Below are 56,541 nucleotides of genomic sequence, written 5' to 3'. Positions count from 1 at the left end.
CATGATCTGGCTGCGGCCGGTCTTGGTGTTCAGGATGCGCCCGGCCGCGACCGCGCTCACGACCCGCGTGACGCGGATGACGCCGAGCTCCTCGTCGACCTTCACCTCGGCGAAGACGGCGGAATGCGTATTGGGGGCATGCGACTTGTCCTCCGCGAACTGGTTGAGCTTCTCCTTTTCGATCCGCTCGAGCTTGCTGTGGCGCATGACATCCGCAATCGAAAGGGCGGGGCCGTTCCTGCCGTTGCTGGCGATCATGCCGTCGACCAAGGTGACGGTGGCGGCATCGACGTCGGCGAGCGGCGAGCCGGGCATCGCCTTGGCGAGCCGGGCGAGCTCCTGGCGAATGTCTTCGGCCGCTCCCAACACGGCGTGCGCACTGGACGCCGCCATCCAGGAGCCGCCCTCGACGGGGGCTTGCGGCAAGGTCGAATCGGCGAGCCTGACGCTGATGTTCTCGATCGGCAGCCCGAGAGCATCGGCCGCCACCTGCGCCATAATGGTGTAGGTGCCGGTGCCGATGTCGGACGCGGCGCAGGAGACCTCCGCGTGGCCGTTCGATGTCAGGACGATGCGAACGGCGACCGGCATCTGCAGCGCCTCCCAGACGCCTGTCGCCATGCCCCAGCCGACCAGGTCCTTGCCGTCGCGCATGGAGCGCGGCGCGGGATTGCGCCGGGCCCAGCCGAAGGCTTCCGCGCCCCTGGCGTAGCATTCGCGCAGCTGCTTGCTGGTGTAGGGGAGGTCCCCGCTCTGGTCGCGATCCGAGTAGCACTTCAGCCGCAGCTCGATCGGGTCGAACTTGAGCGCGACGGCCAATTCGTCCATGGCGCATTCGAGCGCGCAGACGCCCGTTGCTGCGCCCGGCGCGCGCATGTCGCAGGGCGTGGCGAGGTCGAGGTGGACCAGCTTGTGGGAGAGGCGGCTGTTGGGAGTCTTGTAGAGCTGCTCCCCCCAGCCGGTATCGTTGCGCGAGAAATCCTCAAACCGCGAGGTGACGGCGATGGCTTCGTGGGTAACGGCATCGAGTGTGCCGTCGGGCTTTGCGCCGAGCGCAACGTGCTCGATGGTCATGGGACGATAGCCCAGGCTGTACATCTGCTGTCGTGTCAGGACGACACGGACCGATCGTTTCAGCGCGAGCGCACCAAGTGTTGCCAGGACCACCTGGTGCTGCGGCCGCAGGCCCGAGCCGAACGCTCCGCCGACATAGGGCGAGATCACGCGGATGTCTTCCGGCTTCTTTCTGAAGACACCGCAGAGAAACTTCTGGACGTTCTGGACGCCTTGGGTCTTGTCATAGACTGTAAGCCCGCCGTTGCCCTCCCAGACGGCCGTTGTGGCGTAGAGCTCCATCGGGTTGTGATGCTCGCTCGGAATGACATAGTCCGCTTCGTGACGGACGGCCGCCCGCGTCAGCGCTGCTGCGGCGTCGCCGCGCGGCTTGTGTGGCTGATCCACTTTGGCAGCCGTGCCGCGTTCGGATTCGAGATCGGTCGCAAACGCCTCCTGCTCGTATTCAACGCGAATGCGAGTTGCGGCGAATTTGGCGGTTTCCCAGTCCTCCGCCACGACCAGCGCGATCGGCTGGCCGTTGAATCTGATCCTGTCGTCATAGAGTGGGCGGAACGGCGAGCCTTTCTCCGGCGCCACCTCGTCCTTCCAGGCCTCGTCCTTGTCGGCGAGTGGCGGGCGATGCGTGTGGGTGAGCACGTCGACCACGCCCTTCACCTTCAGTGCGTCGCTGCTGTCGAGGCGAACGATGCGTCCCCGCGGAATGGTGGCCTCGACGACGAAGCCATGGAGGAGACGGTCTGCTGCGAACTCGCCGGCATATTTGGCGGCGCCAGTGACCTTGGCCCGGCCGTCGACACGCGACGTTGGTGTTCCGACATAAGCGTTCATCGGGCCCTCATGCGATCTTCTTGTGAGCTTGTGATTGCGGCGTGGCGCTTGTCGCCTGCATAAGCGTGCGAACGACGGCTCGGCGGGCGAGCTCGATCTTGAATCCGTTATGCGAACGAGCGGTTGCTCCCTGCAGCAGCAGATCGGCGGCGCGTCCAAAATGATCCGGCGTTGCCGCCTGGCCGCGCAACGCCGCCTCGGCTTCGAGGCTTCGCCAGGGCTTGTGGGCTACGCCGCCGAGCGCCAGGCGCGATTCGATGATTGCGTTGCCCTCCAGTTCAAGCGCGGCCGCGACCGAGACCAGGGCAAAGGCGTAGGACAGCCGGTCGCGGATCTTCAGATAGCTGTAGTTCCTGGCAAAGCCGCGCGGCGGCAGCTCGATTGCGGTGATGATCTCGCCGCTGCCGAGATTTGTGTCGACGTGAGCCTTGTCGTTCGGAAGCCGATGGAAATCGGTCAGGGCGATTGTGCGCTCACCGGTCGAGCCTGCGATATGCACGAGCGCGCCGAGCGCGGCCAGCGCCACACTCATGTCGGATGGATTGGTCGCGATGCAGGACGGGCTGGTGCCGAGGATTGCGTGGTTGCGGTTGAGGCCATCGAGTGCCGAGCAGCCGGTGCCCGGGCTTCGCTTGTTGCAAGGCGTGGTCGTGTCATAGAAGTAGGCGCAGCGCGTTCGCTGCATCAGATTGCCGCCGACCGAGGCCATGTTGCGCAGTTGCGCGGAGGCACCGGCCAGGATGGCGCTGGCGAGCAGGGGATAGCGCTGCTCGATCAGCGGATGGTAGGCGAGATCCGAATTGGGCACCAAGGCGCCGATGCGCAGGCCGCCGTCGGCAGTCTCCTCGATGTCGCGGAGCGGCAGGCGGGAAATGTCGATCAACCGGGATGGCCGTTCGACATTCTCCTTCATCAGGTCGATAAGATTGGTGCCGCCGGCAATCACCTTCGCGTTCGGATCGGCGGCCAGCAGGCGAATGGCGTCGGCGACATCGCTTGCGCGGGAATACTGGAAGTTGTTCATGATCGGCTCATTGCCTGCTCGATCGCAGCCACGATGTTGGGGTAGGCGCCGCAGCGGCAGAGATTTCCGCTCATCAATTCCCGGATCTCGTCGGCGTCCCTGGCGTGGCCTTCGGCCAGGAGGCCGGCCGCCGAGCAAATCTGTCCCGGCGTGCAATAGCCACATTGGAATGCGTCGTGATCGATGAAGGCTTGTTGCAGAGGATGCAGGGCGCCGTCCTTGGCAAGGCCTTCGATCGTCGTGATTTCGGCGCCATCCTTCATGACGGCGAGCGTCAGGCACGAATTGACCCGTCTTCCCTCAATTAAGACGGTGCAGGCGCCGCATTGGCCGTGATCGCAGCCTTTTTTGGTGCCGGTCAATTCCAGACGGTCACGCAGGGCATCCAGAAGCGTGGTCCACGGCACGACCTCGAGTGTGCGCCTGACGCCATTGACGACAAGGCTGATCGGAATGCGTTCGGGGATCTGATCCGTGATATCGGCCATGTTCTGTTCCCTGCGGAGAGGCCGAGCTGAGCAAGTTTGGATGCCGAGTCGAGGATGCATTGCCGCCGCTGGCCAATAGCGCCCAACGGATGACGGGGTGCTTGGTTCCCGGCCGGCTACCCCGTCGCCCGGACGAGATCAGCGCTTCGCCTCGCCGAACACCACAGTCGGTACGGCGCGATTGACGATCTCGCGCAGCGCGAAGCTCGATTGCACCCGGGCGACGCGCGGCAGGCGCGACAGCTCGGTACGGTGGATGCGTTCGAAATCCTGGATGTCGCGGGCGAGAACGATCAGGATGTAGTCGTCGGTGCCCGACATCAGGAAGCAGCGCACGACGGACGGGCACTTCACCACCTCCGCCTCGAATGCCTTGAGCGCATCGTCGCTCTGGCTCTCCAGCGCGATCCGGACCAGCACCGTTGTCGTGAGGCCGAACTGCGCAAGATCGAGCGCGGCTTGGTAGGCCTGGATGTAGCCCTCGTCTTCCAGGGCCTTCTGCCGCCGTGCCAGCGCAGTGCTCGATAGTCCGACCTTGTTGGCAAGTTCGGTGTGGCTGGCCCGCGCATTGGTCGTGAGTTCGGCGAGGATGGCGAGGTCTTTCCGGTCGAGGGCCAAGGTTTCGTTTCCAGCGTGAAAGGGCATTTCCGCGCCGGAAACCGGCGCGCTAGGCGTGAACCTAGCGGATATTTGCACGAAACCAAACCGCCGCCATCGCTACGATGATGAGCAGAATCAAGGCGTTGGGGAAGGAGCTGAAGATGCGCGTCGGTGTGCCCAAGGAGATCAAGGTGCAGGAATATCGCGTCGGGCTCACTCCGGGCGCGGTTCGTGAATATGTCGCGGCCGGCCACCGGGTGACGGTCGAGACCGGCGCCGGCAGCGGCATCGGCGCCTCAGACGACGTGTATCGGCGGGCAGGCGCCACGATCGCCGAAAGCGCCCGTGACGTCTTCGCCAAGTCCGACATGATCGTGAAGGTGAAGGAGCCGCAGAAAAGCGAATGGGCCCAGCTCCGCGAAGGCCAGGTCCTGTTTACCTATCTCCATCTTGCACCCGACCCGGAGCAGGCCAAGGGCCTGCTTGCCTCGGGCTGCACCGCGATCGCCTATGAGACCGTCACGGACGCGAGCGGTCACCTCCCGCTGCTCGCGCCGATGAGCGAAGTCGCCGGCCGCCTCGCCATCGAGGCCGCCGGCGCCGCGCTCAAGCGGTCGGCCGGCGGCCGCGGGCTGCTGCTCGGCGGTGTTCCCGGCGTGCAGCCGGCGCGGGTGGTCGTGCTCGGCGGCGGCGTGGTGGGAACGCAGGCGGCACGGATGGCCGCAGGGCTCGGTGCGGAAGTCACGGTGATCGATCGCTCGATTCCTCGTCTGCGCCAACTGGACGATCTCTTTACCGGACGCGTGCGCACCCGCTTCTCGACGATCGAGTCGGTCGAGGAGGAGTTGTTCGCTGCCGACGTCGTGATCGGCGCGGTGCTCGTGCCGGGTGCCAGCGCGCCGAAGCTCGTCACGCGCGCGATGCTGACATCGATGCGGCCGGGCGCGGTGCTGGTCGACGTCGCGATCGACCAGGGCGGCTGTTTCGAGACCTCGCATCCGACCACCCACGCGGAGCCGACCTATGAGGTCGACGGCGTGGTGCATTATTGCGTCGCCAACATGCCGGGCGCAGTGCCGGTGACATCGAGCCAGGCGCTGAACAACGCGACGCTGCCGTTCGGCCTGATGCTCGCGAACAAGGGCTTTGCCGCGGTGTTGGAAAATCCGCACTTGCGCAACGGGCTCAACGTGCATCGCGGCCGGATTACGAACAAAGCGGTGGCGGAGAGTCTGGGGCTGGAATTCGCTCCGGTGGAGTCTGGGCTGGCGGCCTGAGTGGTTTTCTGATTGCGAGCGCAGCGAAGCAAGCCAGAGTGTCTCCGAGGAACGATTCTGGATTTGCTTCGCTACGCGCGCAATGACGACGTGGGAAGTGGTTGCGCTGACGCCTAATCTGCCTCCGCAGAAGAGTCACGCTTTCGTCAGCTTGTATTGCCTCAGATCCGGATCGTGGGTCATGCGCCAGTAGTCTACGAACCGCCACGGCATCGCGGAGAATACGCGGCCGCTTGCATTGCGGTAATAGGTGCTCATGCCGGGATGGGTCCAGATCATGGCCTCGTGCTCGGCATCGACCTTGCGGAGATAGTCATCGAGCACGTCCTGGCGAACCTCGATGGCCGCGATATCTCGCTCGATCATGTCGGCGAGGCAGGCGGAGATGTAGCGGCTCTGGCACTCCGACTGGAAGATGACGCTGCCGCCGTGGGCAGGACCGGAATTGGGACCGAGCATGCAGAAGAAATTCGGGAAGCCCGGCACGGTGAGGCCGAGAAATGCCGTCGGATTGTCGTTGGCCCAGGCGTCGCGCAAATCTTTGCCGTCGCGGCCGCTGATGTTGAGGCGCGCCGCCATCTCCGTGACCTTGAAGCCGGTCGCGACCACGATGATGTCGGCGTGGCGGTGTGTGCCGTCGGCGGTGACGATGCCGTCCCGGTCGAAATGGTCGATTGCGTCGGTGACGAGTTCGACATTGTCCCGCGTCAAAGTCTTGAACCAGTTGTTATCGAGCAGAATGCGCTTGCCGTAAGGCGGATAGGTCGGCACGCATTTTTCGATCAGGTCGGGTCGATCTTTCAGCTCGGACAGGATGAAGTCGGTCAGCTCCTGGCGGTGCCGGTCGTTGCCCTTGTTGACGGCGCGTTCGGGATGCGGCCAGGCCGGGTCCTTGCGCAGGAAGGGCAAGAGGCCATCGCCATAGCGCCAAAACATGTTGAAGCGATACCACTGCACATAGAACGGCAGGTGCGCCAGCAGCCAGCGCGCGCCGTCACTGATCGGATCGGCATAGCCCTTCACCGGCCGCGCCCATTGCGCGCTGCGCTGGTAGACGGTGACTGAGGCCACACGGCTGGCGATCGACGGAACCAGCTGCATCGAGGTCGCGCCGGTGCCGATCACGGCGACATGCTTGCCGTCGATGTTGATGTCGCCGGACCATAGTGCCGAGTGCAGGATCGTGCCCTTGAATTCTACTTCGCCTTTGAAGCGGGCGCGCGAGGGATCGTTGAGCTGGCCGATGGCCGAGACCAGCGCGGTGGATTCGAAAGTCTCCACTCCGTTCTCGGTCTTGAGCGTCGAAATCCAGCGTTGCCTTTCTTCATCCCAGCGTGATGATGTCAGCTCGGTGTTGACGCGCAAATGCTTGCGAATGCCGTATTCGTCCGCGACCTTCTGCAGATAGCCGAGTAGCTCCTCACGCTGGCAGAAATAGCGCGTCCATGCGTTGCGAGAGCCGAAAGAGTAGGAATAGGAGTGGTTCGGCGTGTCGACGCCGCAGCCGGGATAGCGGTTGATCCACCAGGTGCCGCCGAGCTCGGCATTCTTCTCGACGATGGTGTAGGGGATGCCGAGATGGCTGAGTGCCACGCCGAGCGCGATGGCGCAGACGCCGGCGCCGACGATCAGCACGTGCTGCTCGGCAAGCTTTTCGTCGGAGGGGCGCCTCGTCCAGCACGCCTCGCGCGGCACAAAACCCATCTCCTCGCGCATCAAAGGTGCATATTCCGGCGCGACATTCTCGCCGAGGCAAGCGCGCATCATCCTCAGCAGCAGCTCCTCGCCCGGATCGGTGATCACGGGTTTTGGCGTGCCATTGGCGAAGAGCCTGACCACGGCGGTGCGGATCTCGTCCTGGATCTCCCGGGGCACGCCGGCCTCGGGATCGGGAATGAGGCGGATGTCGCGTTTGGGCAGATAGGGCGGTTCGAGCCACTTCTCGTCGCCGGTCATGTGCACCAGCACCATCAGAAGGCAGCGGATATCGCCCTCGGCGATTGCGGAGGCGAGGTCGAGCGGCTTGTGCGGAGATTCGATGTTCATGGCGTGTCCTGATCTCCGCAGGCCCTGAAGAGGCCGCGGGTCATCAGCTTGCGATAGGCGGAGAAGACGTGATCGGGTACAGCGGTGACGCCGCCTCCCGAATAGGAGTAGCGGCGGCTGAGATAGCCGCGCGCGCCCATCAGCATGTGAACGATGGCCTCGAACTCCTCGTCGCTGTAATCTTCGATCGCGCCGGCAAGCCGTGCGCGGCGCAAAATGCGCACATAAGCGGTCGAGATGTTGTCGAGGTGCTTCTGGTAACCGATGGGCGCGAAGAACTCGGCCTCGTTGAGGATGCGCAAGAATTCAGGCACCTCGCGGATGAAGTCGAAGAAGGCGGCAAAGCGCTCGATCTCCTGCCGCGCCGCGTGCGCATTGCCGGTACGCACGCGGATGAACTCGACCATGTCGAGGCCGATTTTTGGTAGGAGCTGGTCGAGCAGTTCCTGGCGATTCTCGAAATGATTGTAGAAGGTACCCTGCGCGACACCGGCTTCTTCGGTGATGCGCGCGACCGAGGCCTCGGCATAGCCATGCTTGCCTACGACTTTCGTGGCAGCCTCAAAGATCTTCTGCTTGGTCCAGGCGTTGCGCTCGATGCGGTTCAGCTTGGTAACCTTTGCAGTCGCTTGCGTCATTCGGGGGTCTCCAGCTCGGCGCGCAGCACGCGCTTGAGGATCTTGCCTGACGGATTGCGCGGCAGGCTGCCGCGGATAACCAGCTGCTTCGGCACCTTGAAACTCGCCAGCCGCGCGCGGCAATGCTCGGTGAGGGCGGCGAGGTCGAGGCTCGCGCCCTCAGTCAGCACGACAACCGCGACCGGCCGCTCGCCCCAGCGCGCATCGCGTAGGCCGATCACGGCGACTTCGCGCACTTCGGGCAAATCGTAGATGATGCGCTCGACCTCGGAGGAGGCGATGTTCTCGCCACCGGAGATGATCATGTCCTTCTTGCGGTCGGTCAGGTAGAGGAAGCCTTCGTCGTCGAGATAGCCGACGTCGCCGCTGCGGAACCAGCCGCCGAAGAAGGCCGACGCCGTCTTCTCCGGATCCCTCCAATAGCCGCGCGTGATCTTCGGACCGCGCAGGCAGATCTCGCCATTGACGTTCGGCGGCAGCTTGTTGCCGTTCTCGTCGCAGATTTCGATCTCGACATGGGCAATGGCGCGACCGGTCGAACCGATCTTCTCGATCTCGCGACCTTTCTCCATAAAGGTGTCGCCGCCGACGGTCTCGGTGAGTCCATAGGCGTCGATGTAGCGCGCATTGCGGAAATATTCGGAGAAGGCGCGGATGCGTGCCTCCGGCGTCTTCTCGCCGCCGCCGATTGCCCATTGCAGGCTGGAGACGTCGTAGCGGTCGCGGGTGGGGCAGGTGAGCATCGCGGTGGTCATGACGGGCGCGAACCAGGCAGCGTTGAGCTTGTCTTCTGCGATAGAAGCAAGCGCCGCCTCCGGTTCGAAATTGCGCTCGATGCGAATGAAGCCGCCATGCCAGAGCACTGCGATGCCTGGCAGGTCGAGCGCGCCGACGTGATAGAGCGGACCGATGACGAGAAGACGCGTATCGGCGCTTAAGCCCAGCGCAATCGTCTGGTCGGCCGACTTCCAGTAGAAATTGTCGTAAGTGAGCATCACGCCCTTGGGGCGGTCTGTCGTGCCAGATGTGTACATCAGCCGCAACAGGTCGGAAGGCTGGCGCACATGCATCGGCGCAGCTGTAGCATTGCCTGTGAGATGGGTGACGCTCTGCTGCGCGGCCTCGTTCAGCACGACGATGTTCGCGCCCGCTGCATTCGCAGCCAATTCCTCATCGACGATCAGAAGGCGCGCGCCGGCATTGCTGGCGATGTAGTCGACCTCGTTGCGGGACAGGCGAAAATTGATCGGCAGGAACACCGCGCCGAGATGGCTGGTGGTGAAGACGAGCTCCAGGAATGCCGCGCTGTTCTTCATCAGCACGGCGACGACATCGCCGGCGCCGATGCCCTGCGCGGCGAGCCAGCCGGCGATCTGCCGGATGCGCACGTCGAACATCGCGTAAGCGATCTCCTCGCCGCGGTATTTCAGCGCGGGCCGGTCCGGCGTGCGCCGGGCATGGAAGGCGATGAAGCTCGAAAGGTTGATCATTTGCCGGGTTTGGGCCGGTTACCGACCTCACTTCCTCCCTTGATGAATTCTGACTCGTAATTCATCTTTGGCTTGACGTCACCCCCGCCCCTCTGAAATCCTTGGGATCACGGAGACGAGACGATCTCCGGCAGGGATCAGGACACGCCGACCCGAAAGAGGGAGGGAAAATGATGAGAACCCGCACGCCGGGCATCAGCCGCCGTTCCACGCTGGCGCTGATGGGCGCCGGCGCGATAACGTTTGCCGCGCCCTGGGTGGCGCGTGCGCAAGCCAAGACCATCAAGATCGGCATGCCGACGATCCTGTCGGGCCGTGTCGCGCAGCTCGGCACGTCCTCGCGCAATGCGGTGATGCTGGAGGTCGAGAAGGTCAACGCCGCCGGCGGCCTCGCCGGCCGGCAGATCGAGATGGTGATCCGCGACTCCAAGGGCCAGCCGCAGGAAGCCGCGCGCGTCGCGCGCGAACTCGTCAACACCGACGGCTGCGAGTTGCTGCTCGACGGCGAGGCGTCCTCCGGATCGTTCGCGGTGCATGAAGTCGCGCGCGATCTCGGCGTGCTCTGCGTCCACACCTGCTCGGAAGCATCTTCGCTGACGGCCGATCCCAAGCAGCACATCCCGAATGCGTTCCGCTGCGTGCGCCAGGGCATCCACGATTCCATCGTCGGCGGCAGCTATGCCGCCTCGATCGCGAAAGCCAAGGGCCTGAAGAAGTGGGCGACGTGTTCGCCCGACTACGCCTACGGCCGCGATACCACCGGAGAGTTCACACTGTATCTGAAGCGCTTTGCGCCCGAGGTCGAAATCGTCAGCGAGTCCTGGCCAAAGCTGTTCCAGCCCGACTACACCGAAGTGGTGACGAAGATCCTCCAGGCCAAGCCGCAGGCGCTGTATTCCTGCCTCTGGGGCGGCGATCTCACCTCCTACATCGACCAAGCCAACATCTACGCGATGTTCAGCCAGATGGAGGTGTTCGCAGTCAACATGGCCGACTACACAGCGCTCACGGTGGTGAAGAACCTGCCGAAGGGCATCCATTCCGGTAATCGCTACATCAAGACGTTCCCGGCCACGCCGGAGAACGCAGCCTGGGGGGATGCCTACAAGGCCAAGTACAACGAGTATCCGACCAACTGGTCGTGGCAGAACGCCACCGCGGTGATGTTCCTCAGTGAAGCCGCGAAAAAGGCGAACTCCGCCGACGGCAAGAAGATCGCGGAGGTGCTGAAGGGCCTCACCATCAAGTGTCCGTTCGGCGCCGACGGCACCGTGACGATGCGCGGCGACGACCACACCCTGGTCGGCTACGCCATCGGCTGGGGCACCACCATCCCGCAGGAGCCGTATGTACCGGAGGTCAAGGCCGGCGACTGGAAGACCATCTTCGAGTTAGAGGCCGAATGGAAGAAGAGCAAGGGCTACACCTAACGCCGCGGCGGAGAGGGGGGACCCTCTCCGCCGTTTTCGTTTTCCGCGCCGTATCAGGCGCGCCGCAATGAAAGTGCTCTCGTGGATCTCGACGCGCTCGCCGGCTGCCTCGCCAGCTCCGCCTGCTTGGTGACGCAAACCACCAGCGGCCTCATCATCGGCATGCTTCTGTTTCTCGTCGCGGTCGGGCTGACCCTGATCTTCGGTGTGCTCAAGGTCGTCAATTTCAGCCATGGCGCCTTCTACATGTTCGGCGCCTACTTCGCGATGACGGCCTACCAGCTCACCGGCAGTTTTGCGCTCGCCATGCTGGCGGGCGCGGCCGGCACCGCGATCCTCGGCCTGATCTTCGAGCGCGTCTTCATGAGCCGCGTCTATGGCGCCGACGTGCTGATGCAGCTGCTTGTCTGCTATGCCTTCGTGCTGATCTTCGACGATGTCGCGCGCATCATCTGGGGACCGGAGTTCAAGTCGATGGGCATGCCGTCCGCGTTCCAGGTGATGCCGCTATTCATCGCCGGTGGCGTGGTGCCGCCTTATTATCTATTGCTGATCGGTGTCGCGCTTCTTGCGGCCGTCGTGCTCGGTATAGGATTGTCGCGCAGCCGCATCGGCAAGGTGATCCGCGCGGCCGCGCACAATCCCGGCATGGTCTCGGCGCTCGGCATCAACACCGGCCTGATCTATGGCGGCGTGTTCGCGCTCGGCGGCATGCTGGCGGGTCTTGCCGGTGCGCTCGCGGCTCCTGTGCGGTCGCTGACGCCGGGCATGGGATTTTCCGTGCTGATCGAGTCCTTCATCGTCACCGTGATCGGCGGCATGGGCTCGATCCTGGGCGCGCTGATCGGCGCGCTGCTGCTCGGGCTGATCCGCTCGTTCGGCTCGCTCGGCTTTCCCCTGTTTACCGAAGGCCTGATGTATCTTTTCATGGTGATCGTGCTGGTCTCCAAACCTACCGGCCTGTTCGGCAGGGAGGCGGTATGACCGAGCTCGAGGCCGGTCGCGCCGAAACGCTGGCGCCGGTGCGCAGCGGTGCCGTACTGCGACGCTACCGTGACGTCCTGATCGCGCTGATCGCCTTTGCCGTGCTGGCGAGCCTGCCGCTCTTCACCGGCAGCAAGGCCCTGCTCGATTTCGTCATCCGCTGCTCGGCCTACGGCCTGTTTGCGACGTCGCTCAATCTGCTGGTCGGCTATACCGGCCTGACCTCGTTCGGCCACGGCATGTTCTTCGGGCTTGGCGCCTACAGTTTTGGCCTCATCATGCAGAAGCTCGGCGTGCCGATTCCCGTCGCCTTCGTCGCGACGCTGGCGATCACCGCAATGGTCTCCGCGATCATCGGCGCCATCTGCGTGCGGCTGAAGGAGATTTACTTCGCCTTCGTGACGCTCGCATTCCAGATGCTGATCCACTCGACCATTTTGTCCTGGGCCTCCTTCACCGGCGGCGACCAGGGTCTGCGCGGCGGCATTCCGCGACCGCCGTTCCTCGGAATTGACCTTGCCAATCACGTCCATCTCTATGTCGCGAGCTGCGCGCTGCTGATTCTCGGCCTGCTCGCGATGCGCCAGATCGCGCAATCACCGTTCGGCTACACGCTGCGCATGATCCGCGACAACGCCGCGCGCGCGAGCTTCGTCGGCATCGACGTCTGGCGCGCCAAGCTCACCGTGTTCGTGCTGGCGGCTTTGTTCGCGTCGATGGGCGGCATGGTGATGGCGCTGTTCGTGTCCGGCGCCTATCCGGAATTCGCCTATTGGACGATCTCGGGCGAGGGCATTTTCATCAACATGCTTGGCGGCGTCTCGACCTTCCTCGGGCCGATGGTCGGCACCGCGCTGCTGCTTCTGCTCAACGATACCGTCACACGTTTCACCGAGTATCACGGCATCGTGCTTGGCGTCGTCATCCTGTTCTTCGCGCTGGGCCTGCGCAAAGGTCTCCTGGATTTCGCCGCCGAATGGCTTGCGCAGCGGCGCGACGCTGGCGAGGGGCGCTAGCGATGCTCGAGATCCGCAACCTCGCAAAATCGTTCGGCGGCGTGAAGGCGACCAACGACGTCTCGCTCGACTTCCCCGACGGCTCGCTGACCGCGGTGATCGGCCCGAACGGCGCCGGCAAGAGCACCTTCTTCAACCTGATCACCGGCGCCTTGAGGCCGGATTCCGGCCAGGTGCTGCTCGACGGCGTCGATCTCGCCGGCCGCTCGCCACCGGAGATCGTGCGCCACGGTATCGGCCGCGCCTTCCAGGTTGCCAGCATCTTCAAATCGCTCACCGTGCAGGAGACCATGCTCGCTGCCGTCAGCGCCGACCAGCGCACCTCGGCGGTGCTGCACAAGCGCTTTCCGCTGCCGGAGACGCGCGACCGCGCTGAGCATGTGATGGAGCTGCTGGGCCTCGCCGGCAAACGCCATCGCACCGCCGCGACGCTGTCGCACGGCGATCAGAAGCTGCTCGACATCGCGCTCGCGCTGGTGCTCGATCCAAAGGTGCTGCTGCTGGACGAGCCAACCGCCGGGATGGGCCCGGAGGAGCGCTGGCGCATGATCGACAAGGTGCGTGAGCTCTGGGAGACGCAGAAGATCACCGTCGTCTTCATCGAGCACGACATGGACATCGTGTTCAAGATCGCGCCAAAAATCGTCGTGCTTTGCTACGGCCGCATCCTGGCCACCGGCACGCCCGACGAGATCCGCAACAACAGCGCGGTGATCGAGGCCTATCTGGGCACCGAGCATGCGGGAGCTGCGGCATGAACGCAGCCGTCATCGAAGTCGCCGATCTCGATGTCTATTACGGCACCAGCCAGATCCTGTTCGGCGTCAATCTGTCGGTGCGGCAAGGCGAGACCATGGCGCTGTTGGGCCGCAATGGCGCCGGCAAATCGACGACCATGAAGGCAATCATGGGGCTGGCGCCGCCGCGGAGGGGCAGGGTCAACCTGCGCGGCGCGGTGATCTCGGGCCTGAAGCCGCACACCATCGCGCGCGCCGGCCTCGGCTTCGTGCCGGAGGACCGCCAGATCTTTCCGGAGCACACGGTCGAGGACAATCTGGTCATCGGGAAGAAGAAGGGACCGGAGGGCCAGGACGAGTGGCCGATCAAACGCATCTACGAGGTCTTCCCGCTTCTGGAGCCGCTGCGCAATCGCATCGCCGGGCGTCTTTCGGGCGGTGAGCAGCAGATGCTCGCGATCGCGCGCACGCTGATGGGCAATCCCGCGCTCCTGCTGCTCGACGAGCCGAGCGAGGGCCTCGCGCCGATCATCGTGCAACGGATCGGCGAATTGTTGCGGCAGCTCCGTTCGCTCGGATCGACGGTGCTGATCGCCGAGCAGAACATGCATTTCTGCCTGGGGCTGGCGAGTCACGCCACGATCATCGACAAGGGCCAGATCGTCTATGCCGCCGGAATCGACGAGCTGAAGGCCAATGAGGCGATCCGGCGCAGGTATCTGGCCCTGTAGCCCGCCGGTGTCTCAATAGGCCGAAGAAGAAAACTATTGTGCCGGGGTTGTCGAACGGAAGGAGTTTTCCCTCCGGAGGGCAAAAACGCCAATCGCGTCCATTGCCGTTTGGGGCCGAAAAGACGACATTCCCATCAGAATTTGATGGGTTGGCCAGAGCCATGGAACGTACCGGATTTGAACCCTTCGGCGAGCAATTGGTGTCCGCGACGGACACCCAGCCGCGGTCGCGTACGTCAAAGCTTCTGCTGCGGGCCGGCACCGGCCTGTTCTGGTCGCTGATTGCGGGTATCGTGCTTGCCCGCGCTGCCTTCTTCGAGCCCGGCATCTATGACGGCTTCAGCCGCGTCGCTTCGCTGGCCAAGAGCCTGATTTTCTAGGGCCGATTATTCCGGGCTGAGGATAGAATCTCCCTCGGGCCTGATATGTCGAAAACTTATTTCCCAACGGAAGCGCGCTGCGTATAAATCTTCTCCTCTGGGAGAGATTTGTGTCGCAGAATCAAGCATCCAGCCCGGCCGATGCCAAACCGGCCACCGCCGCGAGCCGTATTGCGGCACTGATTCCCGGCATTCTCCTCTGCGTTTTGGTCGCCGGTATTTCGGCGCTGCTCGAGCGGGCGGAACTCGGCGTCTTCGAGCATCCTTATGTCGAGGCGCTGGTGATGGCGATCCTGCTCGGGATGGCCTTGCGCAGCTTCTGGAAGCCCGCGCCGCGTTGGCAGGCCGGCATCGCCTTTAGCGCCAAACAGCTCCTCGAAGTCGCGGTCATGCTGTTGGGGGCCTCCATCAGTTTTGCCGCCATTGCCGCCTCAGGCATCGCGCTGCTCGCGTCGATCGCGGCCGTCGTCGTGATCGCGCTCTGCGTCTCCTTCGGGCTCAGCCGCATGCTCGGACTGTCGACACGGCTGTCGATCCTGATCGCCTGCGGCAATTCGATCTGCGGCAATTCGGCGATTGCGGCTGTGGCGCCGATCATAGGTGCCAATAACGACGAGATCGCATCCTCCATCTCCTTCACTGCCATCCTGGGCGTGATGATGGTGCTGGGCCTGCCGCTGTTGATTCCGCTTCTGCAATTGTCCGCCACGCAATACGGCATTCTCGCTGGCCTGACCGTCTATGCGGTCCCGCAGGTGCTGGCGGCGACGGTGCCGGCCGGACTCGTCTCCACGCAAATCGGCACGCTCGTGAAATTGATGCGCGTATTGATGCTTGGGCCGGTCGTCGTCGGCCTCTCGTTGGTTGCCTCGCGCTGGCACAGCGATGCTAAGAAGACCAATGTCGGCTTCTTTCGGCTTGTGCCGTGGTTCATCCTCGGCTTCCTCGCGCTGGCGACCCTGCGCTCCCTGGAGATCGTGCCGGCCACGGTGGTCGGACCGGTGACGAAGATCACCGGCTTTCTCACCGTGGTCTCCATGGCCGCCCTCGGCCTCGGCGTCGACGTGCGCGTGTTGGCGAATGTCGGGGGCAGGGTGACAGCAGCCGTGACGCTGTCGCTGATGCTGTTGCTTGGCGTCAGCATTGCACTGGTGCATTGGTTCAAGTGACAGCGCGTGCCGCCTCTCTGGACATCCCGCGCCAGACGTTTATTGGTCTTCGCTAATGTGACCGGCCAGCGTTCAACGCGGCCGATCCGAAAACAGCGAGGACGCGGCCATGACGACATTAACGGTTAAAGACCTTCTCCCCGAGGACGGCACGCGGGGAACGCTGGCCGGCCGCGTCTGGCTGCCGCAGGTGAATGGCCCCGCCGTCGTCGCTGTACGTGGTGACGGCGTCTTCGATGTTACCGCAGAGTTTCCCACCATCAGTACGCTTTGCGAAGCGGACGATCCAGCCAACGCGCTTAGGGCGGCCAAGGGTGAGAGGATCGGCGATCTCGAGGCGATCGTCACCAATACGCCGCCGGACCAGCGCGATCCTCAAAAACCGTGGCTGCTTGCTCCCGTCGACCTCCAGACTCTGAAAGCCGCCGGCGTCACCTTTGCGATCTCGATGCTGGAGCGCGTGATCGAGGAGCGCGCCAAGGGCAATCCGGCTTCAGCCGAAGCAATCCGCAAAGAAGTGACGCGGCTGATCGGCGATGATCTTTCGAAGCTCAAGCCCGGCTCCGACCAGGCGATGCATCTGAAGCAGGTGCTGATCGACCAGAACGCCTGGAGCCAGTATCTCGAGGTCGGCATCGGTCCCGATGCCGAGGTCTTCACCAAGGCGCCGACATTGTCGTCGGTCGGCACGGGCATGGATGCGGGCCTGCATCCGAAATCGACCTGGAACAACCCCGAGCCGGAGCTCGTGCTGTTCGTCTCGAGCCGCGGCAAAATCGTCGGCGGCGCGCTCGGCAACGACGTGAACCTGCGCGACTTCGAGGGCCGCTCGGCGCTGCTGTTGTCGAAGGCCAAGGACAACAACGCCTCCTGCGCGATCGGCCCGCTGCTGCGCCTGTTCGACGATACGTTCTCGCTCGACGATGCGCGCAAGCTGGACATCAGTCTGAACGTCAAGGGACAGGACGGTTTCGTCCTCAACGGCCATTCCTCGATCAGCAAGATCAGCCGCGATCCGACAGATCTCGTCGAACAGACCATCGGCAAGGTGCATCAATATCCAGATGGTTTCGTGCTGTTCCTCGGCACGATGTTCGCTCCCGTCGAGGATCGCGATGCGCCGGGACAGGGCTTCACCCACAAGCGCGATGACATCGTCACGATCGCCGCGCCCCAGCTCGGCAAGCTCGTCAACCGCATGCGCACCAGCGACGAGTGCGAGCCGTGGACGTTTGGAATCGGTGCGCTGATGAAGAACCTGGCGCAGCGGAAGCTGATTTAGCGCCCCTGCGTTTCGATTTCGCATAAGCGAATTTGCAGAAGGTCGTCATGCCCGGGCTTATCCCGGGCATTCACGTCCTTTATCCCGGTGGGTCAGGCGTGGATGGTCCGCACAGGCCCGGCGGCGGCAGCCGAGCCGTATAATTTCCTTCATCTACCCGTTGTATCGGCGGAACAAAATCCCGCTGAGCGTGTCGTCTGCGCAAAGCCCGCATCCCTCCTCCTTCATCCCAATAGTAAAATAATATGACTATACGGGGCTAGATTTCCGTGAAATAGTGCCTGTCGCTGGCTCGAAGGCTGGCCTGCGGGTGCCATGCTACCAACCGGCGCCCCCAGATAAACATCTTGGGAGACACGCCTGATGACCCTCAAAGCCCTCTTTGCGGCCAGCGCCACGACCGCGTTGCTGCTCGCCCTGCCGGCGAATGCCGCCGAGCTCACCATCGGCTTCTCGCAGATCGGATCGGAATCCGGCTGGCGCGCGGCCGAGACCTCGGTCTCCAAGCAGGAAGCCGCCAAGCGAAAGGTCAATCTCAAGATCGCCGACGCGCAGCAGAAGCAGGAGAACCAGATCAAGGCGATCCGCTCCTTCATCGCGCAGAATGTCGATGCGATCTTCCTTGCGCCTGTCGTCTCGACGGGCTGGGATTCGGTGTTGAAGGAAGCCAAGGAGGCCAAGATCCCGGTCGTGCTGCTCGACCGCGACATCGATCCCTCGGGCAAGGATCTTTATCTCACCGCTGTCACCTCCGACAGCGTGCACGAAGGCGAGGTGGCCGGCGACTGGCTGGCCAAGACTGTGGGGACGAAAGCCTGCAACATCGTCGAATTGCAGGGCACGGTCGGCGCGAGCGTCGCCGCCAACCGCAAGAAGGGTTTCGACACCGCCATCGCCAAGCACGCGAACCTGAAGGTGGTGCGCAGCCAGACCGGCGACTTCACCCGCGCCAAGGGCAAGGAGGTGATGGAGAGCTTCATCAAGGCCGAAGGCGGCGGCAAGTCGATCTGCGCGGTCTACGCGCATAATGATGACATGATGGTCGGCGCGATCCAGGCGATGAAGGAAGCCGGCCTCAAGCCCGGCAAGGAGATTCTCACGGTCTCCATCGATGCCGTCCCCGATATCTTCAAGGCGATGGCCGCGGGCGAGGCCAATGCGACTGTCGAGCTGACGCCGAACATGGCCGGCCCCGCGCTCGATGCGATTGCGGCTTTCAAGGACAAGGGCACGGTTCCGCCGAAGTGGATCCAGACCGAATCCAAGCTCTATACCGCCGCCGACGATCCGCAGAAGATCTATGACAGCAAGAAGGGCCTCGGTTACTGAGGCGGATGCCGGTCGGACCGCGTCTTGCGGTCCGACCGCGCGCTTCGAATCTGCTGCGCGAACGAATAGGCTGGGTGACCGCATCGTTAGCGGGCATTGCCGGGAGTGACGTTGTCATGGAGAACAGCCCCGATCCTGCTCCGGCCCTTCTGGAGGTGCGCGGGATCAGCAAAAGCTTCGGTGCTGTGCGAGCGTTGCAAGAGGTCGACTTCACGCTTCGCGCCGGCGAGATCCATGCGCTGCTCGGCGAGAACGGCGCCGGCAAATCCACGCTGATCAAGGCGGTCACCGGCGTGTTCCCACGCGATACCGGCATCGTCAGGCTCGGCGGTGAAGAGGTCGCGCCGCGCTCGGCCAAGGCGGCGCTTCAGGCCGGCATCGCCACCGTCTACCAGGAAGTCAACCTGCTGCCGAACCTCTCGGTGGCACAAAATCTGTTTCTCGACCGCCAGCCGATGCGTTTCGGCATTGTCCGCGAGGGCGAGATGCGTCGCCGCGCCAACGCCTTGCTCGCGGACTTTGGCCTCGATATCGATGTCGCCGCGCCGCTCGGCAGCTATTCTGTCGCCGTGCAACACGTCACCGCGATCGCGCGGGCCGTCGATCTCTCCGCGCGCGTGCTGATCCTGGACGAGCCGACCGCGAGCCTCGACCGCCACGAGGTCGACATCCTTTTCGGCATCATGCGCCAGCTCGCCAAACGTGGCATCGGTATCGTCTTCGTCAGCCACTTCCTGGACCAGGTCTACGAGATCTCCGACCGCATCACCGTCCTGCGCAACGGCCGCCTGGTCGGCGAGCGCGAAACCGCTTCGCTGCCGCGGCTGGAATTGATCCGGATGATGCTCGGCCGCGAGCTGGCCGAGACCACCCGCGCACGGGCGTCTGCCACTGAGCACAAGGCGCGCGAGATCTGCGCGAGCTTCGAGAATTACGGCAAAGCCGGCTACGTCGCGCCGTTCAATCTCGAGCTGCGACATGGTGAGGTCGTTGGTCTCGCCGGCCTGCTCGGCTCGGGCCGGACCGAGACGGCGCGGCTGGTGTTCGGCGCCGAACGCGCCGATCGCGGCCAGGCGACGGTGGAGGGCGCACCGGTGCGGCTCCAGTCGCCGCGCGACGGTGTCCGCCACGGCTTTGGCTATTGCCCGGAGGAGCGCAAGACCGACGGTATCGTCGCCGAGCTCAGCGTGCGCGAGAACATCGTGCTCGCGCTCCAGGCCAAGCGCGGGCTGCATCGGCCGCTGTCGCGGCGCGAGCAGGACGAGATCGCGCGTCGTTACGTCAAGATGCTCGACATCCGCCCGGCAGATGCCGAACGCCCGGTCGGCCTGCTCTCCGGCGGCAATCAGCAGAAAGTGCTGCTGGCGCGCTGGCTTGCGACCTCGCCGCGGCTGCTCGTGTTGGACGAGCCGACCCGCGGCATCGATGTCGGCGCGCATGCCGAGATCATCCGCCTGATCCGCGAACTCTGCGACGATGGGCTGGCACTGCTCGTGATCTCCTCTGAACTCGATGAGATCGTGACCTATTCCGATCGCGTCGTGGTGCTGCGCGACCGCGCCCATGTCGAGGAGCTCGCGGGCGAGGCGATCGACGTCGGCAGCATTCTCGCGGCCATCGCCGCCGATGGCGCCGCGATCGCGCATGAGGGGCGGGCATGACAGCGCTGTTGCCGCGCCGCGGCCTTGCCCAGATCCTCGCGCTGATCGTCATCCTGGCGGTCGATCGCGTGGTGTCGCCGCAATTCTTCGACCTGCGTCTTCAGGACGGCCGGCTGTTCGGCAGCCTGATCGACGTGCTCAACCGCGGCACGCCGGTGGCGCTGCTCTCGCTCGGCATGGTGCTGGTGATCGCCACGCGCGGCATCGATTTGTCGGTGGGTGCGGTCATGGCGATCTCGGGCGCGATTGCGGCGAGCCTCGCCGACAGCCACGGTCTGCCGATCGTGCTGGGGGCTGCGCTTGGTGCCGGACTCGTCTGCGGCCTCTGGAACGGCTTCCTCGTCGCCGTGCTCGGCATGCAGCCGATCGTGGCGACGCTGATCCTGATGGTGGCGGGCCGCGGCATCGCCCAGCTGATTACCGAGGGGCGCATCGTAACTTTCTCCTCGCCCGATTTGGTGTGGCTCGGCAATGGCGCTGTGCTCGGCCTGCCGGTGCCGGTCGCGATTGCCCTTGGCATGCTGATCCTCACCGGCGCGGTGGTGCGCGGCTCGGCGCTGGGGCTGCTGATCGAGGCGACCGGTGGCAATGCGCGGGCGAGCGAGCTCGCCGGCGTCGGCACGCGCGCCATGATATTGTCGGTTTATGTCTGGTGCGGCGTCTGCGCCGCGCTCGCGGGCGTGATTGCAGCCGCTGATATTATGGGTGCGGATGCCAACAATGCCGGCCTCTGGCTCGAGCTCGACGCCATCCTCGCGGTCGTGATCGGCGGCACCTCGCTGTTCGGCGGCCGCTTCAGCCTGGTACTGGCCGTGTTGGGTGCGCTGATCATCCAAACCATGAACACCGGCATCTTATTGTCCGGCTATCCGCCGGAGTTCAATTTGCTGGTCAAGGCGGTGGTGGTGCTCGCGGTGCTCTTGCTGCAATCGCCGAAATTCGCCGGCATTGCCGGGACAGCCGCGCGACTGCGGAGGTCCAAAGCATGAAAGGCCTGCCGCCCGTCCTCATCACCGCCATCGTGCTGGTCGCCGGCTTTGCGCTCTGCGCGATGCAATTCCCCAACATTGCCTCGACCCGCGTGGTCGGCAATCTCCTCACCGACAACGCCTTTCTCGGCATCGTCGCGACCGGCATGACCTTCGTCATCATCTCCGGCGGCATCGATCTCTCGGTCGGCTCGGTGATCGGTTTCACGACCGTGTTCGTGGCGCTGGCCATCGAGCGCTGGGGCGTGCCGCCGCTGGTGGCCTTCGTCGCCATCCTCGTACTATCGGCAGGGTTCGGGGCTGCAATGGGCGCCGTGATCCACGTCTTCGACCTGCCGCCCTTCATCGTCACGCTCGCCGGCATGTTCCTCGCGCGCGGTGCGAGCTTCCTGCTCTCGACGGAATCGGTACCGATCACCGCGCCGGTCTACTCCACCATGTCGGACTTCGCGCTGCGGATGCCCGGCGGCGGACGGCTGACGGCCATCGCGATCATCATGCTGGTGATCGTGATCGGCGGCGCCCTGCTGCTGCATCTCACCCGCTTCGGCGCCAATGTCTATGCGCTCGGCGGCAGCCGGGCCACCGCGAGCCTGATGGGCGTTGCAGTCGGCAAGATGACGGTGAAGATCTACATGCTGTCGAGCCTGCTCGCTGGCATCGCCGGCATTGTCTTCTCCTTCTACACCAGCGCCGGCTATTCGCTCTCCGCGGTCGGCGTCGAGCTCGATACCATCGCGGCCGTCGTGATCGGCGGCACGCTGCTCACGGGCGGCCAGGGATCGGTGATCGGCACCTTCCTCGGCGTGCTGATCCAGGGCTTGATTCAGACCTACATCAATTTCGACGGCACGCTGTCGAGCTGGTGGACCAAGATCGCGACCGGCATTCTGCTGTTCGCCTTCATCGCCTTGCAGCAGGGACTGGTCGCGCTGGCACGACGGCCGGTGAGGAAGAGTGCAGGAGCAACCTCATGACCTCACGCATCGTCGTCATCCCGACGCGGCGGGCCCACTCCAACCATGCGGAGGTGGCCCGCTCGATCGGCGTCGATATCATCGCCGGCCGCTATGCGGAGGGAACGCGGCTGCCCGGCGATGCCGAGATGATCGCGATGTTCGGCGTGTCGCGGCCGGTGCTGCGCGAGAGCGTCAAGACGCTGGTGGCCAAGGGGCTGCTCACCACCAAGGCGCGCGTCGGCACCGTCGTGCGCGAGCGCGGCGCCTGGAACATGTTCGACGCCGACGTGCTGGCCTGGCATCTGGACGCCGGCATCGACAAGCGCTTCCTCAACGACCTCGCCGAGATCCGTCTCGCCGTCGAGCCGCGCGCCGCCGTTCTCGCAGCTATGCACCGGTCCGAAGACGACGTCGCTGAGCTCCGTCGCTGCATGGATCGCATGCGGCTTGAAGCGTCGGACTCCGTCGGCTTTGCCGATGCCGACCTCGCGCTCCATGTTGGGGTGGCGCGCGCCTCCGGCAATCTGTTCATGCGCTCGATCGGGCATGTCATCGAGGCAGCGCTGCGCGCCTCGTTCCTGCTGAGCGCCCCGGTCGCGCCGGAGGACCGCGACACCGTGCTGCTCTGGCATCAAAAGATCGTCGATGCCATTGCAGCGGGGGATGCTGACGGCGCCTCGGAGGCGATGGTCTACGTCATTCACAACGGCATGAGCCGGCACGAACACACTGTGATCGAGGCCGCGCCGGCGGATCCGCTGCCACCTGCGAATACTGGAGAGCAAGCGTGACCGAACTTCGCATCGCCATCGTCGGCTTCGGCAAGATCGCGCGCGACCAGCACCTCGATGCAATCGCCGCGACACCGGATGCGACGCTCGCGGCTGTCGCCAGCCGCAGCGCCTCGCTGCCGGGGCTGCCGCATTTCGCCACCATCGAGGAATTGCTGGAGAAGGGGCCGCCGATCGACGCAGTGTCGCTCTGCACGCCGCCGCAGGTGCGCCGCGCCCAGGCGGCCGCGGCGCTCGCCGCCGGCAAGCATGTCATGCTGGAGAAGCCGCCCGGCACCGGCGTCGCCGAGCTCGATCCGCTGATCGCGATGGCAGCGGCGGCGAAGCGGACGTTGTTTGCAACCTGGCATTCGCGCTACGCGCCGGCGGTCGAGCCGGCGCGGCAATGGCTCGCCGAGCGCCGCATCGCCACCGTGCACATCAGCTGGAAGGAAGACGTCCGCGTCTGGCATCCCGGGCAGGGCTGGATCTGGGAGCCGGGCGGCCTCGGCGTGTTCGATCCCGGCATCAATGCGCTGTCGATCCTGACCACAATCCTTCCGCAACCCGTGTTCGTCACCGCGGCCGAGCTGGCCTTTCCGGCCAACTGCCAGGCACCGATCGCGGCGAACCTGACGCTGACTGACATCGACGGCCTGCCTATCAGTGCCGAATTCGACTTCCGCCAGACCGGGCCGCAGAGCTGGGATATCCTCGTGGAAACCGATCAGGGCCAGTTGACGCTGTCCGGTGGTGGCAGGCGGATGGCGATCGACGGCAAGACCGTTGCCGAGGCGCCCGATGAGGAATATCGGGAGCTGTACCGGCGCTTCGTCGATCTCGCTGCGACCGGCGCGAGCGATGTTGACCTGGCGCCATTGCGTCTCGTCGCCGATGCCTTCCTGCTCGGCAAGCGGTCGATCGTCGAACCATTTGTGGACTGACAATGGCTGGCTCGAGAATCACAAGAGACGCTTTCGGAACACTGCCGGACGGTCGCGCGGTCGAGCGCGTCGTGCTGCGCGGGGAGGGCGGCTTCGAAGCGCGCATCATCACTCATGGCGCGGTGATCCAGGCGTTGATCGCGCCGGACGCTAAGGGCGGCTATGACGATGTCGTGCTCGGCCACGATGCCTTCCCTGGCTATCTCGCCGAACGAAAGTTCCTCGGCGCCACGGTCGGCCGCTACGCCAACCGCATCGCCAACGGGCAGTTCTCGCTTGACGGCGAGACTGTGCAGCTCGCCGTCAACAACGGCCCTCATGCGCTGCACGGTGGCCTCGATGGCTTCGACCGCAAGCTCTGGGAGATTGCGGAGATCGACGAGAGCGCCGAGCCCGCGGTGACGCTCACCTATGTCAGCCCGCATGGCGAAGAAAATTATCCGGGCCGGCTCGATGTGCGCCTGACCTATCGCATCACCGGTCCGACCGAGCTGTCGCTGAGCATGGAGGCCTGCACGGACCGGCCGACGATCGTCAATCTCACCAACCATAGCTTCTTCAATCTGGAGGGTGCGACGTCGGGTACGCCCATCCTTGATCATGAGCTGACGGTCGCCGCCGAGCATTTTCTCGCGATCGATCCCACGGCCATTCCGCTGCCGGAGCCGCCGCGTCGCGTTGCCGGCACGCCGTTCGACTTCCGCGAAGCCCGACGCGTCGGCGAGCGCATCCGCGACAGCGATCAGCAATTGCGCAACGGCAGAGGCTACGATCACACGTACTGTCTCGCGCGTGACGGCAAGCTTGCTTTCGCGGCCCGGCTGGAGGCGCCGCGCTCGGGGCGCATCATGGAGTTGTTCACCGATCAGCCCGGCCTGCAGGTCTATTCCGGCAATTATCTCGATGGCACGATCTCCGGGAAGGGTGGCAAGCTCGTCCGGCAGTCGGACGCGATATGCCTGGAGCCGCACATCTGGCCTGACGCGCCGAACCGGCCGGATTTCCCGAACCCGCGGCTCTCACCCGGCGAGGTCTATCGCCATCACACGGTCTATCGCTTTTCGGTGAGGACGCCATGATGGAAGAGGTGCCGACGTCTGTGCTCTCGGATCATCCTTGCCATCTCGGCGAGGGGCCAACCTACGACGCGACCACCGACACGGCCTGGTGGTTCGACATCCGCGAAGGGCTGCTGTTCGAGGCGCAGCTCGGCGGAGGTGGCGTCCGCGTCCATGCGCTCGGCCGGATGGCGAGTGCGCTCGGCAGGATCGACGCCGAGCGTCAGCTGATCGTCGCGGAAGACGGCCTCTACGTCCGCGAGCTCGCTGACGGCATGATGACGCTGCTCTGCCCGCTCGAAGCCGACAATCCGGCGACGCGCTCCAATGACGCGCGGGTGCATCAGTCCGGCACGTTCTGGATCGGCACCATGGGCCGCAAGGCGGAGCCGGGGGCGGGCGCGATCTACGCGTTTCATCGCGGCAAGATCTCGCTGCTGTTCCCCCGCATCAGCATTCCCAACTCGATCTGCTTCTCGCCGGAGGGCACCATTGGCTATTTCGCCGACAGCGCGCGGGCTGTGCTCTACGCCGTGCCGCTCAATCCCGGGACCGGCCTGCCGCGCGGCGAGCCGGAGGTGCTGCTGCGCCACACCGGCATCGGCGGCCTCGACGGTTCGGTGTGCGACGCCGACGGGCAGATCTGGAACGCCTGCTGGGGCGCGGGCCGCATCGATATTTACTCTCCGCAGGGCGAGCGCCTGCGCTCCTTGAGCGTTCCAGCGAAACAGGCGAGTTGCCCGGCTTTCGTCGGCCCCGATCTGTCGCGTCTCCTCGTTACCTCCGCCTGGCAGGACATGGACACGGCGGCGCGTGCTGCCGATCCGCAAGCAGGCCACACCTTTCTGCTGGAGGCGTCCGCGCGTGGTCGCGCGGAGCCCGACGTCAAGCTCGCATAGGAGACCCGAAGCAACCGACCTCTGTCCTCGAAACGAAAGAACAGTCTGACACCCAAAGGGAGTGAAACATGCTGAAACTGAAGACGACATTCCTCGCGCTCGCGCTGGCCGGCGCTGCCACGATGGCCACAGGCGTCGCCGCCTTTGCTCAGAAGGCGACAGTCGGCATCGCCATGCCGACCAAATCCTCGGCGCGTTGGATCGACGACGGCAACAACATGGTCAAGGTGCTGAAGGAGCGCGGCTACAACACCGACCTGCAATATGCCGAGGACGACATTCCGAACCAGCTCTCGCAGGTCGAGAACATGGTGACCAAAGGCGCGAAGGCGCTGGTGATCGCCGCGATCGACGGTACCACGCTCTCCGACGTGCTCAAGCAGGCCAAAGCCAAGGGCATCACCGTGATCGCCTATGACCGCCTGATCCGCGGCACGCCGGATGTCGACTACTACGCGACTTTCGACAATTTCCAGGTTGGCGTGCTCCAGGCGCAATCGATCGAGCAGGGGCTCGGCCTCAAGGAAGGCAAGGGACCCTTCAACATCGAGCTGTTCGGCGGCTCGCCCGACGATAACAACGCCTACTTCTTCTACAACGGCGCCATGAGCGTTCTGAAGCCCTACATCGATAGCGGCAAGCTCGTCGTCGTCTCCGGCCAGATGGGCATGGACAAGGTGGCGACGCTGCGCTGGGATGGCGCCACCGCGCAGGCCCGCATGGACAATCTGCTCAGCGCCTATTACGGCAACAAGAAGATCAATGCTGTGCTGTCGCCCTATGACGGCATCTCAATCGGCATCATCTCCTCGCTGAAGGGCGTCGGGTACGGCAGCGCGGACCAGCCGATGCCCATCATCTCCGGCCAGGACGCCGAGGTGCCCTCGATCAAGGCGATGCTGCGCGGCGACCAGTATTCGACCATCTTCAAGGACACCCGCGACCTCGCCAAGGTGACCGCCGATATGGTCGACGCGGCGCTCGCCGGCAAGCAGGTCACCGTCAACGACACCAAGACCTACGAGAACGGCGTCAAGACGGTGCCGTCCTATCTGCTTAAGCCGGTCGTGGTCTACAAGGACAATTGGGAGAAGGTGCTGGTCGACAGCGGCTACTACAAGAAGTCGCAGTTCCAGTAGGCTCTGGCTTGCTCAGTCATTCCGGGGCGATGCGAAGCATCGAACCCGGAATCTCGAGGTTCCGGGTTCGCCCTTTGGGCTGCCCCGGAACGACGGTGAACTTTCCAAGGACACTATCCGATGACCGCCATGCTGGAGATGCGCAACGTCAGCAAGAGCTTTGCCGGTGTTCAGGCGCTGCGCGACGTCAATTTCGCGGTTCACGCCGGGCAGATCCACGCGCTCGTGGGCGAGAACGGCGCCGGCAAGTCGACGCTGATGAAAGTGCTGAGCGGGGTCTATCCGCACGGCAGCTACGAGGGGACTATCGTCTTCGAGGGCGAGGAGCGGCGCTTCCGCGACATCAACGATTCCGAGGCGCTTGGCATCATCATCATCCATCAGGAGCTGGCGCTGATCCCGCTGATGTCGATCGCCGAGAACATCTTCCTGTCGCATCCGCCGTCGAAGCTGGGGGTGATCGATCGCGACGAGGTCTACCGGCGCACGCGGGAACTGCTTGCGCAGGTCGGCTTGAAGGAATCGCCGGATACGCTGATCACGGATCTCGGCGTTGGCAAGCAGCAGCTGGTCGAGATCGCGAAGGCGCTGTCCAAGCGGGTGCGGATGCTGATCCTGGACGAGCCGACCGCGAGCCTCAATGAGGCCGATAGCGCCGCGCTGCTCGAACGGCTGATGACATTTCGCGAGCAGGGTATCGGCTCGATCCTGATCTCGCACAAGCTGAACGAGGTCGCAAAGGTCGCCGACCACATCACTGTGCTGCGCGACGGCCGCACGGTCGACAGCATCGATTGCCATGCCGAGGCGATCCAGGAGGATCGCATCATCCGCAGCATGGTCAACCGCGATCTTGCCCATCGCTTTCCGGAGCGCAGCGCGAAAATCGGGGAACCCGTGCTCACCGTCGAGAACTGGTCGGTCTATCATCCCGTCCATCCCGAACGGCAGGTGATCAAGACCGTCAATTTCAGTGTCAAGCGAGGCGAGGTCGTAGGCATCGCCGGCCTGATGGGAGCCGGCCGCACTGAATTCGCCATGAGCCTGTTCGGCCGCTCCTGGGGCACCACCATCAGCGGCAGTCTCCGGCTCGAGGGCAGGGAGATGATGCTGCCAAACGTCGCGGCCGCGATCGATGCCGGCCTTGCCTATGTCACCGAGGATCGCAAGCAGCTCGGCCTCATCCTCGCCGACGACGTTCGCAAGAACATTACGCTGGCGAGCCTCGACCAGGTCGCGCCTGGCCGTGTGATCGACGACATCGCAGAGCTCAAGGTCGCCAGCGACTACCGCAACCGGATGCGGATTCGCTGCTCCGACGTCTACCAGGAGACAGGCCAGCTCTCCGGCGGCAATCAGCAGAAAGTGGTGCTGTCGAAATGGCTGATGACCGATCCGAAGGTGCTGATCCTGGACGAACCGACGCGGGGCATCGACGTCGGCGCCAAGTACGAGATTTACTGTATCATCAACGAACTGGCGGAAGCCGGTCGCGGCGTCGTCGTGATCTCCTCGGAAATGCCCGAGCTGCTCGGCATCTGCGACCGCATCTGCGTCATGAACGACGGCGCCTTTGTCGGGGAGTTTGGGGGATCCGAGGCGACGCAGGAAAAGATCATGCGCGCCATCATGCGCAACGAGAGAAGCAACGGGAGCGGCGCTCGTGCGGCCGCGGAGATGGGAGGATCGCAGCCATGACCGACAAGACGGTGTCGCTGCCCGAGGAGCGCCGGCACGGCAGCTTCATCAAGAACAACTTGCGCAGCTACGGCATGCTGATCTCGCTGGTGGCGATCATGCTGTTCTTCCAGGTCGTCACTGGCGGCACGCTGCTCCAGCCGCTCAACCTGACCAATCTGGTGCTCCAGAACAGCTACATCGTCATCATGGCGCTGGGCATGCTGCTGGTGATCGTCACCGGCCATATCGACCTTTCAGTCGGCTCGGTCGCGGGCTTCATCGGCGCGGTGGCCGCCGTGCTCATGGTGACCTACAAGATCGACTACACGCTCGCCTTCATTGCCTGCCTCCTGATTGGCGCCGCCATCGGCGCGGCGCAGGGCTATTGGGTGGCCTATTTCAAGATCCCGTCCTTCATCGTCACCTTGGCGGGCATGCTGGTGTTCAAGGGCCTCGCGCTCGCGGTCTTGCAGGGCCAGTCGCTTGGACCGTTCCCGGCGACCTTCCAGAAATTGTCGTCGGGGTTCATTCCTGAACTGCTTCCGGAGGCCGGCACGCTGCATCCGACCTCCATGCTGATCGGTGCGGTGCTCGCGCTCGGCCTGGTCTATGCCAGCGCCAAGGGACGGTCGCGCGAGCAATTGCATGGCATTGAGGTCGAACCTTATGCGTTCTTCCTGGGCAAGAGCGTTCTCTTGGCCTGCGCCGTGCTCTATTTCACCTATCTGATCGCCTCGCATCGCGGTCTGCCGAATGTGCTGGTCATTATGACGGCGTTGATCGCGCTCTACGGCTTCGTGACCCGGCGCACCGTGATCGGCCGGCAGATCTATGCCGTCGGCGGCAACGCCAAGGCGGCAAGCCTGTCGGGCATCAAGACCGAGCGGCTGACCTTCCTCACCTTCGTCAACATGGGCGTGCTCGCCGCGCTCGCCGGCCTCGTCTTCGCCGCGCGCCTCAACACCGCGACCCCGAAGGCCGGTCTCGGCTTCGAGCTCGACGTCATTGCCGCCTGCTTCATCGGCGGCGCCTCGGCCTATGGCGGGGTGGGCCGCGTCGGCGGTGCCGTGGTCGGCGCCATGATCATGGGTGTGATGAACAACGGCATGTCGATCCTCGGCATCGGTATCGACTACCAGCAGGTCATCAAGGGCCTAGTGCTGCTCGGGGCGGTGTGCATCGACGTGTATAATCAGCGGCGGTAAGCTCGCGGCGAAGAACGTTGGGTGGGCAAATGGCGCCAAAGCCAATGCCAACGATTCTCGCGATCGATCAGGACTGCAGCACCGGTACCAATCCGTAGCGCAGCATCGTCTCCTTCATCTTTGCCGGATCGGGTGTGCCGGCGGCGAGCAGGGCCGCCATTTCCTTGAAATATTGCGGGCCAAGCACGCCGGGGGTGAGTGTGCACAGGCAGGTCGCCGGCCGGGGTGAACGGTTGGTGAAGCTGTGCACCACTCCGCGCTTGATGAACGCGGTCTCGCCCGGCGCCACGTCGACCTCCGTTCCGTCGATCCGCCAGGTCGAGATGCCGCTGAGTCCATAGATCGTTTAGTCCCAGCGATCGTGATAGTGAGGGATCGGCATGCGCGCGTTCGGTTGGAGGGTCATTTCGAACAGATCGAGGCTGCCGGCGGTGTCGTCCTTGCTCCGCAGAAAGATTAGCTGCAGCGCACCAAGATTGATGATCTCAGGCATGGCAAACTCATTGGGTCGTGTGCGGTCGCGAACCTTACCGCGTTCCGGCAATGGGCCAAAGCGCTCTGGCGATCCCATGATCTGGGTGACGCAATTGCGCAATCCTACGTCCCGACCCTGTTCCGCCGCGGCGGCTGCGTATCCTCGGCAGCATCAAGCGTTTGCCGGCGGCGCGCTGCCGGCGATCGACCGGCAGGTGGCGCATTGAGGCGCCGACCGCGCCGGGAGGGTTTGCAGCTGAGCTATTGCTCATCCGGTGGGTATATGATCGAATGGCTGGATGCACCAGGGCCGGCCGAAACCCGATCTGATCATCTTCGACTGCGACGGCGTGCTCGTCGACAGCGAGCTGTTGAGCTGCCGCTGCCTGTCCGAAGTGCTGGCCGAATTCGGCTTCGCGCTCAGTGAGGCGCAGGCACTCGAACTCTTTCTCGGGCGGAGCACCAAGGCGATCGAGCAGCATTACCACGATCTCGGGCAAACCGTGCCGGACGGCTTCCTGCCGCGATTGAAGTCGCGCGTGCTCGAGACGTTTGCCGCCTCGCTCGAACCGATCCCCGGGGTTGGGGCGGTGGTGTCGGACCTGACGGTGCCGTTCTGCGTGGCTTCCTCGAGCGATATCGATCGCGTATCGCTCTCGCTCGACGTCACCGGCCTCAAGCCGCTGTTCGACGATCGCATCTACACGGCCCAGATGGTTAAGCGCGGCAAACCGGCGCCCGACCTTTTCCTCCACGCGGCCGAGAAGATGCGCATACCGCCCGCGCGCACATTGGTGATCGAGGACAGCGTCAGCGGCCTGCAGGCGGGCAAGGCGGCGGGCATGACCGTCTGGGGATTTGTTGGCGGAGGCCATTACAGCACCCGGGACGGGCAGGCTATATTGTCGGCCGCCGGGGCCGATCGGGTTTTCGAGCGCATGAGCGATTTCTGGAAGGACGTCTGACGCCTGCCATGGCCGCCGAGAATGAGAAATCGAGGCTCGACGACGCCGCGCGCGCCGGCTGGCTCTATTTCATTGCCGGTCATACCCAGGACGAGATCGCAAAGATGCTCCAGGTCTCGCGTGCCTCGGCGCAGCGGCTGGTCTCGCTCTGCCTCGCCGAGCGGCTGATCACGTTTCGGCTCGAACATCCCATCGCCGCCTGCATGGAACTGGCGGCGCGCCTGAAGCAGCGCTTTGATCTGGTTCATTGCGAGGTGGTGCCGGCCGACCCTGCGGCGCCGCAGGCTACCGCAGGCATCGCCGAGCGTTGCGCCAACCTGCTCGATTCCACGCTGCGCTCGGAGACGCCGGTCATCGTCGCCCTCGGCACCGGACGGGCGGTGCGCGCCGCGGTGGAGCGCGTCACGCCGATCGACCGGCCCAATCATCAGATCGTCTCGCTGGTCGGCAACATCTCCGCCGACGGGTCGGCGAGCTTCTACGACACCGTCGGCCGGCTCGCCGACCGTACTGGCGCGCGGCATTATCCGATGCCGTTGCCGTTCCTGATGTCGTCGGAGGACGAGCGCAACAAGATGGTCCGCATCGAGCCGATCGCCAAGGTGAAGGCGGTCGCGGCCAAGGCGGACCTTCGCCTCGTCGGCATCGGCCAGATGGACCAGAAGGCGCAGGTCCATGTCGATGGCTTCGTCACCCGCGATGAATTGTTCGAGATGATGCGGTTAGGTGCCATCGGCGAGATCACCGGCTGGGCCTATGATTCCAACGGTCGCCTGCTCAAATCCGGCACCAACAAGCGCCTGACCAGCATCCCGCCGGAAGTCCCGGCCAAGACCACGACGATCGGCGCCGCGATCGGCGCCCCCAAGGTGCCGGCGATCGCGGCCGCGATGAACGGACGGCTGATCAACGGCCTGATCACGGACGAGGCGACGGCAAGGGCGATCTTGGAGCGGTAGGCGGCTCGGCCCTCTCGCGTCAGCGAAGCGGCCGCTCTCTCCGCCCACACCCCTGTCATCGTCCGCGCAGTGTTTAGACCGGACAGATCACTGACAGGTGTTCGGAGACATAGATGCCCCGCCTTCGCGGGGAATGACAGCTGAGAGTGAAGCGACACCTCGCACCCCTCCCGCACCGCAGCACTCATAAGTTGCCGAAACGCTCGTGCGCCTGCTTGACAAGCACCGCGCGTCCGTTGAACATACGCCCAACGCGTGGGCATATACTCAAAAGCGCGACTCTAGGGAGGTCTCCGTGAAACACGTCCTCGGCGCCGTCTGCGGCGCGTCTTGCCTGCTGCTGGCCATCCCCGCGATGGCCGAAACGACCCTGACCATCGCCACCGTCAACAATGGCGACATGATCCGCATGCAGGGGCTGACGGGTGAGTTCACCAAGAAGAACCCTGACATCACCGTGAAATGGGTGACGCTGGAGGAGAACGTGCTGCGCCAGCGCGTCACCACCGACATCGCCACCAAGGGCGGTCAGTTCGACGTGCTGACCATCGGCACCTACGAGGTGCCGATCTGGGCCAAGAAGGGCTGGCTGGTGCCGCTCGCCAATCTCGGCGCCGATTACGACATCGCCGACCTGCTGCCGAAGATCAAGGATGCGGTCTCCGCCGACGGCAAGCTCTACGCCGCGCCGTTCTACGGCGAGAGCTCGATGGTGATGTACCGCACCGATCTGTTCGAGAAGGCCGGCCTGAAGATGCCGGAAAAGCCGAGCTGGGATTTCGTCATTGATGCCGCCAAGAAGCTCACCGACAAGACCGCCGGCGTCTACGGCATCTGCCTGCGCGGCAAGGCCGGCTGGGGCGAGAACATGGCGTTCCTGTCGGCCATGGCCAATTCCTACGGCGCGCGCTGGTTCGACGAGAAGTGGGAGCCGCAGTTCAATACGCCGGAATGGAAGGCGACGCTGACCACCTACGTCAATCTCATGAAGGAAGCCGGTCCTCCCGGCGCAAGCTCCAACGGCTTCAACGAGAACCTGGCGCTGTTCAACGCCGGCAAGTGCGCGATGTGGATCGACGCCACGGTCGCGGCATCTTTCGTCACCAATCCGAAGGAGTCCAAGGTCGCCGACAAGGTCGGCTTCGCGCTCGCGCCCAACACCGGGCTCGGCAAGAATGCCAACTGGCTGTGGGCCTGGAATCTCGCGATCCCCGCCGGCTCCAAGAAGACGGAAGCGGCCGAGAAGTTCATCGCCTGGGCCACGAGCAAGGACTACACCAAGCTCGTCGCGTCGAAGGAGGGCTGGGCCAACGTGCCGCCGGGCACGCGGACCTCGCTCTACCAGAACGAGGACTATCTGAAAGTCGCCCCCTTCGCCAAGCTGACGCTGGCCTCGATCGACGCGGCCGACCCGAACAAGCCGACGGTGAAGCCGGTGCCATACGTCGGCGTGCAATACGCCGCGATCCCCGAATTCCAAGGCATTGGCACCCAGGTGGGCCAGCAATTCTCGGCCGCGCTTGCGGGATCGATGACCGTCGATGCCGCGCTCACCGCCGCGCAATCCGCGACCGAGCGCGAGATGAAGCGCGCCGGCTACATCAAATGAACCCGAGCTCTCCCACCTGAGCTCAAACTGGCGGCCATCCGCCCATCCCCGGATGGATGGCCGCCTTACTTCCCGAAAGGAGAAGTCAGGGATGGCAACCCGGCAGACGCAATTTCTTGCGCGCTCGCTTCTGACGCCGGCGGTTGGGCTGCTATTCATCTGGATGATCGTCCCGCTGGCGCTGACGATCTACTTCTCGACCCTGCATTACAGCCTGCTCGATCCCGGCTCGGAATCGTTCGTCGGGCTGGAGAATTTCCGCTACTTCCTCACGATCCCGCCTTCCTCGCCTCGCTCCAGAACACGCTGGTGCTGGTCGGCTCGGTGCTGGCGCTGACCATCCTGCTCGGTATCCCCCTTGCGCTGTTGATGGACCAGCCGGTGATCGGACGCAATTTCGTGCGGCTGATGGTGATCGCGCCGTTCTTTGTGATGCCGACGGTGAGCGCGCTGGTCTGGAAGAACCTGCTGATGCATCCGGTGTCGGGATTGTTCGCCTGGCTCGCTTCACTGTTCGGCCTGACGCCGATCGATTGGTTCAACGATGTGCCGCTGTTTGCGGTCATCCTGATCGTGACGTGGCAATGGCTGCCGTTCGCGACGCTGATCCTGCTCACCGCGCTGCAATCGCTCGACGAGGAGCAGAAGGAAGCCGCCGAGATGGATGGCGCGAGCGCCCTCTCGACGTTCATCTACATCACGCTGCCGCATCTGGCCCGTCCCATCACGGTGGTGATCCTGATCGAGACCATCTTCCTGCTGACGGTGTTTGCCGAGATCTTCGTCACCACCGGCGGCGGACCGGGCCTGCAAACCACCAACATCGCCTTCCTGATCTATTCGCAGGCGCTGATCCAGTTCGACGTCGGCAGCGCCTCGGCAGGCGGCCTCGTTGCCGTGGCGATCGCCAACGTCGTCGCTTTCTTCCTGGTCCGCATCGTCGGTCGCAATTTGGAGGCCTGACATGGCACGGATGGCGACGACGCGGCGAGTGGCGATATCGACGGCAGCGGCCTGGCTGTTCGGATTTCTGATCTTCTTCCCGATCCTGTGGATGGTGCTGGCGAGCTTCAAGACCGAGCTCGAGGCCTTCGCCATCCCGCCGTCCTTCCTGTTCTTCCACTGGACCACGGAAAACTATGCGACCGTGCAGGAGCGCAGCGACTATCTTCTCCACGCGCTGAACTCGATCATCATCGCTGGCGGCTCGACGTTGATTGCGCTTTTGATTGCCATCCCTGCGGCTTGGTCGATGGCGTTCTCGCCGACCAAGCGCACCAAGGACATCCTGCTCTGGATGCTCTCGACCAAGATGATGCCGCCGGTCGGCGTGCTGGTGCCGATCTACCTGATCTACAAGTCCTTCGGCCTGCTCGATTCCCGCATCGGCCTCGTCTTCATCCTCTGCCTCGGCAATCTGCCGATCGTCATCTGGATGCTGTTCACCTATTTCAAGGAGATCCCGCGCGATATCCTCGAGGCCGCGCGCATGGACGGCGCCACCATCGGCCGCGAACTCGTCTACGTGCTGACGCCGATGGCGATCCCGGGGCTCGCATCGACGCTGCTGCTCAACCTGATCCTCGCCTGGAACGAGGCGTTCTGGACGCTCAACCTGTCGACCTCGAACGCCGCGCCGCTCACCACGTTCATCGCGTCCTATTCGAGCCCGGAAGGGCTGTTCTGGGCAAAGCTGTCGGCGGCCTCCACGCTGGCGATCGCGCCCATTCTCGTCCTCGGTTGGTTCAGCCAGAAGCAGCTCGTGCGCGGGCTCACCTTCGGCGCGGTGAAGTAGAGGGACTGCCGGATCATGGGTCAGATCACACTTCAGGGCGTGCAAAAATCCTTCGGCCCCGTGCACATCATCAAGGGCGCCGATCTGGACATCGCCGACGGCTCCTTCGTGGTGTTCGTCGGTCCCTCCGGCTGCGGCAAGACCACGCTCTTGCGCCTGATTGCCGGGCTCGAGGACGTCTCCGGCGGCAAGATCCTGATCGACGGCAAGAACGTGGTCGACACGCCGCCTGCCAAGCGCGGTCTCTCGATGGTGTTCCAGTCCTACGCGCTCTATCCGCATATGAGCGTGCGCGGCAATATCGGCTTCGGCCTGAAGATGGCGGGCCTTGCCAAGGATGAGATCAACCGCAAGGTCGAGGCGGCGGCCGCGACGCTGAATCTCACGCCCTATCTCGACCGCAAGCCGCGCGAGCTCTCCGGCGGCCAACGCCAGCGCGTCGCGATCGGCCGCGCCATCGTCCGCGAGCCCAAGGCGTTCCTGTTCGACGAGCCGCTCTCGAACCTCGATGCAGCGCTGCGGGTGCAGATGCGCATCGAGGTGACACGGCTCCAGAAGCAGCTCGGCACCACCGCGATTTACGTCACCCACGATCAGGTCGAGGCCATGACCATGGCCGACAAGATTGTCGTGCTCAACGGCGGCAAGATCGAGCAATATGGCTCGCCGCTGGAGCTTTATGAGCGGCCGGCCAATCTCTTTGTCGCCGGCTTCATCGGCTCGCCCAAGATGAATTTCGTAACCGGCGAGCTCGCCAAGCAGCAAGGCGCGGCCACCATTGGCGTGCGTCCGGAGCACCTCAAGATCGAGCGCGACGGCGCCGGCGGCTGGCAAGGAACGATCTCGGTCGCCGAGCATCTCGGCAGCGATACCTTTCTCTACGTCGATGCCGGGTCGCTCGGCATGCTGACGGCGCGCTACATCGGCGAATTGAGCCTGCACGCCGGTGATCGCGTGTCGCTGGTGCCGGACCCCGCGCGCATCCACCGCTTCGACGATGGCGGCAACGCGCTTCGAAGCTAACAAGAAACGGCAAGAAAACGGGAAGACGATCATGTACCTGGACAAATTCAAGCTGAACGGCAAGAGCGCGTTCATCACCGGCGGCGGGCAGGGCATTGGCCTTGCTTGCGCCGAAGCGCTGGCTGAGGCCGGCGCCAGGGTCGTGATCGGTGATCGCGACAGCAAGGTCGCCGACAGCGCCAAAGCCACCCTGAAGGCCAAGGGCTACGACATCGAGACCGCGATCATGGACGTCACCGATACCAAGCGCGTCGCGGAGGTCGCAAACGACCTCGTCGCCCGCCACGGCAAAGTCGACATCCTCGTCAACAATGCCGGCATCGCGCGCAGCGAGACGCCGGCCGAGACCGTCACCGACGAGCACTGGCTCAACGTCATCGACGTCAACCTCAACGGCACCTTCTGGTGCTGCCGCGAGTTCGGCAAGCACATGTTGAAGGCCAGAAGCGGTGCCATCGTCAATGTCGGCTCGATGTCTGGCTTCATCGTCAACAAGCCGCAGGAGCAGTGCTTCTACAACGCCTCCAAGGCCGGTGTGCACCATCTCACCAAGTCGCTCGCCGCCGAATGGGGCGCCCGCGGCATCCGCGTCAACGCGGTGGCGCCGACCTATATTGAAACGCCGCTCAACGCCTTCGTGAAGAGCAACCCGAAAATGTACGACGCCTGGATCGGCGGAACCCCGATGGCGCGGATGGGGCAGGTCGAGGAAATCGCCTCCGTCGTGCTGTTCCTCTCGTCCGAGGCCGCAAGCCTGATGACCGGCAGCATCGTGCTGGTGGATGGCGGCTACACTTGCTGGTAGGCTTGCGTCAAGACTGACGAAGCGACCGGAGCGACAATGCCGCGAGCGTATATCGGCGTCGACGTGGGGACCACAAGCACGCGGGCAGGGGTGTTTGACGAAGCGGGCACGCTGCTCGCTATGGCGCGACATCCGATCCGGACCTGGCACGAGGCCGGCGATATCGTTGAGCAGTCGTCCCAGGACATCTGGGACGCCTGCGCGACATCGGTACGCGCGGCGATGACGGAAGTTGGCATCACGCCCGATAGCGTCCGTGGCATCGGTTTCGATGCCACCTGTTCCCTAGTGGTCCTCGATAGGCAAGGCGAGCCACTCACGGTCAGTGGCTCCGGGGATAAGCAGCGCAACGTCATCGTCTGGATGGACCACCGCGCCACCGCCGAGGCGAGGCTGATCAACGAGACCGAGGATGCCGTGCTGCGCTATGTCGGCGGCTCGATCTCGCCCGAGATGCAGATGCCGAAGCTGCTGTGGCTGAAGCGGCATCTTCGCGCGAGTTTCGACGCCGCGGGTCACTTCTTCGATCTGGCTGATTACCTGGCCTGGCGCGCGACCGGCTCGCTCCAGCGCTCGACTTGCACCGTCACCTGCAAGTGGAACTACCTCGCACATGATGGCGGCTGGAGCGCGCCATTCTTCAAGCGCATCGGCCTGTCGGACTTCGTCAGCGAGACCTACGCGCGCATTGGCACCGAGATGGTCGCCCCCGGCACGCGGCTCGGTGCCGGTCTCACCCCCGCCGCGGCGGCCGAACTGGGCCTGTCGCCGGGCACGCCGGTCGGGGCGTCGCTGATCGACGCGCATGCGGGCGGCATCGGTGCGATCGGCGGCCGCGACGGCTCGGGCGGAGCAGCAGACGCATGCGATCGCCTCGCCTACATCATGGGGACGTCGGCCTGCATCATGGCGACCACGAAGGAACCCTGTTTCGTGCCCGGCGTATGGGGACCTTACTACTCCGGCATGGTGCCGAACTTATGGCTCAACGAGGGCGGCCAGTCGGCCGCGGGCGCCGCGATCGATCACCTCCTCAGGTCGCATCCGGGTTTTGGCGAGGCGAGCGCGGCGGCGCGTAACGAGCGCCTCGACCTCATCGACTTCCTCGAGCGCCGCATCATCGCGCGCGCAGGCGATGCCAGCCGCGCCGCGCTGCTCGCGCGTGACGTGCATGTGCTTCCCGAATTCATCGGCAACCGTTCGCCCTACGCTGATCCTGACACGCGCGCGGTGATCGCCGGCCTCGATCTCGACACCGACATCGCTTCGATGGAGCGGCTATTCGTCGCCGGCCTGTGCGGGCTCGCCTATGGGCTTGCCGAGGTGATCGAGGCCTTTGCCGCGCATGGCGTTCGCTCCAGCATGATGATCATGGGCGGCGGGGCCAGCCGTAGCCCGCTGGTGCGCCAGATCATGGCCGATACGACCGGCCTCACGGTCGCGCTGCCACAGACCAAGGAGCCGGTGCTGCTGGGCGCCGCGATGCTCGGCGCAGTGGCCGGCGGCGCCTATGCCTCGATCGGCGAGACCATGGCAAAAATGTCGGCGTTGGGACGCAAGAGCGAGCCGACCGCTCCCGACATGGCGGCGTTTCACGCCCGCAAGCGCGAGATCTACAAGCTGCTGCGCGACGTCGATCGCGGCAGCCGCGCGGCGATGCGCGACATCGCGAGGGGTTGAAACGGATGCTGATTGCCTGTGGCGATGCGCTGATCGATTTCGTGCCGACGCGAAGCACTGAGGGACGTGAAGCGGTAATACCCGCGGTCGGCGGCGCCTGCCTCAACGTCGCCATCGGCATGGCGCGGCTGGGGGCGCCGACAAGTTTCGTCGGAGGCATCTCGACCGACTTGTTCGGCCGCATGATCGCAGACCATACCGCGGCCTCGCATGTGGATCTCAGCTTCGCCACCCGCAGCGATCACCAGACCACGCTTGCCTTCGTCCGCATCGTCGCGGGCGAGTCGCATTATGCGTTCTATGATGCCGAGACTGCGACGCGGAACTGGAGCTATCGGCGCGGATCGATTCCGTTCGGTAAGGTCGAAGCCCTTCATGTCGGTTCGACGACGCTGGTCAACGACCACGGCGCGGCGGAGACGACTGCATTGGTCGCGGACGCGCGGGCGTCATCAACCATCTCCTTCGATCCGAACTGCCGCCCTAATCTGGTTAAGGAGAAGCCGGCCTATCTCGCGCGCATGGCCGGCTTCGCTGCCAGCGCCGATCTCATCAAGATGTCCGACGTCGACTTCGCCTATCTCTTCGGAGACGAGCCATATCAACAACGCGCGAGCGCGCTGCTGGGGCAGGGTACGAGCCTCGTCGTCATCACCCGCGGCAACGACGGCGCGGTCGCCTGGCACGCGGGCGCAGGACAGATCGAGGTCGCCGCGCCCAAGGTCGAGGTGGCCGACACGATCGGGGCCGGCGACAGCTTTCAGGCGGCGCTGCTGTTCGCTCTGCACAAGCAGGGTCGCATTGCCCGGCAAACGTTGAAGGACATCCGTGCCGACGAGCTCCGCCGCGCGCTGTCCTTCGCCGCCAATTGCGCCGGCCTCACTTGCACCCGTCCGGGCGCCGATCCGCCCTGGAGCCACGAGGTGAGTTGGAGCTTGTAGCGAATGCCAGCCCTGCGGTTGCCGCGATTCGGTGGACAATGGTTATGCGCCCGCGGAAATGGACAGGATAGACCCGAGCTGGCAAGGTCCGAGCGTCCATGACGCGGGCCTTCGATATGAGCAATGATCCCTGTTTTTTGTCTGCCACTGAACTGCGCGGCCTCATTGCCGGGAAGCGGATCTCGCCGGTCGAGATCGTCCGCGCCGTGCTTGCGCGCGCCGAGGCGCTCCAGGGCGAATTGAACTGCTTCATCACCCTGTGCGGCGACCAGGCGATCGCAGAGGCGCGCGAAGCCGAGCGCAAGATGATGGCCGGCGAGCCCCTCGGCCTGCTGCACGGCATCCCCGTCACCGTCAAGGATATCGTCAACACCAAGGGTGTGAAGACCACCTTCGGCGCCGTTCCCTACAAGGACAATGTGCCGAACGAGGATGCCGTCGCGGTGGCGCGGCTGCGCAGTGGAGGCGCGATCCTGATCGGCAAGACCACGACGGCGGAATTCGGCAGCAAGTGCCTGACGGACTCGCCCTTGTTCGGCCGCACCCGCAACGCGTGGGATGCGCGCCGTTCCTCCGGCGGCTCCAGCGGCGGCGCGGCGGTTGCCGTTGCGAGCGGCATCGCGCCGCTTGCAATCGCGACGGACGGTGGCGGCTCGACGCGGATTCCGGCCGCCTGCAACGGCGTGGTCGGATTGAAGCAGAGCAACGGCGTGATCCCGCACAGCCAGGCGCTCGATGTGTTCGGTAACCAAACCTATGTCACGCCGACCACCCGCACGGTGGCCGACACAGCACTGATGATGCAGGCGATGGCCGGCGAGGATGCTTGCGATCCCTGGTCGATCGGCGTCCCCGTGCCTGATTTCATCGGCACCGCCGCCCCGCGCGGCGATCTACGCGGGCAGAAAATCCTATTCTGTGCTTCGCCGCCCGGACGTCCAGTGTCGTTAGACGTCGCGGCCAGCTTCAAGGCGAGCCTTGATCGGCTGGCGGAGCTCGGTGCCGAGCTTGAAGAGTTCTCCGGCGACGGCTTCGACATAGAGCCGATCTGGCGCGCCATCAACCACACGGTCTGGCGCACGCGCTTTGCAAAGCTCGCCGCCGAGCATGGGGACGAGCTGAGCGAGGCCTTTCTCAAGCAGCTTGCGCTCGCAAGCGAGGTCAGCGGCGTCGAATACCAGGAGGCGATGTTCGTGCGCACCGCGCTGTTCCGCCGGGTGCAATCGCTGCTTGCGCGCGGGCACCTGCTGGCAATGCCGACACTGACGCGCACGGCGCTGCCGATCGAGCAGGATTTGTTTGGCACCATCGAAATCGACGGGGCGCTTTTCGACAGCGTCCGGCCGCATTGGTTCCCCTGGACCATGCTATTCAACATGACCGGGCATCCCGCCGTCAGCCTACCCTGCGGCTTCGGCCGCGACGGCCTGCCGATCGGGCTGCAGCTCGTCGGCCGCTTCCGCGGCGATGCCGAATTGCTGCGCGTGAGCGCGCTGTTCGAGGCTTCAAGTGACCTTCTGTCCCGCTGGCCGGCCTGAGCCGACGGGCATGCAGCAAAGGGCTTGCCTCCGGCGCCCGGACATGTTGATCGTGCCTGGTAGCCCTGAAGCCGAGCGCGCATGAGCGTCTTTGTCCTCCGACGTCTGTTGACCTTGCTGGCGACGCTGGTCGGCGCATCGCTGATCATCTTCCTGGTGCTCGACGCGCTTCCCGGCAACGCCGCGCAGATGCTGATGGGCGCCGACGCCTCGCCGGACGCAGTCCGCGCGCTCACCGTCAAGCTCGGGCTCGACCAGCCGCTGGCGGTTCGCTACCTGCAATGGATCAAGGGCCTCCTCGTCGGAGATCTCGGCAACTCCTATGTCTACGGCACGCCGGTCGCGAGCCTCATCGCGGAGCGGCTGGTGCTGACCATTCCGCTCGCGATCATGGCCATGACGATCACGGTGACGCTGGCGCTCTCCGCCGGCATCTACACCGCCGCCAACCACAACAAGCTTGGCGACGTCGGCGTGATGTCACTGACGCAGGTGGGCATCGCGCTGCCGAATTTCTGGTTCGCGATCCTCTTGGTCCTGTTGTTCTCGGTGCGGCTGCAATGGCTCTCGGCGGGCGGCTTTGGCGGCTGGGACGATGGCCTCTGGTCGGGCATCAAGTCGCTGCTGCTGCCGGCGATCTCGCTCGCGGTGGTGCAGGCCGCGATTCTCGCGCGGGTCACCCGCTCGGCCGTGCTCGAGGTGCTGCGTGAGGACTTCGTCCGCACGGCCCGTGCGAAGGGCCTCGGCAAGCGCGAGGTGCTGTGGCGCCATGTGCTGCGTAACGCCATGATCCCTGTGATGACCGTGATGGGGCTGCAATTCGCCAATCTGCTCGCCGGCACCATCGTGATCGAGAACGTGTTCTACCTGCCGGGCCTCGGCCGCCTGATCTTCCAGTCGATCGCCAACCGCGACCTCATCGTCGTGCGCAACTGCGTGATGCTGCTCGCGGCCATGGTCGTCATCGTCAATTTCGTGGTCGACGTGCTCTATGCCTTCATCGATCCCCGCATCAAGGTCCACGACCTGTGAGCGACCCCCTGACCATCGACGCGCCGATTGCGACGCGGCCGCTGCCTGCTCGGACGTTCTGGCGCCGCGCGCTGCGGCATCGCAGCTTCGCGCTTGGCGGCGCGCTGAGCCTGCTGGTGCTCGCCTCAGCGCTGTTGTCGCTGGTGTGGACGCCGTGGTCGCCCTATGAGATCGACATCGCCTCGAAACTCCGGCCGCCGTCGGCATCGCACTGGCTCGGCACCGATTCCTTCGGCCGAGACATCGTCTCGCTGCTGCTCGCCGGCGCGCGTTCGACCATCATGGTCGGCATCATCGCGGTGAGCATCGGTCTCAGCTTCGGCGTCTGCCTCGGCTTGATCGCCTCGGCCAGGCGCGGCTGGACCGAAGAGATCATCATGCGCTTTGCGGATTTCAGCTTCGCCTTTCCGGCCGTGCTCTCGGCGATTATGCTCGCGGCCGTGGTGGGACCGGGCATGGTGACCTCGATCGTCGCGATCGGTATCTTCCAGATCCCGACGCTGACGCGGCTGACGCGCGGTTCGGCCAACGCGATCTGGGCGCGCGAATTCGTGCTGGCCGCGCGCGCGGCGGGCAAGGGGCGCTTCCGCATCACGATCGAGCACGTGCTGCCCAACATCCTGTCGATCCTGATCGTGCAGGTCACCATCCAGTTCGCGCTTGCCATTCTCGCCGAAGCCGCACTGTCCTATCTCGGCCTCGGCACTCAGCCGCCGCAGCCGTCATGGGGCCGCATGCTGAACGACGCGCAGACGCTGCTGTTCCAGTCGCCGATGCTCGCGGTCTATCCCGGCGCTGCGATCGCCGTCGCGGTGCTCGGTCTCAATCTGCTTGGTGACGGATTGCGCGACCTGCTCGATCCCAGACTGGCGCGGGAGCGGTAACGATGGCTGATTCCGCAACCATGCCACTGATCGAGGTCGCTGATCTGGGCGTGCGCCTCAACACCAGCCGCGGGCCGGCGCAGGCCGTGCGTGGCGTCAGCTTTGCCCTCAAGCGCGGCGAGACGCTCGGGCTCGTCGGCGAATCCGGCTGCGGCAAGTCGGTCACGGCGTTATCGCTGATGGGGCTGCTGCCGGACAGCGCAGTGGTCGGCGGCAGCATCAAGTTGGATGGCAACGAGCTCGTCGGGCTTTCGGATGCGGATTATTGCCGCCTGCGCGGCAACCGCATCAGCATGATCTTCCAGGAGCCGATGACCGCGCTCAATCCGATGCACACGATCGGCCATCAGGTCGCCGAGCCGCTGCGGCGTCACAAGAAATATTCGGCCTCACAGGCGCGGCGCGAGACCATCGCCTTGCTCGACCGGGTCGGCCTGCCCGATGCTATCAGGCGCGTCGACGCCTATCCGCACCAGTTTTCCGGCGGCCAGCGCCAGCGTGTCACCATTGCGATGGCGCTCGCCTGCGAGCCGGACCTCTTGATCGCGGACGAGCCGACCACCGCGCTCGACGTCACCATCCAAGGCCAGATCCTCGACCTCATCGCTGATCTCGTCGAGGAGCGCGGCATGTCGATGATCCTGATCTCGCACGATCTCGGTGTCATCGCCGAGAACGTGCAGCGCATGATGGTGATGTATGGCGGCACCGTCGTCGAGAGCGGGCCGACCGACGAGGTGTTCCGGCGCATGGGGCATCCCTATACGCAGGGCCTGTTCCGCGCCCGGCCGAAGCTCGGTGCGCGCAAGGGGACGCGGCTGAACACGATCTCGGGCACAGTGCCGGAGCTCGCCGATTTGCCGTCCGGCTGCACCTTCTCCGATCGCTGTCCCCTGGTGATCGATCAGTGTCGTGCCGCGTTGCCGCCGATGGTGGACGTCGGACCTGGCCATGGCGTGCGTTGCATCAGGACCGACGTATCGATGGGCGAACGTGTCGGAGCGCTGACCGCATGACCGCCGCCGGATTGCTTCTCGAGGTGAAGGATCTCGAGCAGCGCTATACGCTGCCGCGCGAAAGCCTGTTTCGCCCGCCGGGGCAGGTGCGCGCGCTGAACGGCGTCAGCGTGCAGGTCGCCGCGGGCAAGAGCCTCGGCGTCGTCGGCGAATCCGGTTCCGGCAAGTCGACCTTCGCGCGGCTGGTGATGGCGCTGGAGCGGCCGACGTCAGGGCAGGTCGCGCTGCTCGGCCGCGATCTCAACCGCATCTCTGCCGATGAACTGCGCCGTGCCAGGCGTGATTTCCAGATGGTGTTCCAGGACCCTTACGGCTCGCTGGATCCGCGCCAAACCATCGCCCGCATCGTCGCCGAGCCCCTCACCGTGCTGGAGGAGGCCGATCGCACCAAATTCCGCGAACGCGTCGCCGCAGTGCTGCGCCAGGTCGGCTTGCGCGACGCCGACATGGACAAATATCCGCACGAATTCTCCGGCGGCCAGCGCCAGCGCATCGCCATTGCGCGTGCGCTGATCACCCAGCCGAAGCTGATCGTCGCCGACGAGCCGGTCTCCGCGCTCGACGTCTCCGTGCAGGCGCAGGTGTTGAACCTGATGCAGGACCTCCAGGAGCAGTTCGGTCTCAGCTACATCCTGATCAGCCACGATCTCGCCGTCGTCGACTATCTCTGCGACGAGGTTGCGGTGATGTATCTCGGCCGGATCGTCGAACAGGGCCGGCCGCAGGACCTGTTCGAGCACTGCGCCCATCCCTATACGCGCGCGCTCTTGGATGCCGTGCCGCGGGCACGCGCCGGCGGCCGTCGGCGGCGGCGCGGGGCCCAGGCGATCGCCTCGCAATCGGCGGCGGCGACCGGATGCCCCTACGGCGCGCGCTGTGCCCTCGCTGACCAGCATTGCCGCGCGATCCTGCCTGAGTTACGCCAAGTAGGCGAGGGGCACCTTGCCGCCTGCCACAAGACGGAGGCGGTGATGGCGTTGCCCCGGCCGACCCTGGAAGGTTAGTCTCCAGGGCAGGATTGGCGTAGGCTTGAAGAACAGAGATGGCCGGGGAGTTACGCATGTTCAGGAAATTATCGATCGTTGCATTCGCCGCCGTGCTTGCCGCAGCGCCGTTGCCGGTGCTGGCGCAGAGCAAGAAGGACAGCGTCGTCATGGCGATGGCGCTGGAGCCGCCGGGCCTCGATCCCACCAACGCCGCCGCCGCCGCGATCGCCGAGGTCACGCTCTACAACATCTATGAGACGCTGACCAAGATCAACGAGGACGGCTCCGTCTCGCCGCTGCTGGCCGAAAACTGGAGCGCCTCGCCCGACCTGAAGACCTATACGTTCAAGCTGCGCAAGGGCGTCAAATTCCACAACGGCGAGCCGTTCGATTCCGCCGCGGTGAAGTTTTCGTTCGAGCGCAACGCCGTGCCGACCAGCACCAATAAAGACAAGAGCCTGTTCCAGAGCTTCGAGTCCGTTGCCGCGCCCGACGCCGACACGGTCGTGATCACGCTGAAGAATTCCGAGCCGAACCTGCCGTTCCTGCTCGGGCAGGCCAGCGGTTCGATCGTCGAGCCGAAGAGCGCTGCCACCAACATCACACAGCCGGTCGGCACCGGGCCTTACCAGTTAGCGGCCTGGGCCAAGGGCTCCTCGATCACCCTGAGCAAGTGGGCCGACTATCGCAACGCCGCCGCGATCAAGCTGTCCAAGGTGACGATCCGCTTCATCTCGGATCCGGCGGCGCAGATCGCCGCGCTGCTCTCGGGCGACGTCGATGCGTTCCCGCGCGTGTCGGCCCAGCGCAGCATCGCCCAGTTCAAGGCCGATCCACGGTTCACGGTGCTGGTCGGCGGCTCCAGGGCCAAGACCATCGTCGCGATCAACCACCGCAAGAAACCGCTGGACGACGTCCGCGTCCGCCGCGCCATCCTCGCCGCGATCGACCGCAAAGCGATGATCGACGGCGCCGTCGACGGTTTCGGCACGCCGATCGGCAGCTTCTACGTGCCGGGCGCGCTCGGCTATGTCGACACCACCGGCATCAATCCCTACGATCCCGACAAGGCCAAGAAGCTGCTCGCCGAGGCCGGCGTCGCCACGCCGCTGGAGCTTTCGCTGAAGCTGCCGCCGCCGTCCTATGCGCGGCAGGGCGGCGAGATCGTCGCGGCCCAGCTCGCCAAGGTCGGCATCGTCGCCAAAATCGAGAACGTCGAATGGGCGCAATGGCTGTCGCAGGTGTTCGCCGGCAATGGTCCGCACAATTTCGACCTCACCATCGTCAGCCATGTCGAGCCGTTCGACCTCGTCAAGATCACCGAGCCGGACTACTATCTCGGCTACAACAACGAAACCTTCAACGCGCTCTACAAGCAGATCGTGTCCACGCCGGATGAGGCGGCTCGTGCAAAACTTCTCGGCGACGCCCAGCGCATGCTGGCCACCGACGCCGTCTCCGCCTACCTGTACCAGCCGCAGCTGATCACCATCACCAACAAGAAACTGAAGGGCGTCTGGAAGGACGTCCCGCAATACGAGAATGATTTCTCGACCTGGTATTGGGAGTAGGGGCCGGCTGAAGTCGAGCCTATCCCTTCCATTTTGACCTCTCCCCATCGGGAAGAGGTCAATCGTTTGCCGTGTCCAAAACAAAAACCTGAAAAACAACCCCATGCACAGTAGGCGTGGATAGTCATTTCAATGGTTTACGCGTTGCGCGGTTCGGTGGTCGGCGCGATGCGCTCGGACGTTGACCCGTCGGGCAAAACACTGGCAATATATCATCATCGCGGCCTCATGGTTCGGGACGCGCCGTCAGGCGAGGCACGCCGTGAAGAAGCCATCCTGCCGCGACGCTGGCATGGTCGCGGCTGCCCCTAGCGCCGAGGCAACGACCCCTCTGAAGCTCGATGATGCGCCACTGAGCAATATCGCTCAGGCGCTGGCCAGTGGGCAGATCACCGCGACGGCGCTGACCAAAGCCTATCTCGCGCGCATCGAGGCCTACGATCGCGGCGGGCCTGCGCTCAACGCCGTGCGCGCGCTCAATCCCGACGCGCTCGCGATCGCGGGCAAGCTGGACACCAGCAGACCGACGGCCAGGCGGCCGCTGGCGGGCGTCCCGATTCTGGTGAAGGACAACATCGCGACCGGAGACAAACAGCCGACGACGGCGGGCGCGCTGGCGCTGGAAGGCGCGCGCGCTCGGGACGATGCAACGATCGTCAAGCTGCTGCGGGACGCGGGCGCAGTGATCCTCGGCAAGGCGAACCTGACCGAGTTCTCCAACATGCTCGCGGTCGACATGCCCGGCGGCTACTCGTCGCTGGGTGGTCAAGTGAAGAATCCTTATGCGCCGGCGCTGATGGGCGAGCATGGCATCCCGATCCTCACTCCCGGAGGCTCGAGCGCGGGTTCGGCGGTGGCGGTGGCGGCAGGCCTGTGCGCAGCTTCTATTGGCACCGAGACCTCGGGCTCGCTGCTGTTCCCCGCCAGCCTGAACGGCCTCGTCACCGTCAAGCCGACCGTCGGGCTGCTCAGCCGTGCCGGCATCGTGCCGATCGCGCACAGCCAGGACACTGCAGGGCCGATGACGCGCACAGTACGCGACGCGGCGATGCTGCTGAACGTGCTGGCGGCCAAGGACCCGCTCGATCCGGCCACGCAAAAGCAGCGGCGGCCGGCCGATTACACTGCGGGGCTCGCGCGGGATGCGATGAACGGTGCGCGCATTGGCGTGCCGAGCGACCCGGCTGACCCGCTGAACGATTGCTTCTACGGCAAGCTGCTGCCCGACAGGGTCAAGGTCATGACCGAGACGATCAAGGTGCTGGAGGATCTTGGCGCCGTCATCGTGCGCGCCAATATGCCGACGCTCGGCTGGATCGGCGGACCGGGCACCACCATGGCCGTGCTCAACCGCAATCCGTTGAGCGAGCAAAAAGGCACTGTCGCAAGGCCGCCGGTCGTCTTCCTCTACGAGTTGAAGCACGACCTCAATCTCTATTTGAACACATGGGCCACAAACACGGACATCAAGAGCATCGCCGACATCGTGGCCTTCAACGAAGCGAACGCGGAGAGGGCGCTGCGTTTTGGCCAAGATCATTTCCTCGCCGCCGACATGACCAGGGGCGATCTCAGCGAGCGCGAGTACAAATCGGCGCGCGCCATGGATCTGCTCTCGGCCAAGACGCGCGGCATGGATGCCTACATGAACGAGCACAAGCTCGATGCGGTGCTGTTCCCAGGCGCCACCGGCGCCGCGATCGCCGCGAGGGCAGGCTATCCCAGCGTCATGGTGCCCGGAGGCTTCATCTCGGGAACGATCGACGGCAAGGACACGCCAGACTATCCGCTCGGCGTCACCTTCGCAGGCCGTGCCTGGAGCGAGCACAAGCTGCTGCGCCTGGCCTACGCCTATGAGCAGGCCTCCAACAAGCGCAAGCCGCCGCCCGGTTTACTGGCGCCTTGGACCTCACCGGCAGGCAAGCGATCAGCCTTGCATTGATGACTTTGATCGCTGCTTTCGATGGTAACGCGGACACCGGGCCCGTCCGCGGGTGCCGCCTTTGTGACCCAACTGAGACATTGGCGCAGAGCTTCTGTCTCGCATCTTGCGTTCAGGAGCCCGGCGGCTCTTCGCTCGCCCCGGCTGCCTCACGTGGATGGTGACACCCTCCAAAATCGTCCGCCTATCGGTGCAGACCGGAAGTGACTAGCGGGCAGCCAGAACAACGCCTTTGACCCGATGCAGACAGGACCGTCTCGCTGCGAGCCTATCCTTCCGGCACACCTGCCAAGCTTAGGCCCTCGTAAATGCGCTCGCGCTGGGCCAGGAAGGTCGGGTTTTCACTGCGCCGCTCGTTGCGAAATCTAGCGACGGTAAAGTTCGGGTCCAGCCGAAGCCCGGCATTCCGGGCCTCCCGCGCCTCCGTAGCGCGACCGCTGAGCGCTGAGGCCGCGGCCAGGAAGAAATGCGGCATGGCGACATTAGGATTTATTTCAACTGATCTACGTAGCCGGTCGAGGGCTGAATCGAGCCGGCCGAGGAAGAGGTCGGCGATCCCAAGCAGGGCAAGCCAGCGATCCAGTCCGGGATCGCGGGGGCTCAGCCGGATTGCGTTCATGAGATCGGCTTCTGCCTCTTCCGCGCGTCCGAGTAGCACCTTCATGAAGCCTGCGTCGGCATGGGCCCAGGCCAGATTGCGATCCAGCGCGATTGCGAACTCAAGCTCGCGCAGCGACCGCTCCGTCGCGCCCGAGACATGCAGGACATTGGCGTGTACGAAATGGGCCAGCGCGTTGCCGGGAGCAAGCGTCAATGCCTGAGTGATCGCGGTATGGGCGATACGTAGCTGTTCCTCGCGATTGGTCGAGGCAAAGGTGCGAAGTTCGTTGCCATGATAGAAGGCGAGACCGACCAACGCCTCGACATTGCGAGGGTCCAACCTGAGCGCCGCGTCGAACAGGTCACACGCCGCGCGGTCGCGGCGCAGCGACAAGGGTTGGTTGAGGATTGCCCAGCCGCGCATCGCCAAGTCTACGGCATCCATGTTGTTCGGCCGTTCACGCTCGGCCCGGCGGCCCTCCGCGGCAACGAGCTGGATGCCCACGGTCCGGGCGAGGCGCGTGGTGATCTCATCTTGCATGTCGAAGATGTCGGCGCGCGGCTTGTCGAAACGTTCGGCCCAAAGGTGCGCGCCGGTTTCCGTGTCGATGAGCTGCGCGTTGACGCGTACGCGGTCGCCGCCGCCCTGCACGCTGCCTTCCATCACGTAGCGCACACCAAGCTCGCGGCCGATTACGCGGACGTCCACTGCCTTGCTTTTGAAGGTGAAGGCGGTGTTGCGAGCTATGACGAAGGCTCCAGGAATGCGCGACAGGTCGGTTGTGAGACTTTCAGTGATACCGTCGACGAAGTAGTCCTGCTCGCTGTTGCCATCGAGGTTGACGAAGGGCAGGACCACGATGGAGAGCCGCGGTGCGATGGCCGTGGGCGGCGCCGTTGCTGCGGCGCGCATGGGTGAAAGCGAGTAGACCTGCACCGGCTCGGCGATGTTCTTCAGTTGCTGCTGGCCGCGATCTTGCGCGGCGACGTCCATTTTGCCACGTACTTGGTGATAGGCCGCACTAGACAGGCAGATACCACCAGGCTCGGCAATCTGCTCCAATCGCGCCGCCACATTGACCCCATCGCCCATGAGGTCGCCATCGTCCTCCACGACCACGTCGCCAAGGTTGATGCCAATGCGGAACTCGATACGCCTATCCGGTGCCAGGCCGGCGTTGCTGTCGACCATAGCCCGTTGCACATCGACCGCCGAGCGAACTGCATCCACCACCGAGGCGAACTCGGCCAGGAAGCCATCTCCAGTGGTCTTGACGATGCGTCCGCGATGGGCCGCGATGACAGGATCGATCAAGTCCTTGCGGATGACTCGGAGGCGATCGAGCGTACCTTCCTCGTCAGTTCCCACCAGCCGACTATAGCCGACTACATCGGCCGCGAGGATCGTGGTCAACCGTCGGTTTGGCCGCTCGATCGCCAAGTTTCCCTCCTGGATCGATCGAGGCCAGTCTACGCATTTAGTTGCAGGTGCCAAGGGATTTGGCATGAGGGAGCGGTCGAGGTGTCTGATCCTGCTCCATAGCCTCGCCGGGCTGGTTCGCTAGCGTCGGCTCATGAAGACGGACCGGAAGCAGCCGGCCAAGCGGCTAAACGGCGCGGATGACCCGAAGCAGACAGGCGGGCCCTTCAGGTGAGTGATTGCCGCGGCCGACGCGATCCTTCCTCCGTCAGCCGTCGCAATTCCGATGATGTCGCCTACGCGCTCTGCAAGCGCTAAATAGAGGGGCCGCGCCGACGCCGACTCCGCTTTCGGGCAAACCCTTATGTCCGGTTGTGACCAGGAAGCGGACGTAAGGTCACCCATCGCTAGGCTGCTGTGGATAGTGGTTGGCGCGTGAGTCGATTCATTTGGAAGAATAACCTTTTTCGTAACTACCAAAGCGTGTGTGACAAAGTGAGGGAGCAACCGGGAAGCCGAACTGTCCAGAGTGGGGCCGGCGACGAAGGAGCTGCGCCGCAAGGGCATTGAACGTTTGGAACCCTCATGCGTTAGCCGCACGGATGAAGGCCGGATGGACCATCCGGCATGACGACGCGGCCACGGAGTTCGGTTCTTGCTTAAGCTTTACAGGTGGCCGTCTGACGACTGGCACGGCATCGGCGCGGAAATGCCCTCGGAGATTATCTGGGCCGATCTCTTGAACGCGAATGACGAGGAAAAGCAGTTCGTCGAACGACTGCTCGGGATCCGCATTCCCTCGGAAGAGTCCCTCAGCGAGATCGAGGCGTCGAGCCGCCTGATCCTCGACCACGGGACGCTCTATCTCAGCTCGCCGGCGCTCCGGCCCAGCGAGAACAACGAGGCCGAGATCACGCCGGTGGGGTTCGTCATTGGCCCGCATGTCTTGGTGACGGTGCGCTTTGCGGAGCTGCCGATCTTCGACGAGGTCGGCGAGCGCATCGGCTCCGACGACAGCCTGGAGAACGGCATGTGCGTGTTCACCAGCCTGCTCGAGGCCATGATCGACCGTGGCGCCGATGTCCTGGAGCATCTCGGCGCGAAGGTGGACCGGCTCTCGCGGGGCGTCTTTAGGGGCGGGCTGGTTCGCACCCAACGGCCGGTGCGCTCCAGCCGTAGGATGCGCGAGGCGCTGGAGAATATCGGCGAGTTGGCCGATCGGCTGGCCAAGGCGCGCGATGTCCTGCTCGGGGTCGGCCGCGTTGCCTCGTTTGCCGGCGATGTCGGCAGTGAATGGATCAAAGCGGCGTCGAAGAAACGTCTCGAGGCGGTCTCGAAGGACGTCGTTTCGCTCAGTGACTACGAGACGCGACTGTCCGACAAGATCCAGTTGCTGCTCGATGCGGTGCTCGGCTTCGTCAACATCCAGCAGAACGAGCTGTTCAAGATCCTGACGATCGTCTCCGTCGTCGGCGTGCCGCCGACCATCCTGGTCGGCATCTGGGGCATGAACTTCAAGCACATACCAGAGCTGGACTGGACCTTCGGCTATCCGTTGGCCTGGCTTGCGGTGATTGCCAGCGGCGTGCTGCCGCTGATCTGGTTCAAGCGGCGCGGCTGGTTCGATTGACGCGGCGGCGCACCGTTGGAAAGCGATGCGCCGCTGCTTTGATCATGCTGCCCTGGCGTCGACATTGCCGATCCAGTCGCGGGCCAGCGTGATGTCGGCTTGCGACAATGGGTGGCCTGCGGGCAGGACCCTGTGGGTGACGCTCGCGCCGGCTTGCGAGAGCAGAGCCGCGAGATGGGCCGAATTGCCAGCCGGCACGATCGGGTCGCCTTGCCCGGACAACAGCAGGATTGGCTTGCCTGCAAGATTGGCTTTTGGCGGATCCGACAACGGCACCATGGCGCGCAACAGGATCGCGCCTGCAAGCACGTCCGGCTCCAGCAGCAACAGCGCGGCAGCGATATTGGCGCCGTTGGAGAAGCCGACCGCGACGGGCGCTGCGAGGCCGTAACGTTGCCGCGCCTCCGTGACGAAGTCGGCGAGTTCGTGTGCGCGCCGGCGCAAATCGTCCTCGTCGAACACGCCCTCGGCAAGGCGGCGGAAGAAGCGCGGCATGCCGTGCTCGAGCACGCGGCCGCGCGGCGAGAGCAGTGCGGCGCCGGGCGATATCATGCGGCCGAGGCCGAGCAGGTCGTTCTCGTCGCCGCCGGTGCCGTGCAGCAGCAGGAGTGGGGCCGAGCCCGCGTTGGTCGCGGGCTCGAAACGATGGATGAATGAACGCTCGGTCATGACACACTCTCTTCAAGGTTGGGCAACACTTCCTCGATCTGCTTGCGGTGCGCTTCGAGGAAGCCAGGCAGCTTCAGGTCGCGGCCCAGGGTCGCGACGGGTTCGTCGACGGCGAAGCCAGGGATGACGGTCGCGATCTCAAACAGCACGCCGCCGGGTTCGCGGAAGTAGATCGAGCGGAAGTAGTTGCGGTCCCTCTGCTCGGTCGGGCGCAGGCCGTGATTGCTCACGAGCTTTTGCGCCATCTGGCCCTGCTCGGCGTCGTCGGCCGCGCGGAAGGCAATGTGATGCACCGAGCCGCCGCCCTGATGTCCCCGCAAGAAGCCCTTGGCTTCGTAGATATCGACGACGCTGCCTTCGGCATCGCCCGCTGCCTTGAAGCGGATCACCGAGCCTTCGCGCGCGGTCTCCTTGAAGCCGAACACGTCGGTGAGGACGGCCGCCGTCTTCACTGCGCTGTCGAGCAGCAGGGTCACGCCGTGGAAGCCGCGGATCGCATGCTCGGCCGGCACGTCGCCATTGCTCCAGCCTGGCTCGTTCTCGGCGCCGGGAATGCCGACTAGCGCGAGCGCCATCCCGTCGGGGTCGCTGAACGGCAGCACGGACTCACCGAAGCGCTTCTCCAAGGCCTCGTGAGCAATGCCCTTCTCGATGAAGCGCTGCGTCCAGTAGGCGAGCGAGCGCTGCGGCACGCGGAAGGCGGTCTGATGGGTTTCGCCGACACCGCGGCGGCCGGCCGAAACGCCGGCCCACGGGAAGAAGGTCAGGATGGTGCCGGGGCGGCCGGTCTCGTCGCCGTAATAAAAGTGATAGGTGGCAGGGTCGTCGAAATTGACCGTCTTCTTGACGAAGCGCAGGCCGAGGTCCCGGGTGTAAAAGCCGAAATTCCTCATGGGATCGCCGGCGATCGCGGTGACATGGTGCAGTCCAGACATTGTCGTCCTCCAAAATTCGGGGAGCGTCTTGCTCTGGTCGCAAATATCGTTCCGCTTTGGATCGGAGACAATCCATGCAAATATGACGGCTATGTCTATGAATTGGAAACAATAGGCCGAGCGATTGGACAAGGTGGCCAGCCTGCGGGCCTTCGTAAAAGTGGTCGAAAGCGGCAGCTTTGCGGAAGCCGGCCGCCAGTTGCGGCTGTCGCGCTCGGCGATCAGCAAATACATCGCCGACCTCGAGGAGAGCCTCGGCGTCCAGCTCCTGAACCGGACCACGCGGCACGCGAGCCCGACCGAGAACGGCCAGCGCTATTTCGAGCGTGCGGTGGTGATCCTCTCGGAGATCGAGGCTGCCGACCAGGCGGTGACGCAGGCCCAGTCGGCGCCACGGGGCCTGTTGCGCGTCAACGCACCGATGTCGTTCGGCACGATGCGGCTGGGGCCGGTGCTCGCCGATTTCATGGCGCGCTATCCCGAGTTGCAGCTCCAGATCGTGCTCAGCGACGATTTGCTCGATCCGGTCCAGGACGGATTTGACGTGACGTTGCGGATCGCGGAGCTGGAATCCTCCAGCCTGATCGCGCGCAAGATCATGCCGGTGGCGCGCATGATCTGCGCTTCGCCGGATTATCTGGCGTGTCACGGCACGCCTATACATCCGCAGGATCTGCGCGAGCACGCCGCGCTAACCTACGGCTTCCTGCTCACCGGCAATCAGTGGAAGCTGACCGGCACTGATGGCGATCACTGGATCCAGCCGGCCTGGTCGCTCTGCGTCAACAACGCCGAGGTGCTGCGCGACGTCGCGATCAACGGCAGGGGGCTGGCGCTGCTGCCCGAGTTCATCGCCGCGGATGCGTTGAAGAAGGGCGAGCTGCGGACGGTGCTGGACAACTATTTCGCGCCGCCGCTCGCGCTCTACGCGGTCTATCCGCCGACGCGGCACTTGTCGGTCAAGGTGCGTCTGTTCATCGACTTCCTGGTCGAGCGTTTTGGCCGCGAGGAGGACGAAGCCGGCGGGCGCAGACGTGCGGAGGCTAGGGATACTATTATACCGTGACGAAAACTGAACTTTCTTCCGATCGCTCAGGACTCATACTTGCGTCCCGACTTCGCGCTTAGGACCAGAGAGCTTCAGCCGCTGCCGGGGCGTCGCCGAGGGCTCTCTTTCGTGCCGCTGCAAAAAGCGGCGGCGTGATGTGTAGCTCGCCGACACTTCTCGACTTGATTCCAACAAGCGCAGGAGGAGCCTATGCGGAAGTCTCTCAGCTTTTTCCTTTCTGGCGTAGCATTGATCGTCGCGGCGTCAACCGCTGTAGCGGGCGAGCGGGTGCTTGAGTTCAAGCTGGTCACGAAGCCCATTGATCTCAAGGTCATCGAGGCCGCAAACGTCGAAGGACAGACGGTTGTGTCAGGTAAATTCTTTGGGGTCGCCGTTTTCAACGACGGCCGTATCGGAGTGAAAGAGTTCGTCAATACTTCGGACTTGCTCAAAGGGTCGGGCCCCTTCTTCGGCTACAGCACTTACACGTTCGAGGAAGGCTCGATTACGGCGCGCTACACCGGTTCGGCCAAAGACGGCAAGTCAACGGGCGAATACACGATCCTATCGGGCACAGGTGCTTATGCGAACGCCACGGGTACGGGCACAATCGAAAGCGCGCCGAACCCATTCAAGGGCGTCAACCTGCTAAACATAAAGCTCGTCGTTAAAACGTCCGGCTCATGACAGCGCAATGATCACAGGTCCCACACCAAGGAAGTTGATCCCTTGTGTGGCGTGTTGGCCGGCCGGCGGCACATTGCCGGCCGGGCGACCTGCTGAAGAACCGGGCGGGCGCGGTCGCTCCACTGGTTTTGATCGTAGGCCTGCAGAATGCGGACAAAATCGGCCATGCTGGATTGATCTCGGTTTTCGGCCATAGCCTCAACCTGAGTATCGGATGCGGGCTGGCTCGCTTGCCAAAACCGCACGAGGACATCGGCGATGTTTCTCATGGCGTACTCTCTGCAGCCAACTGTGACAGTAGACACCAAGTACTGGAGCGGCATTGCGCCGTTCGCTAGGAGAAAAGCCGGCGGACGCTACACCGCCGGACTTGTCCCGCAACTGCCGGCTCGCGGGGCCGGTTCCGTTGCTTTTCACTTCGCGTTCATAGCTAGCACTGAGCACTTGGTTGTCGCTATTGTGCGCGGGTATGGCGAGACCATACTGAGGTAGGGTCGGATTG

Annotated in this window: 51 protein-coding genes and 1 pseudogene (1 of these 52 only partly in view); 39 read left to right on the top strand and 13 right to left on the bottom strand. The window is 64.4% G+C overall.

The features are described 5' to 3' along the window. The 4 genes from IVB12_RS33755 to IVB12_RS33740 form a co-directional block, all read right to left on the bottom strand. Positions 1 to 1,905 carry the 5' portion of a xanthine dehydrogenase family protein molybdopterin-binding subunit gene (locus IVB12_RS33755; protein WP_247306230.1) on the bottom strand. Its footprint begins 300 nt before the window's first position, so the window shows 1,905 of its 2,205 coding nt (coding positions 1-1,905); its start codon is at positions 1,903 to 1,905; its stop codon lies beyond the left edge, outside the window. 7 nt (positions 1,906 to 1,912) lie between these two features. Further along, complete coding sequence (locus tag IVB12_RS33750; RefSeq protein WP_247306228.1) at positions 1,913 to 2,929, bottom strand: xanthine dehydrogenase family protein subunit M; 1,017 nt, start codon at positions 2,927 to 2,929, stop codon at positions 1,913 to 1,915. Next, positions 2,926 to 3,417, bottom strand: a complete 492-nt coding sequence (locus IVB12_RS33745; protein WP_247306226.1) for a (2Fe-2S)-binding protein — start codon at positions 3,415 to 3,417, stop codon at positions 2,926 to 2,928. Before IVB12_RS33745 ends, IVB12_RS33750 begins: the two co-directional genes overlap by 4 nt. A gap of 138 nt (positions 3,418 to 3,555) precedes the next feature. Beyond that, a complete protein-coding gene (locus IVB12_RS33740; protein WP_201759988.1) occupies positions 3,556 to 4,035 on the bottom strand; it encodes an Lrp/AsnC family transcriptional regulator in 480 nt (159 codons plus the stop codon). A gap of 143 nt (positions 4,036 to 4,178) precedes the next feature. Between IVB12_RS33740 and ald the strand changes: the two genes are divergently transcribed. Next, complete coding sequence (gene ald / locus IVB12_RS33735; RefSeq protein ID WP_247306284.1) at positions 4,179 to 5,294, top strand: alanine dehydrogenase; 1,116 nt, start codon at positions 4,179 to 4,181, stop codon at positions 5,292 to 5,294. Positions 5,295 to 5,429: 135 nt separating this feature from the next. Here the strand turns inward: ald and IVB12_RS33730 are convergent, their stop codons facing one another. The 3 genes from IVB12_RS33730 to IVB12_RS33720 are packed head-to-tail and all read right to left on the bottom strand — an operon-like array spanning position 5,430 to position 9,468. Beyond that, complete coding sequence (locus tag IVB12_RS33730; RefSeq protein WP_247306224.1) at positions 5,430 to 7,340, bottom strand: NAD(P)/FAD-dependent oxidoreductase; 1,911 nt, start codon at positions 7,338 to 7,340, stop codon at positions 5,430 to 5,432. Further along, the gene (locus IVB12_RS33725; protein ID WP_247306221.1) at positions 7,337 to 7,978 is read right to left on the bottom strand and encodes a TetR/AcrR family transcriptional regulator; all 642 of its coding nucleotides are present in this window, start codon (positions 7,976 to 7,978) and stop codon (positions 7,337 to 7,339) included. Before IVB12_RS33725 ends, IVB12_RS33730 begins: the two co-directional genes overlap by 4 nt. After that, the gene (locus IVB12_RS33720) at positions 7,975 to 9,468 is read right to left on the bottom strand and encodes an AMP-binding protein (RefSeq protein ID WP_247306218.1); all 1,494 of its coding nucleotides are present in this window, start codon (positions 9,466 to 9,468) and stop codon (positions 7,975 to 7,977) included. Before IVB12_RS33720 ends, IVB12_RS33725 begins: the two co-directional genes overlap by 4 nt. Positions 9,469 to 9,638: 170 nt before the next feature. Between IVB12_RS33720 and IVB12_RS33715 the strand changes: the two genes are divergently transcribed. The 19 genes from IVB12_RS33715 (at position 9,639) to mmsB (ending at position 29,830) form a co-directional block, all read left to right on the top strand. Continuing rightward, entirely contained in the window at positions 9,639 to 10,898 is a 1,260-nt protein-coding gene (locus tag IVB12_RS33715; protein ID WP_247306215.1) for an ABC transporter substrate-binding protein, read from the top strand. Positions 10,899 to 10,979: 81 nt separating this feature from the next. Then, the gene (locus IVB12_RS33710; protein ID WP_247306212.1) at positions 10,980 to 11,882 is read left to right on the top strand and encodes a branched-chain amino acid ABC transporter permease; all 903 of its coding nucleotides are present in this window, start codon (positions 10,980 to 10,982) and stop codon (positions 11,880 to 11,882) included. After that, positions 11,879 to 12,898: a branched-chain amino acid ABC transporter permease gene (locus tag IVB12_RS33705; protein WP_247306209.1), complete on the top strand. Its 1,020-nt coding sequence runs from the start codon at positions 11,879 to 11,881 to the stop codon at positions 12,896 to 12,898. The genes IVB12_RS33710 and IVB12_RS33705 overlap by 4 nt, the downstream gene beginning before the upstream one ends. Before the next feature lie 2 nt (positions 12,899 to 12,900). Then, positions 12,901 to 13,656, top strand: a complete 756-nt coding sequence (locus tag IVB12_RS33700) for an ABC transporter ATP-binding protein (protein WP_247306206.1) — start codon at positions 12,901 to 12,903, stop codon at positions 13,654 to 13,656. Then, positions 13,653 to 14,366: an ABC transporter ATP-binding protein gene (locus tag IVB12_RS33695; protein WP_247306203.1), complete on the top strand. Its 714-nt coding sequence runs from the start codon at positions 13,653 to 13,655 to the stop codon at positions 14,364 to 14,366. The genes IVB12_RS33700 and IVB12_RS33695 overlap by 4 nt, the downstream gene beginning before the upstream one ends. 161 nt (positions 14,367 to 14,527) lie before the next feature. Then, positions 14,528 to 14,746 (top strand): hypothetical protein, encoded by a 219-nt coding sequence (locus tag IVB12_RS33690; protein ID WP_247306200.1) that lies wholly within the window; start codon positions 14,528 to 14,530, stop codon positions 14,744 to 14,746. A gap of 110 nt (positions 14,747 to 14,856) precedes the next feature. Then, positions 14,857 to 15,915 carry a putative sulfate exporter family transporter gene (locus tag IVB12_RS33685; protein ID WP_247306198.1) on the top strand — a complete coding sequence of 353 codons (1,059 nt, stop codon included), beginning with the start codon at positions 14,857 to 14,859 and terminating at the stop codon, positions 15,913 to 15,915. A 109-nt stretch (positions 15,916 to 16,024) separates the two neighbouring features. Further along, complete coding sequence (locus tag IVB12_RS33680) at positions 16,025 to 17,197, top strand: fumarylacetoacetate hydrolase family protein (RefSeq protein ID WP_247306196.1); 1,173 nt, start codon at positions 16,025 to 16,027, stop codon at positions 17,195 to 17,197. 363 nt (positions 17,198 to 17,560) lie between these two features. After that, a complete protein-coding gene (gene ytfQ, locus IVB12_RS33675) occupies positions 17,561 to 18,526 on the top strand; it encodes a galactofuranose ABC transporter, galactofuranose-binding protein YtfQ (RefSeq protein WP_247278231.1) in 966 nt (321 codons plus the stop codon). A 116-nt stretch (positions 18,527 to 18,642) separates the two neighbouring features. Continuing rightward, positions 18,643 to 20,187 (top strand): sugar ABC transporter ATP-binding protein, encoded by a 1,545-nt coding sequence (locus tag IVB12_RS33670; RefSeq protein ID WP_247306194.1) that lies wholly within the window; start codon positions 18,643 to 18,645, stop codon positions 20,185 to 20,187. Further along, positions 20,184 to 21,176, top strand: coding sequence for an ABC transporter permease (locus IVB12_RS33665; protein WP_247278229.1), 993 nt, complete (start codon positions 20,184 to 20,186; stop codon positions 21,174 to 21,176). Before IVB12_RS33670 ends, IVB12_RS33665 begins: the two co-directional genes overlap by 4 nt. Next, positions 21,173 to 22,153 carry a galactofuranose ABC transporter, permease protein YjfF gene (yjfF, locus tag IVB12_RS33660; protein WP_247306192.1) on the top strand — a complete coding sequence of 327 codons (981 nt, stop codon included), beginning with the start codon at positions 21,173 to 21,175 and terminating at the stop codon, positions 22,151 to 22,153. The genes IVB12_RS33665 and yjfF overlap by 4 nt, the downstream gene beginning before the upstream one ends. Further along, a complete protein-coding gene (locus IVB12_RS33655) occupies positions 22,150 to 22,926 on the top strand; it encodes a FadR/GntR family transcriptional regulator (protein WP_247306190.1) in 777 nt (258 codons plus the stop codon). Before yjfF ends, IVB12_RS33655 begins: the two co-directional genes overlap by 4 nt. After that, positions 22,923 to 23,849 carry a Gfo/Idh/MocA family oxidoreductase gene (locus IVB12_RS33650; protein WP_247306188.1) on the top strand — a complete coding sequence of 309 codons (927 nt, stop codon included), beginning with the start codon at positions 22,923 to 22,925 and terminating at the stop codon, positions 23,847 to 23,849. The genes IVB12_RS33655 and IVB12_RS33650 overlap by 4 nt, the downstream gene beginning before the upstream one ends. A gap of 2 nt (positions 23,850 to 23,851) precedes the next feature. Beyond that, positions 23,852 to 24,928 carry an aldose epimerase family protein gene (locus IVB12_RS33645; protein WP_247306186.1) on the top strand — a complete coding sequence of 359 codons (1,077 nt, stop codon included), beginning with the start codon at positions 23,852 to 23,854 and terminating at the stop codon, positions 24,926 to 24,928. Then, positions 24,928 to 25,806: an SMP-30/gluconolactonase/LRE family protein gene (locus IVB12_RS33640; protein ID WP_247306283.1), complete on the top strand. Its 879-nt coding sequence runs from the start codon at positions 24,928 to 24,930 to the stop codon at positions 25,804 to 25,806. Before IVB12_RS33645 ends, IVB12_RS33640 begins: the two co-directional genes overlap by 1 nt. 68 nt (positions 25,807 to 25,874) lie before the next feature. Next, positions 25,875 to 26,945 (top strand): multiple monosaccharide ABC transporter substrate-binding protein, encoded by a 1,071-nt coding sequence (gene chvE, locus IVB12_RS33635; RefSeq protein ID WP_247306183.1) that lies wholly within the window; start codon positions 25,875 to 25,877, stop codon positions 26,943 to 26,945. 120 nt (positions 26,946 to 27,065) lie between these two features. Beyond that, a complete protein-coding gene (gene mmsA, locus IVB12_RS33630; RefSeq protein ID WP_247306180.1) occupies positions 27,066 to 28,643 on the top strand; it encodes a multiple monosaccharide ABC transporter ATP-binding protein in 1,578 nt (525 codons plus the stop codon). Further along, positions 28,640 to 29,830, top strand: coding sequence for a multiple monosaccharide ABC transporter permease (mmsB, locus tag IVB12_RS33625; RefSeq protein WP_247278222.1), 1,191 nt, complete (start codon positions 28,640 to 28,642; stop codon positions 29,828 to 29,830). The genes mmsA and mmsB overlap by 4 nt, the downstream gene beginning before the upstream one ends. Before the next feature lie 67 nt (positions 29,831 to 29,897). Here the strand turns inward: mmsB and IVB12_RS33620 are convergent, their stop codons facing one another. Then, complete coding sequence (locus IVB12_RS33620) at positions 29,898 to 30,173, bottom strand: cupin domain-containing protein (RefSeq protein WP_346657720.1); 276 nt, start codon at positions 30,171 to 30,173, stop codon at positions 29,898 to 29,900. A gap of 3 nt (positions 30,174 to 30,176) precedes the next feature. Then, positions 30,177 to 30,323, bottom strand: a complete 147-nt coding sequence (locus IVB12_RS33615; protein WP_247306175.1) for a hypothetical protein — start codon at positions 30,321 to 30,323, stop codon at positions 30,177 to 30,179. Between the two features lie 280 nt (positions 30,324 to 30,603). On the opposite strand from IVB12_RS33615, the gene IVB12_RS33610 reads away from it, so the two are divergent. From IVB12_RS33610 to IVB12_RS33535, 16 genes and pseudogenes are all read left to right on the top strand, one after another. Further along, positions 30,604 to 31,269, top strand: coding sequence for an HAD family hydrolase (locus IVB12_RS33610; protein WP_247306172.1), 666 nt, complete (start codon positions 30,604 to 30,606; stop codon positions 31,267 to 31,269). A gap of 8 nt (positions 31,270 to 31,277) precedes the next feature. After that, positions 31,278 to 32,228 (top strand): sugar-binding transcriptional regulator, encoded by a 951-nt coding sequence (locus IVB12_RS33605; protein ID WP_247306169.1) that lies wholly within the window; start codon positions 31,278 to 31,280, stop codon positions 32,226 to 32,228. A 355-nt stretch (positions 32,229 to 32,583) separates the two neighbouring features. Then, positions 32,584 to 33,837 carry a sugar ABC transporter substrate-binding protein gene (locus IVB12_RS33600; protein ID WP_247306281.1) on the top strand — a complete coding sequence of 418 codons (1,254 nt, stop codon included), beginning with the start codon at positions 32,584 to 32,586 and terminating at the stop codon, positions 33,835 to 33,837. A 91-nt stretch (positions 33,838 to 33,928) separates the two neighbouring features. After that, a pseudogene (locus IVB12_RS33595) lies at positions 33,929 to 34,800 on the top strand (sugar ABC transporter permease). Position 34,801: 1 nt separating this feature from the next. Next, a complete protein-coding gene (locus tag IVB12_RS33590; protein WP_247306166.1) occupies positions 34,802 to 35,632 on the top strand; it encodes a carbohydrate ABC transporter permease in 831 nt (276 codons plus the stop codon). A 15-nt stretch (positions 35,633 to 35,647) separates the two neighbouring features. After that, the gene (locus tag IVB12_RS33585; protein ID WP_247306162.1) at positions 35,648 to 36,655 is read left to right on the top strand and encodes an ABC transporter ATP-binding protein; all 1,008 of its coding nucleotides are present in this window, start codon (positions 35,648 to 35,650) and stop codon (positions 36,653 to 36,655) included. A gap of 31 nt (positions 36,656 to 36,686) precedes the next feature. Next, positions 36,687 to 37,460 (top strand): SDR family oxidoreductase, encoded by a 774-nt coding sequence (locus tag IVB12_RS33580; RefSeq protein WP_247278215.1) that lies wholly within the window; start codon positions 36,687 to 36,689, stop codon positions 37,458 to 37,460. Between the two features lie 36 nt (positions 37,461 to 37,496). Next, positions 37,497 to 39,140: an FGGY-family carbohydrate kinase gene (locus IVB12_RS33575; RefSeq protein WP_247306159.1), complete on the top strand. Its 1,644-nt coding sequence runs from the start codon at positions 37,497 to 37,499 to the stop codon at positions 39,138 to 39,140. A 5-nt stretch (positions 39,141 to 39,145) separates the two neighbouring features. Further along, positions 39,146 to 40,081 (top strand): carbohydrate kinase, encoded by a 936-nt coding sequence (locus IVB12_RS33570; protein ID WP_247306155.1) that lies wholly within the window; start codon positions 39,146 to 39,148, stop codon positions 40,079 to 40,081. 116 nt (positions 40,082 to 40,197) lie between these two features. After that, positions 40,198 to 41,619 carry an amidase gene (locus IVB12_RS33565; RefSeq protein WP_247306279.1) on the top strand — a complete coding sequence of 474 codons (1,422 nt, stop codon included), beginning with the start codon at positions 40,198 to 40,200 and terminating at the stop codon, positions 41,617 to 41,619. Positions 41,620 to 41,700: 81 nt separating this feature from the next. Beyond that, positions 41,701 to 42,651, top strand: a complete 951-nt coding sequence (locus IVB12_RS33560) for an ABC transporter permease (RefSeq protein WP_247278213.1) — start codon at positions 41,701 to 41,703, stop codon at positions 42,649 to 42,651. Next, the gene (locus IVB12_RS33555; RefSeq protein ID WP_247306151.1) at positions 42,648 to 43,535 is read left to right on the top strand and encodes an ABC transporter permease; all 888 of its coding nucleotides are present in this window, start codon (positions 42,648 to 42,650) and stop codon (positions 43,533 to 43,535) included. The genes IVB12_RS33560 and IVB12_RS33555 overlap by 4 nt, the downstream gene beginning before the upstream one ends. A gap of 2 nt (positions 43,536 to 43,537) precedes the next feature. After that, on the top strand, positions 43,538 to 44,551 hold the full coding sequence (locus IVB12_RS33550; protein ID WP_247306148.1) for an ABC transporter ATP-binding protein: 1,014 nt from the start codon (positions 43,538 to 43,540) through the stop codon (positions 44,549 to 44,551). Further along, on the top strand, positions 44,548 to 45,555 hold the full coding sequence (locus IVB12_RS33545; protein WP_247306144.1) for an oligopeptide/dipeptide ABC transporter ATP-binding protein: 1,008 nt from the start codon (positions 44,548 to 44,550) through the stop codon (positions 45,553 to 45,555). Before IVB12_RS33550 ends, IVB12_RS33545 begins: the two co-directional genes overlap by 4 nt. Before the next feature lie 56 nt (positions 45,556 to 45,611). Next, positions 45,612 to 47,108, top strand: a complete 1,497-nt coding sequence (locus IVB12_RS33540) for an ABC transporter substrate-binding protein (protein WP_247306141.1) — start codon at positions 45,612 to 45,614, stop codon at positions 47,106 to 47,108. Positions 47,109 to 47,400: 292 nt separating this feature from the next. After that, positions 47,401 to 49,050 (top strand): amidase family protein, encoded by a 1,650-nt coding sequence (locus IVB12_RS33535; protein WP_249817427.1) that lies wholly within the window; start codon positions 47,401 to 47,403, stop codon positions 49,048 to 49,050. Between the two features lie 268 nt (positions 49,051 to 49,318). On the opposite strand, the gene IVB12_RS33530 is transcribed toward IVB12_RS33535, so the two are convergent. Beyond that, positions 49,319 to 51,091 carry an adenylate/guanylate cyclase domain-containing protein gene (locus IVB12_RS33530; RefSeq protein WP_247306137.1) on the bottom strand — a complete coding sequence of 591 codons (1,773 nt, stop codon included), beginning with the start codon at positions 51,089 to 51,091 and terminating at the stop codon, positions 49,319 to 49,321. 634 nt (positions 51,092 to 51,725) lie between these two features. Here IVB12_RS33530 and IVB12_RS33525 point away from each other — a divergent pair. Next, positions 51,726 to 52,700: a magnesium transporter CorA family protein gene (locus tag IVB12_RS33525; RefSeq protein ID WP_247306136.1), complete on the top strand. Its 975-nt coding sequence runs from the start codon at positions 51,726 to 51,728 to the stop codon at positions 52,698 to 52,700. A 42-nt stretch (positions 52,701 to 52,742) separates the two neighbouring features. On the opposite strand, the gene IVB12_RS33520 is transcribed toward IVB12_RS33525, so the two are convergent. Both IVB12_RS33520 and IVB12_RS33515 read right to left on the bottom strand, forming a co-directional pair. Then, on the bottom strand, positions 52,743 to 53,369 hold the full coding sequence (locus tag IVB12_RS33520) for an alpha/beta hydrolase (RefSeq protein WP_247306134.1): 627 nt from the start codon (positions 53,367 to 53,369) through the stop codon (positions 52,743 to 52,745). Next, on the bottom strand, positions 53,366 to 54,304 hold the full coding sequence (locus tag IVB12_RS33515) for a ring-cleaving dioxygenase (RefSeq protein WP_247306132.1): 939 nt from the start codon (positions 54,302 to 54,304) through the stop codon (positions 53,366 to 53,368). The genes IVB12_RS33520 and IVB12_RS33515 overlap by 4 nt, the downstream gene beginning before the upstream one ends. A gap of 124 nt (positions 54,305 to 54,428) precedes the next feature. On the opposite strand from IVB12_RS33515, the gene IVB12_RS33510 reads away from it, so the two are divergent. Both IVB12_RS33510 and IVB12_RS33505 read left to right on the top strand, forming a co-directional pair. Beyond that, positions 54,429 to 55,370, top strand: coding sequence for a LysR family transcriptional regulator (locus IVB12_RS33510; protein ID WP_247306130.1), 942 nt, complete (start codon positions 54,429 to 54,431; stop codon positions 55,368 to 55,370). Positions 55,371 to 55,562: 192 nt separating this feature from the next. Continuing rightward, positions 55,563 to 56,039 carry a hypothetical protein gene (locus IVB12_RS33505; protein ID WP_247278202.1) on the top strand — a complete coding sequence of 159 codons (477 nt, stop codon included), beginning with the start codon at positions 55,563 to 55,565 and terminating at the stop codon, positions 56,037 to 56,039. An 11-nt stretch (positions 56,040 to 56,050) separates the two neighbouring features. On the opposite strand, the gene IVB12_RS33500 is transcribed toward IVB12_RS33505, so the two are convergent. Next, the gene (locus IVB12_RS33500) at positions 56,051 to 56,308 is read right to left on the bottom strand and encodes a hypothetical protein (protein ID WP_247306127.1); all 258 of its coding nucleotides are present in this window, start codon (positions 56,306 to 56,308) and stop codon (positions 56,051 to 56,053) included. Positions 56,309 to 56,541: the final 233 nt, after the last annotated feature.

The organism is Bradyrhizobium sp. 179, assembly GCF_023073535.1.
Lineage (GTDB): Bacteria > Pseudomonadota > Alphaproteobacteria > Rhizobiales > Xanthobacteraceae > Bradyrhizobium.
The sequence above is the reverse complement of the archived record's forward strand: the minus strand, read 5'-3'. Positions and strand labels throughout refer to the sequence as shown.

Excerpts from the sequence above, each read along its gene's own strand:
- IVB12_RS33560 (WP_247278213.1), top strand. The coding sequence starts at position 41,701 with ATGAGCGTCTTTGTCCTCCGACGTCTGTTGACCTTGCTGGCGACGCTG.
- IVB12_RS33725 (WP_247306221.1), bottom strand. The coding sequence starts at position 7,978 with ATGACGCAAGCGACTGCAAAGGTTACCAAGCTGAACCGCATCGAGCGC.
- IVB12_RS33665 (WP_247278229.1), top strand. The coding sequence starts at position 20,184 with ATGACAGCGCTGTTGCCGCGCCGCGGCCTTGCCCAGATCCTCGCGCTG.
- ald (WP_247306284.1), top strand. The coding sequence starts at position 4,179 with ATGCGCGTCGGTGTGCCCAAGGAGATCAAGGTGCAGGAATATCGCGTC.
- IVB12_RS33615 (WP_247306175.1), bottom strand. The coding sequence starts at position 30,323 with ATGCCTGAGATCATCAATCTTGGTGCGCTGCAGCTAATCTTTCTGCGG.
- IVB12_RS33700 (WP_247306206.1), top strand. The coding sequence starts at position 12,901 with ATGCTCGAGATCCGCAACCTCGCAAAATCGTTCGGCGGCGTGAAGGCG.
- IVB12_RS33695 (WP_247306203.1), top strand. The coding sequence starts at position 13,653 with ATGAACGCAGCCGTCATCGAAGTCGCCGATCTCGATGTCTATTACGGC.
- IVB12_RS33585 (WP_247306162.1), top strand. The coding sequence starts at position 35,648 with ATGGGTCAGATCACACTTCAGGGCGTGCAAAAATCCTTCGGCCCCGTG.
- IVB12_RS33750 (WP_247306228.1), bottom strand. The coding sequence starts at position 2,929 with ATGAACAACTTCCAGTATTCCCGCGCAAGCGATGTCGCCGACGCCATT.
- mmsA (WP_247306180.1), top strand. The coding sequence starts at position 27,066 with ATGACCGCCATGCTGGAGATGCGCAACGTCAGCAAGAGCTTTGCCGGT.
- IVB12_RS33580 (WP_247278215.1), top strand. The coding sequence starts at position 36,687 with ATGTACCTGGACAAATTCAAGCTGAACGGCAAGAGCGCGTTCATCACC.
- IVB12_RS33540 (WP_247306141.1), top strand. The coding sequence starts at position 45,612 with ATGTTCAGGAAATTATCGATCGTTGCATTCGCCGCCGTGCTTGCCGCA.
- IVB12_RS33680 (WP_247306196.1), top strand. The coding sequence starts at position 16,025 with ATGACGACATTAACGGTTAAAGACCTTCTCCCCGAGGACGGCACGCGG.
- IVB12_RS33545 (WP_247306144.1), top strand. The coding sequence starts at position 44,548 with ATGACCGCCGCCGGATTGCTTCTCGAGGTGAAGGATCTCGAGCAGCGC.
- IVB12_RS33610 (WP_247306172.1), top strand. The coding sequence starts at position 30,604 with ATGCACCAGGGCCGGCCGAAACCCGATCTGATCATCTTCGACTGCGAC.
- IVB12_RS33500 (WP_247306127.1), bottom strand. The coding sequence starts at position 56,308 with ATGAGAAACATCGCCGATGTCCTCGTGCGGTTTTGGCAAGCGAGCCAG.
- IVB12_RS33655 (WP_247306190.1), top strand. The coding sequence starts at position 22,150 with ATGACCTCACGCATCGTCGTCATCCCGACGCGGCGGGCCCACTCCAAC.
- IVB12_RS33570 (WP_247306155.1), top strand. The coding sequence starts at position 39,146 with ATGCTGATTGCCTGTGGCGATGCGCTGATCGATTTCGTGCCGACGCGA.
- IVB12_RS33605 (WP_247306169.1), top strand. The coding sequence starts at position 31,278 with ATGGCCGCCGAGAATGAGAAATCGAGGCTCGACGACGCCGCGCGCGCC.
- IVB12_RS33730 (WP_247306224.1), bottom strand. The coding sequence starts at position 7,340 with ATGAACATCGAATCTCCGCACAAGCCGCTCGACCTCGCCTCCGCAATC.
- IVB12_RS33550 (WP_247306148.1), top strand. The coding sequence starts at position 43,538 with ATGGCTGATTCCGCAACCATGCCACTGATCGAGGTCGCTGATCTGGGC.
- IVB12_RS33535 (WP_249817427.1), top strand. The coding sequence starts at position 47,401 with ATGGTCGCGGCTGCCCCTAGCGCCGAGGCAACGACCCCTCTGAAGCTC.
- IVB12_RS33575 (WP_247306159.1), top strand. The coding sequence starts at position 37,497 with ATGCCGCGAGCGTATATCGGCGTCGACGTGGGGACCACAAGCACGCGG.
- IVB12_RS33720 (WP_247306218.1), bottom strand. The coding sequence starts at position 9,468 with ATGATCAACCTTTCGAGCTTCATCGCCTTCCATGCCCGGCGCACGCCG.
- IVB12_RS33690 (WP_247306200.1), top strand. The coding sequence starts at position 14,528 with ATGGAACGTACCGGATTTGAACCCTTCGGCGAGCAATTGGTGTCCGCG.
- IVB12_RS33640 (WP_247306283.1), top strand. The coding sequence starts at position 24,928 with ATGGAAGAGGTGCCGACGTCTGTGCTCTCGGATCATCCTTGCCATCTC.
- IVB12_RS33520 (WP_247306134.1), bottom strand. The coding sequence starts at position 53,369 with ATGACCGAGCGTTCATTCATCCATCGTTTCGAGCCCGCGACCAACGCG.
- ytfQ (WP_247278231.1), top strand. The coding sequence starts at position 17,561 with ATGACCCTCAAAGCCCTCTTTGCGGCCAGCGCCACGACCGCGTTGCTG.
- IVB12_RS33515 (WP_247306132.1), bottom strand. The coding sequence starts at position 54,304 with ATGTCTGGACTGCACCATGTCACCGCGATCGCCGGCGATCCCATGAGG.
- IVB12_RS33565 (WP_247306279.1), top strand. The coding sequence starts at position 40,198 with ATGAGCAATGATCCCTGTTTTTTGTCTGCCACTGAACTGCGCGGCCTC.
- chvE (WP_247306183.1), top strand. The coding sequence starts at position 25,875 with ATGCTGAAACTGAAGACGACATTCCTCGCGCTCGCGCTGGCCGGCGCT.
- mmsB (WP_247278222.1), top strand. The coding sequence starts at position 28,640 with ATGACCGACAAGACGGTGTCGCTGCCCGAGGAGCGCCGGCACGGCAGC.
- IVB12_RS33670 (WP_247306194.1), top strand. The coding sequence starts at position 18,643 with ATGGAGAACAGCCCCGATCCTGCTCCGGCCCTTCTGGAGGTGCGCGGG.
- IVB12_RS33705 (WP_247306209.1), top strand. The coding sequence starts at position 11,879 with ATGACCGAGCTCGAGGCCGGTCGCGCCGAAACGCTGGCGCCGGTGCGC.
- IVB12_RS33600 (WP_247306281.1), top strand. The coding sequence starts at position 32,584 with ATGGCCGAAACGACCCTGACCATCGCCACCGTCAACAATGGCGACATG.
- IVB12_RS33590 (WP_247306166.1), top strand. The coding sequence starts at position 34,802 with ATGGCACGGATGGCGACGACGCGGCGAGTGGCGATATCGACGGCAGCG.
- IVB12_RS33645 (WP_247306186.1), top strand. The coding sequence starts at position 23,852 with ATGGCTGGCTCGAGAATCACAAGAGACGCTTTCGGAACACTGCCGGAC.
- IVB12_RS33745 (WP_247306226.1), bottom strand. The coding sequence starts at position 3,417 with ATGGCCGATATCACGGATCAGATCCCCGAACGCATTCCGATCAGCCTT.
- yjfF (WP_247306192.1), top strand. The coding sequence starts at position 21,173 with ATGAAAGGCCTGCCGCCCGTCCTCATCACCGCCATCGTGCTGGTCGCC.
- IVB12_RS33505 (WP_247278202.1), top strand. The coding sequence starts at position 55,563 with ATGCGGAAGTCTCTCAGCTTTTTCCTTTCTGGCGTAGCATTGATCGTC.
- IVB12_RS33715 (WP_247306215.1), top strand. The coding sequence starts at position 9,639 with ATGATGAGAACCCGCACGCCGGGCATCAGCCGCCGTTCCACGCTGGCG.